Annotated in this window: 52 protein-coding genes, 2 tRNA genes and 3 pseudogenes (1 of these 57 cut by a window edge); 21 read left to right on the forward strand and 36 right to left on the reverse strand. The window is 61.0% G+C overall.

The genetic code is table 11. From position 1 onward, the window contains the following. Positions 1-90: 90 nt before the first annotated feature. Genes ACKLNA_RS27565 through ACKLNA_RS27575 form a run of 3 tightly spaced genes read left to right on the forward strand, consistent with a single transcriptional unit; the run spans position 91 to position 3656 of the window. Positions 91-750 (forward strand): paraquat-inducible protein A, encoded by a 660-nt coding sequence (locus ACKLNA_RS27565; RefSeq protein ID WP_085709260.1) that lies wholly within the window; start codon positions 91-93, stop codon positions 748-750. Next, positions 737-1360, forward strand: a complete 624-nt coding sequence (locus ACKLNA_RS27570) for a paraquat-inducible protein A (protein ID WP_085709261.1) — start codon at positions 737-739, stop codon at positions 1358-1360. Before ACKLNA_RS27565 ends, ACKLNA_RS27570 begins: the two co-directional genes overlap by 14 nt. Further along, positions 1353-3656, forward strand: coding sequence for an intermembrane transport protein PqiB (locus tag ACKLNA_RS27575; RefSeq protein ID WP_408987708.1), 2304 nt, complete (start codon positions 1353-1355; stop codon positions 3654-3656). The genes ACKLNA_RS27570 and ACKLNA_RS27575 overlap by 8 nt, the downstream gene beginning before the upstream one ends. A 67-nt stretch (positions 3657-3723) precedes the next feature. Here the strand turns inward: ACKLNA_RS27575 and mksF are convergent, their stop codons facing one another. Genes mksF through mksB form a run of 3 tightly spaced genes read right to left on the reverse strand, consistent with a single transcriptional unit; the run spans position 3724 to position 8532 of the window. After that, a complete protein-coding gene (gene mksF, locus ACKLNA_RS27580; protein WP_085709263.1) occupies positions 3724-6564 on the reverse strand; it encodes an Mks condensin complex protein MksF in 2841 nt (946 codons plus the stop codon). After that, complete coding sequence (mksE, locus tag ACKLNA_RS27585; RefSeq protein WP_408987709.1) at positions 6561-7262, reverse strand: Mks condensin complex protein MksE; 702 nt, start codon at positions 7260-7262, stop codon at positions 6561-6563. Before mksE ends, mksF begins: the two co-directional genes overlap by 4 nt. Next, on the reverse strand, positions 7252-8532 hold the full coding sequence (gene mksB / locus ACKLNA_RS27590) for an Mks condensin complex protein MksB (protein ID WP_162803512.1): 1281 nt from the start codon (positions 8530-8532) through the stop codon (positions 7252-7254). The genes mksE and mksB overlap by 11 nt, the downstream gene beginning before the upstream one ends. A gap of 231 nt (positions 8533-8763) precedes the next feature. Here mksB and ACKLNA_RS27595 point away from each other — a divergent pair, with 231 nt between their 5' ends. Both ACKLNA_RS27595 and rimI read left to right on the forward strand, forming a co-directional pair. After that, the gene (locus tag ACKLNA_RS27595; RefSeq protein WP_408987751.1) at positions 8764-9516 is read left to right on the forward strand and encodes an energy transducer TonB; all 753 of its coding nucleotides are present in this window, start codon (positions 8764-8766) and stop codon (positions 9514-9516) included. Further along, the gene (gene rimI, locus ACKLNA_RS27600) at positions 9509-9961 is read left to right on the forward strand and encodes a ribosomal protein S18-alanine N-acetyltransferase (RefSeq protein ID WP_085709267.1); all 453 of its coding nucleotides are present in this window, start codon (positions 9509-9511) and stop codon (positions 9959-9961) included. Before ACKLNA_RS27595 ends, rimI begins: the two co-directional genes overlap by 8 nt. A gap of 47 nt (positions 9962-10008) precedes the next feature. Here the strand turns inward: rimI and ACKLNA_RS27605 are convergent, their stop codons facing one another. Continuing rightward, positions 10009-10413 (reverse strand): serine kinase/phosphatase, encoded by a 405-nt coding sequence (locus ACKLNA_RS27605; protein ID WP_114885535.1) that lies wholly within the window; start codon positions 10411-10413, stop codon positions 10009-10011. 142 nt (positions 10414-10555) lie between these two features. Here ACKLNA_RS27605 and can point away from each other — a divergent pair, with 142 nt between their 5' ends. Next, positions 10556-11200, forward strand: a complete 645-nt coding sequence (gene can, locus ACKLNA_RS27610) for a carbonate dehydratase (RefSeq protein WP_007951756.1) — start codon at positions 10556-10558, stop codon at positions 11198-11200. Positions 11201-11208: 8 nt separating this feature from the next. Here can and ACKLNA_RS27615 read toward each other — a convergent pair whose 3' ends face one another. From ACKLNA_RS27615 to ACKLNA_RS27635, 5 genes are all read right to left on the reverse strand, one after another. Next, positions 11209-11733 carry an SET domain-containing protein-lysine N-methyltransferase gene (locus tag ACKLNA_RS27615; protein WP_408987710.1) on the reverse strand — a complete coding sequence of 175 codons (525 nt, stop codon included), beginning with the start codon at positions 11731-11733 and terminating at the stop codon, positions 11209-11211. Positions 11734-11911: 178 nt separating this feature from the next. Next, entirely contained in the window at positions 11912-13084 is a 1173-nt protein-coding gene (locus ACKLNA_RS27620) for a hypothetical protein (RefSeq protein WP_408987711.1), read from the reverse strand. 119 nt (positions 13085-13203) lie between these two features. Further along, positions 13204-14904 (reverse strand): acid phosphatase, encoded by a 1701-nt coding sequence (gene acpA / locus ACKLNA_RS27625; RefSeq protein ID WP_408987712.1) that lies wholly within the window; start codon positions 14902-14904, stop codon positions 13204-13206. A gap of 150 nt (positions 14905-15054) precedes the next feature. Beyond that, entirely contained in the window at positions 15055-15375 is a 321-nt protein-coding gene (locus tag ACKLNA_RS27630; protein WP_408987713.1) for a hypothetical protein, read from the reverse strand. Between the two features lie 150 nt (positions 15376-15525). Next, positions 15526-16944: a short-chain fatty acid transporter gene (locus ACKLNA_RS27635; protein ID WP_085709272.1), complete on the reverse strand. Its 1419-nt coding sequence runs from the start codon at positions 16942-16944 to the stop codon at positions 15526-15528. Positions 16945-17143: 199 nt separating this feature from the next. Between ACKLNA_RS27635 and ACKLNA_RS27640 the strand changes: the two genes are divergently transcribed. Then, entirely contained in the window at positions 17144-18457 is a 1314-nt protein-coding gene (locus ACKLNA_RS27640) for an MFS transporter (protein WP_408987714.1), read from the forward strand. 38 nt (positions 18458-18495) lie between these two features. On the opposite strand, the gene ACKLNA_RS27645 is transcribed toward ACKLNA_RS27640, so the two are convergent. Then, positions 18496-19866 carry a gluconate:H+ symporter gene (locus ACKLNA_RS27645; RefSeq protein WP_408987715.1) on the reverse strand — a complete coding sequence of 457 codons (1371 nt, stop codon included), beginning with the start codon at positions 19864-19866 and terminating at the stop codon, positions 18496-18498. Positions 19867-20195: 329 nt separating this feature from the next. Between ACKLNA_RS27645 and ACKLNA_RS27650 the strand changes: the two are divergent. From ACKLNA_RS27650 to ACKLNA_RS27670, 5 genes and pseudogenes are all read left to right on the forward strand, one after another. After that, a pseudogene (locus ACKLNA_RS27650) lies at positions 20196-20882 on the forward strand (PAS domain-containing protein); the annotation flags it as partial. Positions 20883-20990: 108 nt separating this feature from the next. Beyond that, a pseudogene (locus ACKLNA_RS27655) lies at positions 20991-21422 on the forward strand (methyl-accepting chemotaxis protein); the annotation flags it as partial. An 87-nt stretch (positions 21423-21509) separates the two neighbouring features. Then, a complete protein-coding gene (locus tag ACKLNA_RS27660) occupies positions 21510-22109 on the forward strand; it encodes a flavin reductase family protein (RefSeq protein ID WP_408987716.1) in 600 nt (199 codons plus the stop codon). Positions 22110-22202: 93 nt separating this feature from the next. Further along, positions 22203-22764: pseudogene (locus ACKLNA_RS27665) on the forward strand (DUF2975 domain-containing protein). A gap of 7 nt (positions 22765-22771) precedes the next feature. Further along, positions 22772-22993 carry a helix-turn-helix transcriptional regulator gene (locus ACKLNA_RS27670; RefSeq protein WP_265813242.1) on the forward strand — a complete coding sequence of 74 codons (222 nt, stop codon included), beginning with the start codon at positions 22772-22774 and terminating at the stop codon, positions 22991-22993. An 86-nt stretch (positions 22994-23079) separates the two neighbouring features. Here the strand turns inward: ACKLNA_RS27670 and ggt are convergent, their stop codons facing one another. Next, positions 23080-24912 (reverse strand): gamma-glutamyltransferase, encoded by a 1833-nt coding sequence (gene ggt / locus ACKLNA_RS27675; protein WP_408987717.1) that lies wholly within the window; start codon positions 24910-24912, stop codon positions 23080-23082. Positions 24913-25067: 155 nt separating this feature from the next. On the opposite strand from ggt, the gene ACKLNA_RS27680 reads away from it, so the two are divergent. Continuing rightward, positions 25068-26174: a DUF2817 domain-containing protein gene (locus ACKLNA_RS27680; RefSeq protein WP_408987718.1), complete on the forward strand. Its 1107-nt coding sequence runs from the start codon at positions 25068-25070 to the stop codon at positions 26172-26174. Between the two features lie 77 nt (positions 26175-26251). Here the strand turns inward: ACKLNA_RS27680 and ACKLNA_RS27685 are convergent, their stop codons facing one another. From ACKLNA_RS27685 to ACKLNA_RS27725, 9 genes are all read right to left on the reverse strand, one after another. Then, positions 26252-26518: a bacteriocin immunity protein gene (locus ACKLNA_RS27685; RefSeq protein ID WP_408987719.1), complete on the reverse strand. Its 267-nt coding sequence runs from the start codon at positions 26516-26518 to the stop codon at positions 26252-26254. Further along, a complete protein-coding gene (locus tag ACKLNA_RS27690) occupies positions 26515-26784 on the reverse strand; it encodes a bacteriocin immunity protein (protein WP_085700907.1) in 270 nt (89 codons plus the stop codon). The genes ACKLNA_RS27685 and ACKLNA_RS27690 overlap by 4 nt, the downstream gene beginning before the upstream one ends. Before the next feature lie 9 nt (positions 26785-26793). Next, positions 26794-28041, reverse strand: coding sequence for an S-type pyocin domain-containing protein (locus tag ACKLNA_RS27695; RefSeq protein WP_408987720.1), 1248 nt, complete (start codon positions 28039-28041; stop codon positions 26794-26796). 224 nt (positions 28042-28265) lie between these two features. Next, a tRNA-Met gene (locus tag ACKLNA_RS27700) sits at positions 28266-28342 on the reverse strand. A gap of 86 nt (positions 28343-28428) precedes the next feature. Beyond that, positions 28429-29883 carry an amidase gene (locus ACKLNA_RS27705; RefSeq protein WP_408987721.1) on the reverse strand — a complete coding sequence of 485 codons (1455 nt, stop codon included), beginning with the start codon at positions 29881-29883 and terminating at the stop codon, positions 28429-28431. 61 nt (positions 29884-29944) lie between these two features. Next, entirely contained in the window at positions 29945-30991 is a 1047-nt protein-coding gene (locus tag ACKLNA_RS27710; protein ID WP_085709282.1) for an extracellular solute-binding protein, read from the reverse strand. A gap of 27 nt (positions 30992-31018) precedes the next feature. Continuing rightward, entirely contained in the window at positions 31019-31825 is an 807-nt protein-coding gene (locus ACKLNA_RS27715; protein ID WP_085709283.1) for an ABC transporter permease, read from the reverse strand. After that, a complete protein-coding gene (locus ACKLNA_RS27720; protein WP_085709284.1) occupies positions 31825-32745 on the reverse strand; it encodes an ABC transporter permease in 921 nt (306 codons plus the stop codon). The genes ACKLNA_RS27715 and ACKLNA_RS27720 overlap by 1 nt, the downstream gene beginning before the upstream one ends. Before the next feature lie 15 nt (positions 32746-32760). Next, positions 32761-33879, reverse strand: coding sequence for an ABC transporter ATP-binding protein (locus ACKLNA_RS27725; RefSeq protein ID WP_408987722.1), 1119 nt, complete (start codon positions 33877-33879; stop codon positions 32761-32763). Positions 33880-34105: 226 nt separating this feature from the next. On the opposite strand from ACKLNA_RS27725, the gene ACKLNA_RS27730 reads away from it, so the two are divergent. Next, a complete protein-coding gene (locus ACKLNA_RS27730; protein WP_248739384.1) occupies positions 34106-35008 on the forward strand; it encodes a LysR substrate-binding domain-containing protein in 903 nt (300 codons plus the stop codon). On the opposite strand, the gene ACKLNA_RS27735 is transcribed toward ACKLNA_RS27730, so the two are convergent. Continuing rightward, positions 35001-37058: a methyl-accepting chemotaxis protein gene (locus ACKLNA_RS27735; RefSeq protein ID WP_408987723.1), complete on the reverse strand. Its 2058-nt coding sequence runs from the start codon at positions 37056-37058 to the stop codon at positions 35001-35003. The two genes, ACKLNA_RS27730 and ACKLNA_RS27735, sit on opposite strands and share 8 nt — an antisense overlap. 333 nt (positions 37059-37391) lie before the next feature. Between ACKLNA_RS27735 and ACKLNA_RS27740 the strand changes: the two genes are divergently transcribed. Then, positions 37392-38618 carry an MFS transporter gene (locus tag ACKLNA_RS27740; protein WP_408987724.1) on the forward strand — a complete coding sequence of 409 codons (1227 nt, stop codon included), beginning with the start codon at positions 37392-37394 and terminating at the stop codon, positions 38616-38618. A 55-nt stretch (positions 38619-38673) separates the two neighbouring features. Here the strand turns inward: ACKLNA_RS27740 and ychF are convergent, their stop codons facing one another. From ychF to ACKLNA_RS27780, 8 genes are all read right to left on the reverse strand, one after another. Continuing rightward, the gene (gene ychF / locus ACKLNA_RS27745; protein ID WP_085709288.1) at positions 38674-39774 is read right to left on the reverse strand and encodes a redox-regulated ATPase YchF; all 1101 of its coding nucleotides are present in this window, start codon (positions 39772-39774) and stop codon (positions 38674-38676) included. 22 nt (positions 39775-39796) lie between these two features. Beyond that, a complete protein-coding gene (gene pth / locus ACKLNA_RS27750; RefSeq protein ID WP_007951726.1) occupies positions 39797-40381 on the reverse strand; it encodes an aminoacyl-tRNA hydrolase in 585 nt (194 codons plus the stop codon). Between the two features lie 170 nt (positions 40382-40551). Beyond that, positions 40552-41151: a 50S ribosomal protein L25/general stress protein Ctc gene (locus tag ACKLNA_RS27755; protein ID WP_085709289.1), complete on the reverse strand. Its 600-nt coding sequence runs from the start codon at positions 41149-41151 to the stop codon at positions 40552-40554. A 140-nt stretch (positions 41152-41291) separates the two neighbouring features. Next, complete coding sequence (locus tag ACKLNA_RS27760) at positions 41292-42233, reverse strand: ribose-phosphate pyrophosphokinase (RefSeq protein WP_408987725.1); 942 nt, start codon at positions 42231-42233, stop codon at positions 41292-41294. Positions 42234-42278: 45 nt separating this feature from the next. After that, a tRNA-Gln gene (locus tag ACKLNA_RS27765) sits at positions 42279-42353 on the reverse strand. Positions 42354-42390: 37 nt separating this feature from the next. Then, positions 42391-43242 carry a 4-(cytidine 5'-diphospho)-2-C-methyl-D-erythritol kinase gene (gene ispE / locus ACKLNA_RS27770; protein WP_408987726.1) on the reverse strand — a complete coding sequence of 284 codons (852 nt, stop codon included), beginning with the start codon at positions 43240-43242 and terminating at the stop codon, positions 42391-42393. A gap of 2 nt (positions 43243-43244) precedes the next feature. Then, entirely contained in the window at positions 43245-43862 is a 618-nt protein-coding gene (gene lolB, locus ACKLNA_RS27775) for a lipoprotein insertase outer membrane protein LolB (RefSeq protein WP_085709291.1), read from the reverse strand. 3 nt (positions 43863-43865) lie between these two features. Then, positions 43866-45590, reverse strand: coding sequence for a tetratricopeptide repeat protein (locus tag ACKLNA_RS27780; RefSeq protein ID WP_248739380.1), 1725 nt, complete (start codon positions 45588-45590; stop codon positions 43866-43868). A 182-nt stretch (positions 45591-45772) separates the two neighbouring features. Between ACKLNA_RS27780 and hemA the strand changes: the two genes are divergently transcribed. The 6 genes from hemA (at position 45773) to ACKLNA_RS27810 (ending at position 51131) form a co-directional block, all read left to right on the forward strand. Continuing rightward, entirely contained in the window at positions 45773-47059 is a 1287-nt protein-coding gene (gene hemA / locus ACKLNA_RS27785; protein WP_085700892.1) for a glutamyl-tRNA reductase, read from the forward strand. Next, positions 47056-48138 carry a peptide chain release factor 1 gene (prfA, locus tag ACKLNA_RS27790; RefSeq protein WP_114885501.1) on the forward strand — a complete coding sequence of 361 codons (1083 nt, stop codon included), beginning with the start codon at positions 47056-47058 and terminating at the stop codon, positions 48136-48138. Before hemA ends, prfA begins: the two co-directional genes overlap by 4 nt. Next, positions 48139-48969, forward strand: coding sequence for a peptide chain release factor N(5)-glutamine methyltransferase (prmC, locus tag ACKLNA_RS27795; protein ID WP_408987727.1), 831 nt, complete (start codon positions 48139-48141; stop codon positions 48967-48969). It abuts the gene before it with no gap. After that, positions 48963-49718, forward strand: coding sequence for a molybdopterin-synthase adenylyltransferase MoeB (locus ACKLNA_RS27800; RefSeq protein ID WP_265813253.1), 756 nt, complete (start codon positions 48963-48965; stop codon positions 49716-49718). The genes prmC and ACKLNA_RS27800 overlap by 7 nt, the downstream gene beginning before the upstream one ends. Next, the gene (murI, locus tag ACKLNA_RS27805) at positions 49711-50502 is read left to right on the forward strand and encodes a glutamate racemase (RefSeq protein WP_408987728.1); all 792 of its coding nucleotides are present in this window, start codon (positions 49711-49713) and stop codon (positions 50500-50502) included. Before ACKLNA_RS27800 ends, murI begins: the two co-directional genes overlap by 8 nt. Positions 50503-50612: 110 nt before the next feature. Beyond that, on the forward strand, positions 50613-51131 hold the full coding sequence (locus ACKLNA_RS27810) for an acyloxyacyl hydrolase (protein WP_134828084.1): 519 nt from the start codon (positions 50613-50615) through the stop codon (positions 51129-51131). Positions 51132-51172: 41 nt separating this feature from the next. On the opposite strand, the gene ACKLNA_RS27815 is transcribed toward ACKLNA_RS27810, so the two are convergent. The 7 genes in view from ACKLNA_RS27815 to ACKLNA_RS27845 are tightly spaced (at most 52 nt apart) and all read right to left on the reverse strand, a layout consistent with a single transcriptional unit that may run on beyond the window. Further along, positions 51173-51478 (reverse strand): YkgJ family cysteine cluster protein, encoded by a 306-nt coding sequence (locus tag ACKLNA_RS27815; protein WP_085709297.1) that lies wholly within the window; start codon positions 51476-51478, stop codon positions 51173-51175. Positions 51479-51530: 52 nt separating this feature from the next. Further along, positions 51531-52022, reverse strand: coding sequence for a DUF2878 domain-containing protein (locus ACKLNA_RS27820; RefSeq protein WP_408987729.1), 492 nt, complete (start codon positions 52020-52022; stop codon positions 51531-51533). Continuing rightward, on the reverse strand, positions 52015-53289 hold the full coding sequence (locus ACKLNA_RS27825; protein ID WP_408987730.1) for a class I SAM-dependent methyltransferase: 1275 nt from the start codon (positions 53287-53289) through the stop codon (positions 52015-52017). The genes ACKLNA_RS27820 and ACKLNA_RS27825 overlap by 8 nt, the downstream gene beginning before the upstream one ends. Next, the gene (locus ACKLNA_RS27830; protein WP_408987731.1) at positions 53276-54091 is read right to left on the reverse strand and encodes a DUF1365 domain-containing protein; all 816 of its coding nucleotides are present in this window, start codon (positions 54089-54091) and stop codon (positions 53276-53278) included. The genes ACKLNA_RS27825 and ACKLNA_RS27830 overlap by 14 nt, the downstream gene beginning before the upstream one ends. Further along, positions 54088-55335 carry an NAD(P)/FAD-dependent oxidoreductase gene (locus ACKLNA_RS27835; RefSeq protein ID WP_408987732.1) on the reverse strand — a complete coding sequence of 416 codons (1248 nt, stop codon included), beginning with the start codon at positions 55333-55335 and terminating at the stop codon, positions 54088-54090. The genes ACKLNA_RS27830 and ACKLNA_RS27835 overlap by 4 nt, the downstream gene beginning before the upstream one ends. After that, positions 55332-56114 carry an SDR family NAD(P)-dependent oxidoreductase gene (locus ACKLNA_RS27840; protein ID WP_408987733.1) on the reverse strand — a complete coding sequence of 261 codons (783 nt, stop codon included), beginning with the start codon at positions 56112-56114 and terminating at the stop codon, positions 55332-55334. Before ACKLNA_RS27840 ends, ACKLNA_RS27835 begins: the two co-directional genes overlap by 4 nt. Further along, a protein-coding gene (locus ACKLNA_RS27845) for a nuclear transport factor 2 family protein (RefSeq protein WP_408987734.1) crosses the window boundary here: on the reverse strand, positions 56111-56437 show its 3' portion. The gene runs 96 nt beyond the window's last position; 327 of the gene's 423 nt are visible here — the last part of the coding sequence; its start codon lies beyond the right edge, outside the window — the gene reads right to left on this strand; its stop codon occupies positions 56111-56113. Before ACKLNA_RS27845 ends, ACKLNA_RS27840 begins: the two co-directional genes overlap by 4 nt.

Here is a 56437-nt window from a genome sequence, read left to right on the forward strand (position 1 = left end):
TTTTTGCCCGCGGCAGCGAACAAATTTGCACAGTTATTTTCGAATCAGAACACTAGAATAGACCCCATCTTTTTCGGAGCCAGAGCCCTTATGTCAGATTCGGTTGACGCCCCCGGGCTGTCAGATTTACCGCTGGATGACTTGGTGGCCTGCCATGAGTGCGATCTGCTGATGCGCAAGCCCAAGCTTGCCCACGGTGAGAAAGCGCTCTGTCCACGCTGCGGTTACGAACTGTATGCGCACCGCCATAACGTGGTGCAGCGCAGTCTTGCCCTGGTCATTGCCGCACTGTTGCTCTACGTGCCGGCGAACTTTTTACCGATCATGCAGCTCAATGTTCTCGGGCAATCGTCGCAGGACACTGTCTGGAGCGGCGTTGTCGGCCTGTTCAATACCGATATGCGTGGTGTTTCAGTCGTCGTATTCCTGTGCAGCATGGCGATCCCACTGCTGAAACTGCTGTGTCAGTTGATCGTGTTGCTGACCATCCGTTTCAACATCGGTCGTAGCTACGGCCTGTTGCTCTACCGCATTTATCACCACCTCAAAGACTGGGGCATGCTTGAGGTCTACCTCATGGGTGTTCTGGTGGCGATCGTCAAACTGGCGGACATGGCCGCCATCACCGTCGGTCTCGGTCTGGCATGTTTCATCGGTTTGTTATTGGTTCAGGTCTGGCTCGAAGTGGTGATGTCACCGCACCAGATCTGGCAGGCGTTATCAGGAGAAGATGCCCATGCGGGCGATTGATGCGGGCATTCTGATCTGTACCGAATGCCACGAACTGAACAAGCAGGATGCCGACAGCGACGTACAGACCTGCACCCGATGCGGTGCGCTGGTTCACGCCCGACGGCCCAACAGCCTCGCGCGTACCTGGGCGCTGCTGATCACGGCCGCGATCGTCTACATTCCGGCCAACGTCCTGCCGATCATGACGGTCAGTTCGCTGGGTCAGGGTGATCCGAGCACCATCATGTCCGGGGTCATCCAGTTGGTGCAGCACGGCATGATTCCGATCGCTGCAGTGGTGTTCATCGCCAGTATTCTGGTGCCGACCTTCAAACTGGTGGGTATCGCGCTCCTGTTGTTTTCGGTACAGCGCCGTCAGCCGTTATCTGCGCGCCAGCGAATCTGGATGTACCGCTTCATCGAGTTCATCGGTCGCTGGTCGATGCTCGACATTTTCGTGATCGCCATTCTGGTGGCGGTCGTCAACTTCGGCCGGCTAGCCAGCGTCGAAGCCAATCTGGGCGCCATCGCCTTCGCCAGTGTGGTGATTCTGACGATGCTCGCCGCTGTCACTTTCGATCCCCGACTGATTTGGGATAACACGGAGTCGGACGCCGACCATGACTGATTTGCCCGTAGCGAAAACCCGACCGGCTTCGAACTGGTCTGCCATTTGGGTACTGCCCCTGATTGCCCTGATCATCGGTGGCTGGCTGGGATGGCGTGCCTACAACGAAACCGGCATCGAGATTCAGGTGCGTTTCGAAAGCGGTGAAGGCATCCAGGCCAACAAGACCGAAGTGGTCTACAAAGGCATGCCGGTCGGCAAGGTAAAAGCCCTCAAGCTCGATGACGAGGGTGCTACCAAAGGCGTGATCGCCACCATCGAGATGAACAAGGATGTCGACCAATATCTGAAGACCAGCACCCGCTTCTGGCTGGTCAAACCGAGCGTAACCCTGGCGGGAATTACCGGCCTGGAAACCCTGGTGTCGGGCAACTATGTCGCGATCAGCCCGGGTGAGGGCGAGCCGACCCGCAAGTTCAAGGCCCTGGCCGAAGAGCCGCCGCTGTCGGACTCCAAACCCGGTCTGCACCTGACAATCAAGGCTGATCGCCTGGGTTCGCTGAACCGTGGCAGCCCGGTGTTCTACAAGCAGATCAAGGTCGGCCAGATCAAGAGTTACGTGCTGTCGGAAGACCAGAGCACGGTCGAACTCAAGGTGTTCATCGAGCCGACCTACGCAAAACTCGTGCGCAAACACACGCGTTTCTGGAACGCCAGCGGCATCAGCATCGACGCCAACCTGTCCGGAGTGAAAGTGCGCAGCGAGTCGCTGGCCAGTATTGTCGCCGGCGGTATTGCCTTCGCCACCCCGGAGAATCGCAAGGACAGCCCGCCCACCGATCCGAGTCTGCCATTCCGCTTGTACGAAGACTTCGATGCCGCCGCGGCGGGTATCCGCGTGAAGGTCAAACTCAGCGATTTCGAAGGTCTGCAGGCCGGGCGCACCCCGGTGATGTACAAGGGCATTCAGGTCGGTAACCTCAAAGCCCTGAAAATAGATCCGGATCTGTCCAGCGCCACCGCCGAACTGACCCTCGATCCATTGGCCGAAGAATATCTGGTCACCGGCACCCAGTTCTGGGTGGTCAAACCATCGATTTCCCTGGCCGGCATCACCGGTCTGGAAGCACTGGTCAAAGGTAACTACATCGCGGTTCGTCCGGGCGACAAGGGCGGTGCGCCGCAACGCGAGTTCGAGGCCCGGCCGAAAGCCCCGCCGCTGGATCTGAAGGCACCGGGCCTGCACCTGGTGCTGTTCACCGACAGCCTCGGTTCGATCGAGGTCGGCAGTCCGATTCTCTACAAACAGGTCAAGGTCGGCTCGGTGCAGAGTTATCAGTTCTCCAAGACCCGAAAGCAACTGGTAATCGGCGTCCACATCGAGAAGGAATACGAAAACCTGGTCAATGCCTCGACCCGGTTCTGGAACGTCAGCGGCATCACACTGACCGGCGGTCTGACTGGCGGGATACAGGTCAAGAGCGAGTCCTTGCAGACCTTGATGGCCGGCGGCATCGCCTTCGAAACGCCGCAAGCCAAGGCGCCATTGCAGAAGCGGATTCCGCGCTTCCGTCTGTTCGCCAATCATGATGACGCGAATCAGAAAGGCGAGGTGGTGACCATCAAGGTCGATCGCGCCGACGGCCTGCGCAGCGGCACGCCGGTTCGCTTCAAGGGCCTGGATGTCGGCAAGATCGAAAGCGTCGACCTGACCGATGATCTGCAATCGGTAATCCTCACCGCGCGCATCACCGAAGTGCCGGAGAAGATTGCCCGGGTCGGCAGTCAGTTCTGGGTGGTCAAGCCGGAGCTGGGGCTGATCAAGACCTCGAACCTGGAAACCCTGGTCACGGGGCAGTACATCGAAGTCCAGCCGGCGGCGAAGAGCCTCGGCCCGCAGAAGAACTTCGTGGCCTTGGCCAATCCGCCGGAAGTGAGCAAACAAGAGGCCGGCCTCAGCCTGGTATTGAGCGCTGCCCGTCGTGGTTCGTTGAAACCTGGCGTGCCGGTGACCTATCGCGAAATCACGGTGGGTAAAGTCACTGGTTACGAACTGGGTCAAACCGCCGACCGCGTACTGGTGCACATCCTGATCGAACCGAAGTATGCGCCGCTGGTTCGCAGTGGCAGCCGCTTCTGGAACACCAGCGGTGTCGGCTTCGATATCGGTTTGTTCAATGGCCTGACCGTACGCACCGAGTCTCTTGAAACGGCGATTCAGGGCGGTATCGCCTTCGCCACACCGGACGGTGAGCGGATGGGCAACCCGGCCCGCGCCGAGCAGACCTTCCCGCTGTTCGACAAGTTCGAAGACGAGTGGCTGACCTGGGCGCCGAAAATTCCCCTCGGCAAATAATCCCGCCCAACGAAAAGGGCCGCGATCCAATGGATCGCGGCCCTTTTTTGTGCCCGTCAGCTACGCATCAAACCGCATCCAGCTCCGGTTCATCCGCTTCGACATTGATTGTGGCTTTCACCACATCGTGGCGACGGATGTATTTCCAGTCCGCCTCGTCGATGTAGATGCCGGCCGGGCCGCTGCCACCTTCCAGGTCGATGGCGACACTGGCACAGACCTGCGGCTTCACGCTCGCCAGAATCGGCACGAAGCCCAATTGCAGGCTGGTTTCCAGCAACGCCGCCTGGTTCCTTTCGTCGATGTCCGCCGCCTCGTCGAGGTAATACGGCAGGCGCACACGCCCGGCCAGATCGCGGTCCATCAAGTGCAGCAACAAATACATGTTGGTCAGCGCCTTGATGGTCATCGTGGTGCCGTTGGACGCCGCGCCATCGATGTCGGTGTGGATAACCGGCTGACCGTTGACCTTGGTGATCTCGAACGCCAGTTCGAACAAGTCCTTGAGGCCGAGCTGGTTGTGGTTCGCCGCCACCAGCCGTGCCAGATATTCCTTGGCCTCTTCGTTCTTGTTGTCCTGCTCGGCGCTCTGGCTCAGGTCGAACACCGAAAGGGTTTCGCCTTCTTCGTACTGCCCGGCGCTGTGGATGATCTGGTCGATGTGCTTGAGCGCTTCCTTGTTCGGTGCAAGCACGATGCGGAAACTCTGCAGGTTGGACACCTGACGCTTGTTGATCTCGCGGTTGAACAACGCCAGTTGGTGCTCGAGGCTGTCGTAGTCGCTGCGGATGTTGCGCAGGGTTCGCGCGATATCGGTGACCGCCGCGCGACGGGCCTTGCCCAGGGTCAGAGCTTCGTCGGTGCGATGCGCATAAGCGTTGATCAGCAGCGACAGGCGTCGCTCCATGTCGTCTTCACTGTCGAACTTGGCCACGCCCTTGAGGCGTACCTGTGCGTACAGCGCTTCGATCTGACCATCGGCACGCAGCAGGCCTTGCCAGCTGTCCTGATAGTCGTTGAGCAGCGGCAGCAGGTTGTCCATGGAATCGTCGACCGGATCCATGAACGGCGTACCGAACGGCAGATCCGCCGGCAGCAGCTGACGGCGACGCAGGGCGTCGTCGAGGGTGCGCTGTTTGGCTTCCATGTCCGCGATCTGCCGGCCGACCAGTTGCAGCTTGGCCGACAGTTGCTGGACGCGCTCGGTGAACGCATCGCTGGAGCGCTTGAGTTCGTCCTGCGCGGCTTCCATCTGCGCCAGTTGCTCGAGCTTGTCGCCTTCTTCGGCGCTCAGGGTCTGGGTACGACGGAAATCTTCCAGCGCTTTCTGAGCATCCAGAACCTGCTGGTACAGCGCTTCGGTCTGGGTCTTGCTCGCGGCGCGGTCGGCGGCCACGGCTTGTTGGGTTTTCAGTTGCTTGAGTTCTTTTTCCAGACGCTCTTTCTGATCGCGCAGCGCGGCACGGTCAGCCAGCGCTTGCAGGGCCGGCGGCTCGATGTGCGAGATGTCGATCGACAGGCCCGGCACTTCGAAACGTTCGCCCTTGAAGCCGTCGAGGATCAACTCGACCGATTTCACCCATTCGCCATCCTCGTCGAGGGTGATGCCGTGCTCACCCAGCGGCAGGCTGAACAGCGCGCTGTTGAACAGACGCATCAGACGCTCGACGTCCTGTTGCGAGAACTCTTCGCGCAGGCGGGCGTAGCTGTTGTTGTCGGCGTGATCGAGTTGCTGCTTCACCGACTTCAGGCGTTTTTCCAGATCCCGCAGACGTTCTTCGAGATCCTCGGCACTGAACTGACGGGACTGCGCCAGCGCACCGGCGAGCTCGTCGTGAGCGTCCTTGGCCGCCAGCAGTTGCTGCTCCAGGACTTTGACATCATCGATCAGTGCAAAGCGGTTCTTCAGCACCGACAGCTCACCCAGCCAGCGCTGGATGCCGGAGATTTCCCGCTCCAGGCGCATCAGCTCCTGAGTGCCGCCGCGCTGGTCGTTCTGCAGGTCGTCCTGCTCGCGACGGTAGTGCTCGGCCTGAATGGTCAGCTCTTCCTTGCGCGCAGTGGCGTAGTCCGACCATGTACCGAGCAACGAGTCGAGCAGCGGCGACAGGCGATGCAGCTTGCCGCGCAGCACGTCGCGCTGTTTCACGCCGTTGGCCAAGGCTTCGACCAGCGGGCCGGCGGCCACCAGCGAGTTGTAGTCCTGTTCCATGCGACGCACATCGCGGAAGGCTTCTTCGCACGCCGCGATGTAGTCGACGCTGCCGGAACGCAGGCTGTGTTCGAAGGCATCGAGGAACAGCTGCTTGAGCTTGGCGGCGGTGATTTCGCGCATGTGCAGCAGGTTGATGAACAGTGCGCGGAACGTCTTCAGGCTCTGCTCGCTGGTGGAGCGCAGCGGAATCAGGGTCAGATCCAGCGGGATCGATGTATGACCACCCACCAGCAAACGACGCAGCTCATCAGGTTTGAGCTCGTAGGCTTTCAGGCCTTCTTTTTCAAGGTTGCTGAACAGCTCTTTCTGACGCAGGCAGGTGTCGTTTTTCTGGTAGTGGGCCAGATCGAGCTTGCCGGCGTAGGCAAAGAACTGGTGACCGAAACCACCGCCCGGGCCGCGACCGACCACGCCGATCACGTGCGGGCCATGAGGCAGGTTCACTTCGACGAGGATGTAGCTGGTGTCGGAGGCAAAGTAGAAACGCCGGGATTGTTCCAGGCTGTATTTGCCGAAACTCATGTCCGACATGCGTGCCAGGATCGGGAACTGCAAGGCGTTGATCGAGGCGGATTTACCGAGGTTGTTCGCGCCGTAAACCGACAGCGGCTCTTCCAGCGGGAACAGGCCGAGGCTGTAGCCGGCAGTGTTCAAAAGGGCAAAGCGGCGGATGCCGTAGCGTTCCTGGCTCATGCGTCGGACTCCTGTTCTTCGGCAATGGCGCGGGCCAGTGCGTCTTCTTCGCTTTCTTCTTCAAACTCGGTCAGGTCTAGTGGATCGTCGGTTTCCAGCAGCCTGGCCTCGGCTTCCTCGTCGATCAACACCGGTGCCGGCAGCGGCAGCACGCTGTGGACGCTGGCCGCCAGATCCCGGTCCTGCTGCACCGACAGGCACACGTCGAGAAAGCGGTGCATCGGCGGCAGGAAACGGTAAACACCGTTTTCTTCGCCGGCGAAGCCGAGCTGGGTCATGCGGCGCATGATCTTCTCTTCCAGCTCATCAACGGTCTGCACTTCGGCCTGGATGAACAGGTCGCGGTACTTTTCCAGCAGCGATGGCAGTTCGTCACGGCCGAGGCTGCCGCCGTCCAGCACGGCGATCGGGTCGCGGCCCTGGTCGGCCAGGTGCTCGACAAGGATGAAGGTGAACAGCGCCAGACGCTGGGCGGTCTTGTTCACCGCCGCAGCAGCCATGTCCGGTACGAAGTAGTAGAAACCACGGGTATCGCAGACCAGTTCGAAGCCCAGGGCCTTGAACAGCGTGCGGAACTGGTCCTGGAAGTTCGACAGCTGCGCATACAACTCAGGGTCGCGGCGGCTGACGTGGTAGCCCTTGAACAGTTCGCGGAAGATCGGCGCCAGTTGAGACAGTTCGGAGAGATCAAGATGCATGTGGAGTGCTCGCAGAATCCTCGGCGGCGGGGTCGCGGGCCGAGAGCAGGGCGAAGGAGCGCAGGCTGACCTGGTGCTCGTGAGTGTGGTATTCGCGGCGTTCCAGACGCTCGCGCTTGAAGCGTTTTTCCCGCGACAGGCGCGAGAACCAGTAAAGCAATTCGTCGGTGGCGCCGTCCGGTTCCTGCTCCAGCAGCCAGGTCATCAGATCCGGCATCGGCAGGGACTCTTCGCAGCGGTCGACCATTTCGCGCACGGTGCGCGGTGCGCGCGGAGCATCGCCCGTCTTTTGCGACTTGTGCGCCTTGGGGAAGCGCGCCGGTTTCGGCTCGAAACGGGCCAGGGCGTAGACGTAGGCTTCGACCTGACTGGCGCTGCCGAGGAAGGTGCTTTGCGGCCGGGTGAACAGCGGCATCGCGGCTTGCGGTACGGCGTCGATGCCTTTGCGGCGGATCGCGGCAAGGGCGAGGGCGGCGCCACGGGTCACGGCGTTGTGTCGACGCGCTTCTTCACGCAGCGGCAGCAGCAGCTCGCGGGCGTGACGCAGGGTCAACTGGGCGCTGGTCTGCATCTCGAGGATGCGCGCGTGGGTGCGTAGCAGCATGTCGTCATCGACCAGATGGCCGAGGCGCTGTTGTTCGCTGAGCATCTTCAACAGCACGGTTTCGACCTTGCGCACGCCTTGTTCGAAGGCGCCGTCGGCGTTCACCAGATCGATCATCGGCTCGACGTATTCGTCCCAGGTCGCCAGTACTTCGGCGTAACGCTGACGCAGGGGGATCTGCCGGTCGCTGGTCTTGGCCCGTTCGGCCACCGCCACCAGCGCCTGCTCGTCGTTGTCGAGTTTCTTCAGAACGTCGCGCACTCGCATGTCGAGCAGGCGCAACTGACGGGCCAGGTCATTGCCGTCGCGGATGTCGAACGCATCCTGAATATAGCCGGCCAGACGCTCGAGGTGACGCAGGTAGGCTTCGATTTCCAGGCACAGGCCCAGACGGTGCTCCCGGCGCAGGTAGGCGAGGAAGTCGTGGATTTGCGCGTTGAGTTCGAAACGGTTCGGGCTTTTCGCCACGGGGACCAGAATGTCGAGGCGAATCCACACGTCGAGCAGGCTGGTGATGTCCTGCGGCGTGCTTTCCAGTTGTTGGGCGGCCAGTTGCGTGCGCAGTTCGTTGAGGCTCAGGGTGCCCTGGTCGAAGTGCTCGCACAGTGGCTCCAGAAGTGCCCAGTGTTCAGCGAGGGCGCGCAAGACGCGCTTGGGTTCGATCATCGGAATGGCCGGCTGGTTGGCGATTAAAAGCCGCGATTGTACTGCATCACGCGGGATGCGATTCACTCTCGGGACGGGCTGTCGCTTTTCTTTGCGTCAAGGTATCGGTCAAGACTATCGATCAACAGCGGGCGATCTTGAGCGAAGGGCGGTAGAATCAGCGCACTTCAGTTATCCACAAGTGGCCGACCCTTGCTAATCGAGTCCCGCCGCCGCGCCTATTTGAACGCCATGCAGGTGGTCAACTGGCTGCCGCGCACCGAATTGCCCTTCGCCGCACCGTCGCGGCCCGAGCTGCTGGAGCCTCTGGCGCCAGAGCCCGAGGTTCTGCTGCCCGTAGCGCCGGCCCCCGAGGCAGGTGTGCCTGTGCAGCCAGCCGCGCGCGTGGTGGAACGGCCGAAGATCGAGGTCCCGCGACCGACGCCCGCCAGCGGCCGTCCTGCCGCCAAACCGGTGGAGGAAGCCGAAGAAGCGCCAGTGGTCGCGCGGCCCGCGCCGGTGCCGCCACCGCGTTTCGCCCTGCAATTGCTGCGCGCCGGTCGTTGCCTGTTGCTGGTGGAGTTACCCACGGGCGAATCGTTCCAGAGCCGGGATCCGGCCTATCTGCTGCTCAAGGACATGCTGCGGGCCGCCGGTCTGCCGGATGCGCCGCAGATCGTCGGCGATCCGGTGCGTTGGCCACTGCTGGTGCGCGGCACCATGGATCAGGGGCCGGATGCGGCCCGGGATTTCGTCCAGGGTTTCCTTTCGGTGCAAATGGAGACGTCGCCGTGCGCCTGTCTGTGGCTGATCGGCCTGCCGGCGGTGCGCTTCGCCGGTGAGAAGGACGCCGAAGCGTTCAACAGTGAATTGCAGATCGAGGGTCTTGGCCTGGCCTGGGCCGTGCCGGGACTGGAATTGTTGATGGAGGAGCCACAGCGCAAAGCCGCCGTGTGGCAAGCCATGCGTCGGCTGATGGCGCGCTGGAAAGAATCGAATGAGTGATGCGGTAACCTTCCGTCCGATGGTCGAAGCCGATCTGGACGCTGTGCTGAAAATTGAATTCGCGGCCTATAGCCATCCCTGGACCCGCGGGATTTTTCTCGACGGGCTGGGCAAATACCAGATCTGGCTGATGTTCGAAGGCGAGCAGCAGGTCGGCCACGGGGTGGTGCAGATCATTCTGGATGAAGCGCACCTGCTCAACATCACGGTAAAACCGGAGAACCAGGGGCGCGGCCTTGGGCTGACATTGCTTGAATACCTGATGTCCCGTGCCTATGCGGCCGATGCCCGGGAGTGTTTCCTGGAAGTGCGCGACAGCAACACAGCGGCGTTCCGCCTGTATGAGCGCTACGGTTTCAACGAAATCGGCCGTCGTCGCGATTACTACCCGGCGGTGGGCGGGCGTGAAGACGCTGTGGTCATGGCCTGCACTTTGGTGGACTGATCGCCGGCAGAAGCTGCCTCAGGTTGAGGCAGCTTCTAACGAACATTTCAGCGTTTGCCATCCATCGGATCACGTCGCGCCATTTCCGCTTCATCCAGCCCGTCTCCGCCGCCAATGTCGTCCTCATCGACAATGCTCAAATCCCAATCCGCCTGATTGCCTGACCCCAACTCATCGGCATCACGGGCGCCGTCTTCGCGGATCAAAGTTTCCGGGCTCAGGTCATCGTCGGTCGGCTCATGATCGGCCACTGAAGCGCCGGTCAGACCCGCCTCCCGTACCCGCTCACGGGGCATTCGTTGCTCACGCTCACGTTCCGGTAGTTCATCGCCGATCTTTGCGCTGGGCTGTTCGTCGTCGAAATCCAGCTCATGCACCGATCCCATGCGGTCTTCGTTATCATCGATGGGCTCCGGCTGCACCGCGTCGAAGGGACGTCGTGAATCAGTCATGGCAAATCCTCATACTGTGGGCCTTACTCAGGTGGACTCACCCGGCACACGAGAAATTCCAACGAAATCACTTGCGATCCTTTCGTGACCCCGACGGACGGTTGTCTGTCATAGCAGCGCATCTTTCTTGAGGCCTTACAGCATGCATGACTTACAAGACCTGATTGATAACAACGAGCGTTGGGCTGACGCGATCACCAAGGAAGACCCGGATTTCTTCGCCAAACTGGCTCGACAGCAAACGCCTGAATACCTGTGGATCGGTTGCTCCGACGCGCGGGTTCCGGCCAACGAAATCGTCGGCATGCTGCCGGGCGATCTGTTCGTTCACCGCAATGTGGCCAACGTGGTGCTGCACACCGACCTCAACTGCCTGTCGGTGATCCAGTACGCCGTGGACGTGCTCAAGGTCAAACACATTCTGGTGACCGGCCACTACGGTTGCGGCGGTGTGCGGGCGTCGATGCAGGATCGTCAGTTCGGCCTGATCGATGGCTGGCTGCGGTCGATTCGCGATCTGTATTACGAAAAGCGCGAAGAACTGGCCAAGCTGCCGACTGAAGAAGAGCAGGTCGATCGCCTGTGCGAGCTCAACGTGATCCAGCAAGTGGCCAACGTCGCTCACACCAGCATCATCCAGAACGCCTGGCATCGCGGGCAGAGCCTGTCGATCCACGGTTGCATCTACGGCATCAAGGATGGCCGCTGGAAAAGTCTGAACACGACCATCAGCGGTTTCGAGCAACTGCCACCGCAATACCGCTTGCGGCCGGTCGGCGCACCGTAACCTGCAAGTCAGCGCATGCCTTGTCGCAGCCAGCTCTTCAAGTAGCGCTGGCCTTCAAGGCTGGGTGATTCGTCGTAACCGGTGATCCAGCCGCGACAATGAGCAGACCCGCAACCGCAGGCAAACTGCCTGAGCAGTTTGTCCTCGGTGGCGGTGTAATCCATGGTCAGTCGCTCGCCCGGCTGAATGTCTCGCACGGCCCAGAGCCATAATTCACTCATGTCGATGAACACGTTCGGGTCGCAGGAGTGCTCGAGCAACCCGCAGAAGCGTGGATCGTAAATATGGATGCCGGCCTGTAATTGCCGGGTCTGGCGGCAGCGGTAAGGCAACAATTGACCCGAGACCCTGCACATGCGGGTGATGCGCAGAAATTCCCGGCGCGCGACGACTGCACAGGGCGTTCCCAGGGCGTCGTGCATCACTTCGAAGTCGGCACGGGAAGGGAATCCGAGACGGACGGGAAGCCCCATGAACGGGTAAATCCCCTCTGTATCGCGGGGCGTTGGATGGCGAAGGACTTGAGTATTCATAACGATCCCTGTCGAAAAGATGCTGCGACTTCAACAGGGCAGTTTCCATTCGGCCCGGCAACACAGTATTGGATCCAATATCTCGTATATGAAACTACAGATCTACTGTCACATCTGACAGGGGCGGAAGACGCTTTTCCGCGTCAGCCTGAGCTGACACGGAAAAGCCACTCTTGCGTCAAATATGCGGAGCAGGCACTGCAGCGTCCGGCATAGGGCTCTGGAGCTCTTGCAACTGGGCCTTGATCGGCGTGGTGGCGCACTTGGCGGCGGCCTGTTCGGCGGTCAGGTTGCGGATCGAGGTGTAGAACAACTCGCAGGTCTTGACCTTCTGCGTCACTTGCCAGGTCTGGGTGCAACTGTTCAGCAGGGTTTTCGGGTCGGTGCCCGGCTTGCTGCCCATGCCGGCCTGCCAGCAGGCGGCGCTCAAGTCCTGGCCCATCACTTTCAGCCCCGCCGCGTCAGCCTTGGCCTGGGCGTCGTCACCGGTGTAGCTCTTGGGATCGGCGGCGTACCAGATGTAGCTCGGGTGGTTGGAACCCAGTACCGGCACGCTCACCCCGGCGCTCGGAGTGATGGTTGCAAGGCCCAGTACGTTCACGGTCGGCCCGTATTGCTGCTTGATCCAGTTACGCACCGGTGCACCGAAGGCCACCATCGGCAGGGCAGCACCGCTGGCGCTGACGCTGACCTGTTTGACCATGGTGGTCTGGTAGTCCTTGAAATAATCGTAGACGCCTTCAAGGTCACTGCCGGCGCTGGCGGGGGCGGCAATCGGCGCGATGTCGACGATGGTCTGGTAACCCGGTGTCTGGTCGGCCGGAATGCCGTTGTCGGTCAGCAGTGCGGCCCAGCGGCCGGTGGTGTTGGAGCGCAGGTAGTCCTGGGCCTGGGTCAGCGAGTAATCCGGCGGGAAGTGCAGCAGTTCGACGCTTTTACGGTTTTCCAGGGCCATGCCCAGCGGCAGGAACAGATACCAGCTGTACGCCCATTTACCATCGGCGTTGAGCTTGCTGGCGCCGGTGTAGGCCAGGTCCCCGGCATCCAGCAGCGCAGTCAGCGGCTTGTCGTAGCCTTTCGGCACGCCGCTGATCTCGGCGTAGATCTGCCCGTTGTCATTCTTCACCAGCACCTTGGCACCGGTATAACCATCGCGTTGCACGCTCTGGCTCAGGTAATGGGCGACGGTCTGCTCAAGCGTCCAGTTGCGAAAGCAGATCACGCTGCAATTGTTGGGATAAGCGAAGAGGCGGGTGACGCGTTCGGTGCTGCCCAGTTTCAGGTCGACATCGGCGTGGGCGGCTGCGCTCAATGTGAGCGCAGCGAGGGTGAGTCCTGCGAGTTTGAACATGCTCAGATCCTTTTCAGCGTGGGTTCCCCGTTGCTCGGGTGGGCCACATATTGGATCAGCCGGGTGATGGCGAGAAGCCGTCAGCCACAGTTTTTTGGGCCGTATCGCAGGACTCGTCCTCAGGCCTTGAAATGCAGGGCGTTGGTCAAATCGCCCATGGGTTTCTGGCCCCGGCCGGTCATCGCATCGTCACGCTGCTTGATCCCCGCCAGGGTCTCCAGCTGGAAGACGCGGGTGATCAGGCGCAGGATCGAAGCGGTGTCATAGACCGTGTGATCCACAGTGCCCTTGCGGGCGAACGGCGACACCACCAGCGCCGGCACCCGCGACCCCGGCCCCCAGCGATCGCCCTTGGGCGGTGCGACGTGGTCCCACCAGCCGCCGTTTTCATCGACTGTCACGATCACCACCATGTTTTTCCATTGCGGACTTTCCCGCAGCACTTTCAGCGCGCGGACGATGTGCCGATCACCGGAAGCCACATCGGCGTAACCGGCGTGCATGTTCAGGTTGCCCTGGGGCTTGTAGAAACTCACGGCCGGCAACTTGCCTGCCTCGGCGTCCGCGAAGAACTTGTTGGTACTCGACTCATCGCCCAGACCGGCGTCGCGCAGGCGTTTGTTGCGCTCTTCGGGGTGCTCCGGGCCTTGTTGCTGGAAGTAGTTGAACGGCTGATGGTGATACTGGAAGTTGGGGATTTTCGGGATGCCGCCGGAATCCTTGAACTGATCCAGCGTCGCCTGCCAGGCGCCGGCGTACCACGCCCAGTCGATGTTCTTCTTCGACAGCTTGTCGCCAATGTGCTCGTGGGTCTGCGGCACCATGACGTTCGGCAGATCGGCCTTGGAATACGCCGGACGCTCCGGGTCGCGAATCCAGGTCGGCCAGTAGGGCGGGGCGAGGGTGTTGACCCCGTAACCGTCCGGGGTCAGCGCGCTCGGGCCGAACTGCGGCGGGCCGGTCATGGCGCTGGCCGGGGACTGATCCAGCGGCTTGAGGCGCGGGTCGGCCGGGTCATCGCTTTGCAGCGCGGCGATCTGGCTCTTGGCGACGGAGCTGGCGACATTCGGGTAGAACGGCGCGGTAGCGCTGATCAGATACTGGTGGTTGAGGAACGAACCGCCGAAGGCACCCTGGAAGAAGTTGTCGCACAGCACGAATTCCTGGGCCACGTCCCACAGGCGCAGGGAATAGCGACTCTGGGCATAGTGACCCATGGTCAGGCCGCCGGAATCGGCCCAGGCAACGAAGCCGTCATTCTTGCCGCCGTTGATCTGCATCTGATTCTGATAGAACACGTGCCAAAGGTCGCGGGTTACCAGGCCAAGTGGCAGGTCCTCGGCATTCGGGCCTTTCAGAGCGAAAGGCGCGTTGGGCAGGTTTTCCTGAAACTGCATGGCGTTGGGATAGGTCACGCCATCAAGCGTTTGCGGGCCGATCTGCAATACACCGCCCCACGCCGGTGGCAGGGTCTGCAGCAGACTGCCGTCGCGGTCGCGCTGCTGGTATTCCTCAGGCTTGAGGGCGGACAGCGGCTTCTCGACACCGGGGAAATCACCGAACAGGTTATTGAAGCTGCGGTTCTCGGCGTAGATCACCACAACGGTCTTCACCTGATCGCGCAGGGCCTTGTCCAGCTCGGCGGGCGAGAGCGGACGCTCCTCGGGTTTGCCCGGTTGATCAGCGGCATTCCCGCACCCCGCCAGCGTGGCGCCCACACCCAGGACGGCGACACCACCGAGAAAACGGCGGCGGCTGGTATCGGTGGGATTGTCGGAGTCTGGCGAGGAGGGATCTTTGCCGTCGGTGTCGTCGTTCATGTAGAAGTCCGTTTATGCTTAATTGTTTCAGTATGTTTCGGGCGGACGCTAGCAAGGGAATGTGACGGTTGGGTTACGGTTCGGCGCTGATGCAATGCAAGTTGGGAGTGAGCCGGCTCACCCCCGCAGATTTTCCTGTTGCTCAATCGGTCACAGTAGACGCAACGCAAGCTCGCTGCCGGCGCGCAAGTATTCGACTTGGGCCGTCACCGCGTCTTTGACGATCGCTTCGCCAGTGTCGGTCAGCCTGGCTTTCTTGGCATCGATAACGGAGGTCTGCAGCAATTGCATCGCCACATCCATCGCTTTCTGGAAAGCCGTCAGATTGTTGTTCTGACCAAACTCACGGGTAACGGCCTCCATACGCAGGTCCGCAGTGTCGCGTAGCGTGCTGTACTCGACCACGGAAACGCTGCCGTCCTGATAAATTTCACGGATCAGCTCTTCCAGCGTTTTGGATATCGGTGTCATCGGTTCTTCCTTGGACAAGGGGTTATTGATCCGAGACAAACTAAACGAAGTCGGCGATTGGCAAAGTCAGCACTGTCCCACGTGATGTGTGGGACAGTGCAACGGACTTTGTAAGAAGAGGATCCCTATGGCGCAGGACGGCTTCAATCGCTACGGCATCACCGGCGGCGTATACGCCAATGTCGTCCCCAGCGCCCACAGCAACAGCAGCACCAGCGGTGTGTGCACCAGCAGTTGCACGAACGAGAAGCCGATCAGGTCCCGCGCCTTCAACCCCAGCACGCCCAGCAAAGGCAGCATGTAGAACGGGTTGATCAGGTTCGGCAGGGCTTCGGCGGCGTTGTAGATCTGCACGGCCCAGCCGAGGTGGTACTTCAGATCGGTGGCCACCTGCATCACGTACGGCGCCTCGATGATCCACTTGCCGCCCCCGGACGGAATGAAGAAGCCGAGAATCGCCGAGTACACGCCCATCAGCAGCGCATAGGTGTCGTGGGAAGCGATGCTGACGAAAAAGGTCGAGATGTGGTGGGCCAGGGTCTGGGCATCGGTGCCCTTGACCGTGGTCATCAGCGCAGCGATCGAGCCATACAGCGGAAACTGGATCAGCACGCCGGTGGTGGTCGGCACCGCTCGCGCCACCGCATCGAGGAAGCTGCGCGGGCGCCAGTGCAGCAACGCGCCGAGCATGATGAACAGAAAGTTGTAAGTGTTAAGCCCGGAAATCGCGGTGATCGCCGGTTTGGTCGAGAACTCGTGGAACAGCCATCCGGCCGCCAGCAGCACTAGCACGATGATCAGCAGCGGGCTGTGTTCCAGCCATTCGCCTGGGCGGGTGCGCGGTTGCAGCGGCGGCAGGTTGAAGGCCGGGTCGATGCCACAGGCCTTGGCATCACGCGCCGAGTTCGGGCCGGGCGCGGTGGCGTAGGCGATGATGATCGAGATCACCACCAGCGCCAGCAGCATCACGCCCGACTGCCAGAGGAAAATCGTCTGAGTGAATGGAATCACCCCGGTAATCGACAGGATCGACGGCGGCAGGCTGGCGGGGTTGGCCTGCAACTGCGCGGCGGACGATGACAGACCCAGTGCCCACACGGCACCAAGCCCCAGATAAGCAGCGGCGCCGGCGGCGCGGTAATCCATTTTCAGATCGGTGCGGCGGGCGAGGGCGCGCACCAGCAGACCGCCGAATACCAGCGACAGGCCCCAGTTCAGCAACGATGCGACCATCGAGATCAGCGCGACCCAGGCTACGGCGGAGCGGCCGTTCTTCGGGATTCGCGCCAGGCGATCGATCAGCTTTACGGCGGGCGGCGAGCTGGCCACCACGTAACCGCCAATCACCACGAAGGCCATCTGCATGGTGAAGGGGATCAGGCTCCAGAAGCCGTCGCCGAAGGCCATGGCGGCGTCGGTGGGTTTGGCGCCCATGGCCAGGGTGGCCAGGGCCACGATGATCACGGCGAGCGCGGCGAATACCCAGGAGTCGGGAAACCAGCGTTCGGCAAAACTGGAGCAGCGCAAGGCAAAGCGCGCAGAGCGGCTATCTTCGATATCAACGGCCACGGGAGTACCTCGGATTTTTATGTTTATTGTGGTCTTCGGGGCTTGGCCGGCCCGTCTGGACAGGTGCCAACAGTAAATCAACCGGCGGATTTTTGTGACCGTGTTTCACTGAATCAGACTATGGTCTAACGGGTTGTCGATCGGCCCGTTTGCGTAGACCATGGGCGCCTTGGTTTTTTGCCTGCCAGAGTTCTTTGCCATGACTGCCCATTCCACTGCCCGACCGGCGCCGTTCAGCCGTTCCGACTACAAGACCCTCGGCCTCGCGGCCCTGGGCGGGGCGCTGGAGATCTACGATTTCATCATTTTCGTGTTCTTCGCCCTGACCCTCAGCCAGTTGTTCTTCCCGCCGGAAATGCCCGAGTGGCTGCGTCTGCTGCAAAGCTTCGGGATCTTCGTCACCGGCTATCTGGCGCGGCCGCTGGGCGGGATCCTGATGGCGCATTTCGCCGACCGGCTGGGGCGCAAGAAAGTCTTCAGCCTGAGCATCCTGATGATGGCGCTGCCGTGCCTGCTGATCGGGATCATGCCGACCTACGCCCAGATCGGCTATTTCGCACCGTTGTTGCTGCTGGCGCTGCGCATCCTGCAAGGCGCGGCGGTCGGCGGTGAAGTGCCGAGCGCCTGGGTCTTTGTGGCCGAGCACGCGCCGGTCGCGCATCGCGGTTATGCACTGGGCTTTCTTCAGGCCGGGCTGACCTTCGGTTACCTGATCGGCGCATTGACTGCGACGTTTCTCGCACAGGTGTTTACCCCGGCGGAAATCCTCGATTACGCCTGGCGTTATCCGTTCCTGCTCGGCGGAGTGTTCGGCGTGATCGGCGTGTACCTGCGCCGCTGGTTGAGCGAAACCCCGGTGTTCATGGCCATGGAAGCGCAGCGTGAGGCGCGGGTCGAACTGCCGTTGCGCACAGTCTTGCGCGAGCATCGTCTGGCGATGCTGCCGGCCATGCTGCTGACGTGCGTACTGACTTCGGCGGTGGTGGTGTTTGTGGTCATTACCCCGACCATGATGCAGAAGACCTTTGGCATGACCGCCGGCCATACCTTTGCATTGAGTGCGTTGGGCATCGTGTTCCTGAACATCGGCTGCGTGATTGCCGGGTTGCTGGTCGATCGCCTCGGTGCCTGGCGCACGGTGATGCTTTATAGCCTGCTGCTGCCATTGGGCATCGGCGTGCTTTACAGCTGTTTGATCATGGGCGGCGATTGGGTAGGGCTGGCATACGCCATCGCCGGCCTGGCCTGCGGTGTGGTCGGCGCCGTGCCTTCGGTGATGGTCGGTCTTTTCCCGGCGCGTATCCGGGTCTCCGGCATCTCCTTCACCTACAACATTGCCTACGCCGCATGGGCAAGCATCACACCGCTGCTGCTGATCGGTCTGATGCCATGGAGCCCATGGATTTGTGTGATGTTCTGCGCGGTGATGGGCGCGGTCGGCATCGTCAGCGCGGCGTACTTCGGTGTGCGCATGCCCGGGGGCGGGCGCCGTTCGGTGGCGCCCTGTTCCTGAGGGCTGGTTGATGGCCTCGGCGCAAACTCGCGCGGCCGTCACGTCAACCAGTGCCACCACAGCAAGGTCCCCGCCAGACCCACCACCGAGACGATGGTTTGCAGGACCGACCAGACCCAGATCGTCTGTTTCAGTTGCAGGCCGAAGTACTCGCGAACCATCCAGAAGCCGGCGTCGTTCACGTGACAGAAGAACACGGAGCCGGCGCCAATCGCCAGCGCCACCAGAGAACTTTGCGTCGCGGCAAGGCCCGCCATCATCGGCGCCAGAATCCCCGCCGTCGTCGTGGTGGCCACGGTCGCCGAGCCTGTGGCCTGACGCAGCGCCACGGCAATCAGCCAGGCCAGCAGCAGATAAGGCATGTGCGCGCCCTCGGCGACTTTGCTGATGGTCTGGCTGACGCCGGCATCCAGCAAGGTCTGCTTCAAGCCGCCACCGGCACCGATGGTCAGCAACAGCACGGCAATCGGCGCCAGGCTTTTGCGCAGGGTGCCGCCGACGTGTTCACGCGGCATGCCGTTGGCCCAGCCGAGGCAGATCACCGCCGCCATGACGGCAATGCCCAACGCCACCAAAGGTTCTCCGAGAAACTTCAGGGTCAGGGCGATGCCGCTTTCCGGGCTCATCGCGACTTTCGCCAGCGTGCTGCCGAGCATCAGCAACACCGGCAACAGAATGATCAGCAGCGACATGCCGAAGCTCGGCTGGCGCGGCGCTTTCGGCGGGGCGCTGAACAGCGCGCCAAGTTCTGCCGGCTCATCGACGTGCATGCGTTTCGACAGCCAGTTGCCGTAGATCGGTCCGGCCAGGATCACCGCCGGGATGGCGATGCTGAAGCCCAGCAACATGGTCAGCCCAAGGTCGGCATGCAATGCGCTGACCGCGATCAACGGTCCGGGATGCGGCGGCATCAGGGCATGCAGCGTGGTCATGCCGGCCAGCGCCGGAATCGCGATTTTCAACAGCGGCTGACCGGAGCGGCGGGCCATGACGAAGATGATTGGCACCATCATCACCAGCCCCACTTCGAAGAACAGCGGCAGGCCGATCACCATCGCCACCAGCGCCATGACCCATGGCAGGGACTTGCCTTTGCCCAGCCCGAGCAAGGTCGACGCAATGCGGTCGGCCGCGCCGGACTCGGCCATCAGCGCGCCAAGCATCGAGCCCAGCGCGATGATGATCCCTGCCTCGCCGAGAATCGCCCCGGCACCTTTGCTGAACGCCTTGGCCACGTCCTCGGGCGGTAAACCCGCGCCGACGCCGGCAATGAACGTACCGATCAGGATCGATAGAAAGGGCGGTAGCTTGCTGGCGCTGATCAACACGATAATCGTCGCAATCGCCAGCAGGCAGCAAAGAATCAGGCGGGTGTCGTGAACCATCCAGGCAGCGGTCGATAAATCCAAAACGGGACTCCTTATCGGGCGGATAGCGGCAACATATTGTTGCAATTTGACTTGAGAATACCTGATGTGGCCGGGCCAGAGCGCCGGGTTTTGTATCCGTTCTGCGACGACGGATAAGACCAATGGCCAATTGAGATTATTTTTGACTGACCGGTCTCGATCGCTCTTCAGAAAAGATTACCAAGGCCGATGGTTAAGGCTGCAACCCCGCTTTTCATCCAGTCCATCGGTGCTTTCCCATGTTCAACAAACGCCTCAAGCAAGAGCTGGCGGCTCTTCGTGAAGAACTCTCCAGCCTTCTGCAAGTGAAGGAGAGCCTGGAAAGCGAGATGCTGGTGCTGACCCTTGAGCCCGACGGGCGGATTCAATCGGTCAACCAGAACTTCCTCAATGAAATGCTCTACAAGAGCCACGACCTGATCGGCCGCGCCATCGAAGACATCGTGCCGGCCCATGTGAAGTCCGACGAATTTCATCACCGCTTTCGGGCCGCACTGAGCCGGGGCGAGCACTTCGCCGGCGCCGTGCGCCTGTCACGCGGTAATGGCGAAGAGGCGTGGTTGCGTTCCATCGTCCAGCCGATTCGCTCTTCGGATGGCCGGATCAAGCATTTCTCGATTTTCTCCAGCGACCTGACCCGCACCATCGAAGCCTCTCGCGAACACGAGAACCTGATCGGCGCACTGGTGCGTTCGACGGCGGTGATCGAGTTCGACCTCAACGGTAATGTGCTGAGCGCCAACGACCGCTTCCTTCAGGGCATGGGTTACAGCCTGGCGCAGATCAAGGGCAAACATCACCGCATGTTCTGTGATTCGGGCGAGGCCAACAGCGCCGAGTACCAGAATTTCTGGCGCCGCCTGAACAACGGTGAGTTCGTCGCCGGTCGCTTCAAACGGATCGACGCCCATGGTCGCGAAGTCTGGCTGGAGGCGTCCTACAACCCGGTGCTCGACGCCAACGAAAAACTCTACAAAGTCGTGAAGTTCGCTACGGTGATCACCGATCAGGTCAATCAGGAGCAAGCCGTCGCCGAGGCCGCCAACATTGCCTACAGCACGTCCCTGCAGACCGACAGCACTGCCCAGCGCGGGACCCGTGTAGTCACCGAAGCGGTCAATGTGATGCGCGACCTGTCGCGGCACATGCAGACCGCCGGCGAAGGCATCGAGGCGCTGAACGAGCAATCGCAGGTGATTGGCACCATCGTCAAGACCATCAGCGGCATTGCCGAGCAGACCAACCTGCTGGCGCTCAACGCCGCCATTGAAGCCGCCCGTGCAGGCGAGCAGGGCCGTGGTTTTGCGGTGGTGGCCGACGAAGTGCGGCAACTCGCCTCGCGCACCAGCCAGGCCACCGAGGAAATCGTCGGCGTGGTGCGTCAGAACCAGGACATGGCGCGCAACGCCGTGGCGCTGATGACCGACGGCAAGCTTCAGGCCGAGCAAGGGCTGGCGCTGGCGGCGGAGGCGGGCACAGTGATCGTCGAGATCCAGGATGGCGCGCAGAAAGTGGTGGACGCGGTCGGCCAGTTCGCCAACCAGCTATCCAACTGATGTTTGTCAGGCGAAGGGATTGTCCATGGCAATCCCTTCGCTGTTTTTATCCCGCTACAATCGGCTCTTTTTCCCGGAGCAGATCCCATGAGCGAGTCCTTCCGCCGCCCGGTTCCCCTGAACAAAGCCTACCGTTTGCTCAATCACGGGCCGACCGTGCTGGTCAGCGCCGCTCACGACGGGCAGCGCAACATCATGGCTGCGGCCTGGGCCATGCCGCTGGATTTCGAGCCGCCGAAAGTCGCGGTGGTGCTGGATAAGTCCACCTGGACCCGACAACTGCTCGAGGCCTCGGGCACCTTTGTCCTCAACGTTCCTTGCGTTAATCAGGCTGACATCGTGCAGACCGTTGGCTCGACTTCTGGCCTGGAAATCAATCGTGAACAAGGGCAGGACAAGTTCCAGGCGTATGGCTTGCAGACCTTCGCCGGCGAGCAGGTCGAGGCACCGATGCTCGACGGTTGTGTAGCGTGGCTCGAATGCCGGCTGCTGCCGGAGCCGCGCAATCACGAGCAGTACGATCTGTTCCTGGCAGAGGTGATTGCGGCGCAGGCTGATTCGCGGGTGTTCAGCGATGGGCGTTGGCATTTTGAAGGGCATGACGGCTTGCGCACTTTGCACCATGTGGCCGGTGGGAATTTTCTGAAAATCGGAGATCCGGTGGTTGGTAAGAATCTGAACGTTTGACGGCTTATTAATGTTTTGCAGCAATTAATTATTGTTATTCGATAATTTTAGTCGCTAGTGTGGCGCTCACATTCATTCTTGTGAGGCTTTCCGATGACCACCAAAGGGCTCGTGCAATTCAGTCGGCGCATGGCGACGATAACGTTGATCCTCATTGGCGTGATGCTGCTGCTCAATGCAGTCATATGGGTTTACCCACCGTTGGCGGAAAAGGAAGGCTGGGGGCTGGGGTTTGCGCTGACCGAGCGCCAACTGTCTCAAATGGCTGACACCGCAACACTGTTCCCGTGGTGGCAGAAGCTGGGTGGGATGGTGCTGTCGAGTATTCCCCTGCTGGCGCTGGCGTCTGGCTTGAACCATTTACGCCTGCTGTTTCAGAGCTATGGGCGGGGGTGAGTATTTCGCCCGTGAAACGGCCGGTCATCTGGGCAAGGTCGGGCGAGCCGTGGCGGTCTGGGTGCTGCTGGATTTCCTCTGCGAGCCAATGCTCAGCCTGTGGGTCACCCAGAATGCGCCGGTCGGTGAGCGCTTGTTCACCCTGAGTATCACCGCTCCTTCGTTCGTCGCGTTGTTCCTGGCCGCGTGTATCGCGGTGATTGCGCGGATCCTGTCGCAAGCGAGCGAAGTGGATCGGGAAAACCGAACGTTTATATGAGGTCGACATGCCAATCGTGATTCAACTGGATGTGATGCTCGCGCTACGCAAGGTCAAATCCAAAGACCTTGCAGCGGCCATCGGCATTACCGAGGCCAACCTGTCGCTGCTGAAACAGGGCAAGGTCAAAGGGCTGCGACTGGCGACGCTGGATGCCATTTGCGAGTACCTCAACTGCCAGCCCGGGGATCTGCTGGTTCGAGTGGCAGATGAGGAGGGCGACGTCTGAGGGTTTTAGTTGTCGCTGAAATGGATTCATGGACACACAAAAAAGGCTTACCTCTCGGTAAGCCTTTTTCAGTTGGCAGCGGTCAATCAATCCCCCACCGCCACCCCTTCACGCCGAGGATCCGCCCCACCGGCCAACGTTGCCTTCCCCTGCGCATCCTTGACCCGCACGATGGCCTGGGTGCCGCTGGTCATGTCGATTTCGCTCACAGCGTGGCCCTTGTCCTTGAGTGCCTGGATCAGTGTCGGGGTGAACTGACCCTGTTCCAGTTCCGTCGGCCCGTTGCGGCTGCCGAAGTTGGGCAGGCTGATGGCGCTTTGCGCGTCGAGGTTCCAGTCGAGCAGGCCGAAGGTGGTTTTGGCCACGTATTCGATGATCTGCGAGCCGCCCGGAGAGCCGACTGTAGCGACGAACTCGCCGCTGTTGCGGTCGAAGATCAGGGTCGGTGCCATCGACGAACGCGGGCGTTTGCCGGGCTCGACGCGGTTGGCGACTTTCTGTCCGTTTTCTTCGGGGATGAACGAGAAGTCGGTCATCTGGTTGTTGAGCAAAAAGCCCTGAACCATCAGGTGCGAGCCGAATGCCGCTTCAATGGTGGTGGTCATTGACACCGCGCCACCGAAGTCATCCACGGCCACCACTTGCGAAGTGGAAATGCGCAGCGGCGAGCGATCCGGTGCGTAGGCAACCTGCACGCCCGGTGGTGTACCGGGTTTGGCGCTGCCCATGCTGCGTTCGCCGATCAGGCTCGCGCGGCTGGCCAGATAACCCGGGTCGACCAGGCCCTTGACCGGCACCGGTACGAAGTCGGTGTCGGCCACGTATTGCGCACGGTCGGCATAGGCCAGGCGTTCAGCTTCGGCGATCAGGTGCACGGCTTGCGGCGTCGGTTCGAGGCCGGCCGGTTTATCGGTCTTCACGGGTTTGAGCGGTGTCAGGGACAGGCGCGGGTCGCGGGTCTCCAGGGCCTGCAAAGTGCCGAGGATTTGCGCCACTGCAATCCCGCCCGATGACGGCGGCGGCATCCCGCAAACCTGCCAGCGTTTGTAGTCGGTGCACAGTGGCGCGCGTTCCTTGGCCTGATAGTGCTGAAGGTCGTTCAACGACAGGCTGCCGGGGTTGGCGTGGCCCTGAACCTTGGCCACGATCTCTTCGGCGATCGGGCCTTTGTACAGCGCGTCTGCACCTTCGTTGGCGATGCGTTTGAGCACGGCGGCCAACGCCGGGTTTTGCAGGCGCGTACCGATGGCTTTGACGCTGCCGTCGCTGTTGAGGAAATACTTGGCCATGTCTGGTGAACGGCGCACCACAGGGTCGGATTCCAGCAGCGAATGCAGTCGAGGCGAGATCGCAAAGCCCTGTTCGGCGAGTTTGATCGCTGGCTCGAACAGCGTTGCCCACGGTAGACGACCGTGTTGTTTGTGCGCCATCTCCAATGCGCGCAATACGCCGGGCGTACCGACAGAGCGCCCTCCGATCTGCGCCTGCGGGAATGGCATCGGTTTTCCATCAGCCTGCAGGAACAGCTTTTCGGTCGCGCCGGCCGGCGCTGTTTCGCGACCGTCGTAGGTGCGCACCTGTTTGCCATCCCACAGCACGATCATCGCGCCGCCGCCGATCCCGGAGGATTGCGGCTCGACCAGGGTCAGCACGGCTTGCATTGCAATCGCGGCGTCGATGGCCGACCCACCTTTGCGCAACATCTCGCGACCGGCCTCGGCAGCCAGCGGATTCGCAGCAGCGGCCATGTGTTTATCAGCGTGACTGGCTTGCAGACCTGTGCGGTAACCGGAGGCGGCTTCCGGCGCCAGCGGCAGGGTCGAGGAGGGTGGTGCGTTGCAGGCGGCGAGGGTGATGGCGCTGACGATCAGGGTCAGGGCCGGCAGGCGAAAGCGTTTCAGGGGCTGGGCTGGAAACACGCGGGGCTCTCCGTCCGTGGGATAAAAGTCTGACGGACTGTATCGGCCGACCGTGCAGGACGCAAACCGTCGGTATGTTTGTCCTTCATGCCTTGGCGAATTTTCTGTAGGGTCACTGGCAAACGTGAAGCCAGAACAATCAACAAGAGGCCACCATGCACAGCGAGTTTCCGACCCACTCCAGCTACCGCCAGCAGCGCGAACAATTTCTTGCCGCCGCCACCGCCGCCGGTGCGACGCTCACTTCCTACGCCCATCCGCGTTGCGGACCGTTCGGCGAGCCATTGAGCACTGATGTGGCGGTGCTGGGGGATCCGCGAGCCAAACGGCGTCTGGTGGCGCTCAGCGGCACCCATGGGGTGGAGGGCTATTACGGTTCGGAATGTCAGATCGACTGGTTGACGCATTTCACGGCGGGATCGCTGCCGAAGGACGTCGCGGTGGTGATGATTCACCTGATCAACCCGTGGGGCACTGCATGGCTGCGACGGGTCAACGAAGACAACATTGACCTCAACCGCAATCATCTGGATTTCAATCAGCCCCTCCCGGACAACCAGGCCTACGCCGCGCTGCATGAGATCTACGCCTGCGCCGATTTGAACGGTCCCGAGCGGCTAAAGGCCGATGCCTTGCTCGATGCGCAGATCGCCGAGCACGGCTGGCCGGCGGTGATGTCGATTGTCGAGGGTGGCCAGCACAGTCATCCCGACGGCCTGTTCTTCGGAGGCTTCGCCCCGAGCTGGTCGAATCGCACGCTGCATCAGATCATCCAGAATCATCTGGCGGGTGCCGAAACCGTGATGTGTTTCGACCTGCACACCGGCGCCGGCGAGTACGGTCATCCGATGCTGCTGACGATCACTCAGGCACCGTATCCGGCGCTGGCCCTGGCGCAATCGATCTATGGCCCGTGGCTCTACACGCTGCACACAGGCGCTGAAACCCTGAGTGAAACCGGTGTCGCGGCAACGGCTACCGGTTACACCTCGCAGGCATTGCTCAATGCGCTGCCGAAAGTGCAGTTGATGCCGTTCGTGATCGAGTGCGGGACTTATCCTGGGCCGGACGTACATCGCTACTTGCGCGACGATCACTGGCTGCATCTGCACGGTGATCCGCTGGATGCGACGGGGCGGGCGATCAAGTTGAATCTGCTGGAGCAGTTCTATCCGGCGGATCCGGACTGGCGGGCGATGGTCGGTTTACGCACGCGGCAGATCTGGGCGAAAGGGCTCAGGGCATTGGCAGGCGAGGCATAAACAAACGGCTTGCCTTTCGGTAAACCGTTTTGACTGTCTGGTGGTGCGCAGCGGTTTTGACTATGGATGCCGGATGGTTACTGCTTGAAGCCTGGCAGCCCGTTGGCAGCGCGCCAATCTTTCACAATCTGCGTTACACCCTGAGGGGAGCTATCCGCACCCGGCTCCGGGTAATAGATCAGATCCGATCCAGCTGGGTGTTCGCTGATTCTCTCAAAGTGCAGCAGTAACAAGTCAGCCCGATCATCGTTTTCGGCTTCTTCATCTTCTTTAGCGAGCTCTTCCACTAGCGCAACGAACTCGGCTTCCGTGTAGTCAGAAATCGTTTTCTCATAGATATTCACTTCTTGAAGCCTGGCAGCCCGTTTGCTTCACGCCATGTCGCAACTGTACGGGCTATGCCAGAGGACGACGTGTCAGCACCTGGCTCAGGGTAGTAGATAAGGTCCATCTTGCTCGGATGCCCGACGATCTCGTTGAAGTGCAGCAATAGAATATCTGCACGGTCATCTGTCGGTGCTTTGTCTTCCTTTCTGATCTCGTCAATGAACTCAACGAAGTCTTGTTCGGTGTAATCAGAAAAGTTGTTTTTGATGAAAGGGTCGCTCATGCAGTTACCTCAATCCTGGTGTACTTCGACGTGATTTTTGGGGGTGTGGACTCTGAGGTTGTCAACGTTATAGACCTCGCCGCCTTGAGATATCAGTTCCACATGATGAATTTCGTGAGAGATTCTCTTGCCGACTGCATCAGCTAATCGGGCGCGAGGTGCCTTTCCGTTGCGCATACGCTCAAGGCTGTCTTCACTGAGCTGCCCGGCTAGCCTGGTATCTTTCGACGCTTCGGCCCAGAAGGCGCGCCTGAATGAATCAAAGCTGGAATATTCACGGCCTCTTAGCGAATCGGCAATGCTGGTTGGGATTGGCGCGCCAGATCCCGACCGGGCATGGTCAAGCCATACACCGGCAACATCCTCCCCAACCCCCGTCACCACCCCCGGCATCAACCTGGCCGGTTTCGAAAACACCACATACAACGACTTCAGCCCGGTCTCCGCCGGAAACACCAGAATACAATCCTCGGCGGTGATGTCTTCGCCGGGCAGGATTTCTATCTGGCTGTCGGTGTTCGCGGCGATCGGGTGGACGAGGATCGTGCTCAGTGGTTCGCCGTGTTCCGGATAAACCAGCGGCGGCATCGCTCCCAGCGGCCCGCGTTGCGGCGTCCACAGAATGGTGATGTCGTTGAGTTTGGCCTCCATGGCGGTCTTGTCGCTGTTCCACCGGACTTTTACGGTACGCACCGAGTCGTCGCCCGAGGCTCCGGTGTGGATGCCATAAACCTGCATGACGCCTTCGGCATCGCGCCGGAACTGGAAGCGCACTCGAGTGGTTGCGCGAGACAAGGTGCGTAGCTGATCGTCGGTGTAGAGCGTGCCGTCGCCCATTCGGGTCGGCAGCATCCCGAGGATGAACACACTGGCCGGGCCGCCGGCACCTCGTATTGCCCAGTTGAGGCGTTGCTGCAGGATGCCACCGCCCGCCATGCGCCCCAGAGCCAGATCGGCGCCGATGGCCTTGGCTACGGCGTGACTGGCAGCGGGAAAACGCATGGCGCCCGCGACCATGACCTTGCCGAAACTTGAGACGGGTTCGGGGGCTGTGCCGGCCTCCGTTCGGCACCAGTTATCCGGTGTGCAGGATTTGGCAAATACAAGATCGTCGCGGGGCGTCGGGGTGGGCCATTCGTCTGTCCGGATATAAACGGGTTCTGGTGGCGGGGGTGGAATCCATCCGCTCCATGTAGCGTTCTCGCTCGGGCGTGTTCGACGCCACTCATCGTCGAATAGGAATTTGTTCAGATCCATGACCACTCCCTGTCTGTCCTGGAATCGAGACAGGGGAGCGTGTCGGTCAATCGGGATGGCGATCAAATCGACTGGCGAAGATGCAGGTGCCTGGGCGAACGAAAAATCCTCTTCGTACGCCTTTTGCACCCGGTTCCTACAGATTCATACCGGTCCAGTGGGGAGGGTACTTTTCTCGAGGCATAAAAAAACGGCCTACCTTTCGGTAAGCCGTTTTTAGTACTTGGTGGCTACACAGGGACTTGAACCCCGGACCCCAGCATTATGAATGCTATGCTCTAACCAACTGAGCTATGTAGCCAAGTGGCGCGCATTATTCCCCTGAAATGGAAAAGCGTCAAGCGTAAATTTCAAAATTTTTTCTACGCTTTCAACCGTTTATCAAAATCAGGCGCTCAACAGTGGCGAAGGGCAGCGCTGGAACCAGCGACTGGCCTGCTCATACGCGTGCGCCAGTTGCAGAACGGCGAAGTCTGCCTGATGCCGGCCGATGATCTGCAGCCCCATCGGCAACCCCCGGGCATTGAAGCCCGCCTGGACGTTCGCCACCGGGCAACCGGATAACGTGCCGGGAATCACCACCTCCATCCAGCGATGATAAGTGTCCATGTTCACGCCCTCGATCGCGGTCGGCCACGGTTGCGACTTTTCGAACGGGAAGACCTGCGCGCTGGGCAGCAGCAGATAGTCGTACTGTTCGAACAAGCGTGAGATTGCCCGATACCAGTCGCTGCGTACCACCGAGGCGGCAAACACTTCGCTGGCCGAGAGCTTCAGACCGTTTTCCACTTCCCAGCAGGCTTCCGGTTTCAGCAGCGCCCGTTTCTGCGGATCAGCGTAAGCCGCGCCCAGGGAGCCGGCGACCATCCAGTGGCGCAAGGTGCGCCAGCTGCTCCACAGCTTTTCTGGGGCAAATTCCGGACGCACCGGCTCGATATGGCAACCCAGGCTTTCAAAGTCGGCAAAAGTCTTTTCGCACAACGCGAGGATGCCGTTCTCCATGGGCAGATACCCGTTGAAGTCGCCGAGCCAGCCGATCCGGGTGCCGGTGAAGTCGCGCTCCAGCGGTGCGGTAAAGACCTCGCCGGACTCACGGATCGACAACGGCGCCCGCGCATCGCCGCCGGCCTGCACCGACAGCAGCATCGCGGCATCGCGCACACTGCGCGCCATAGGCCCTTCATAGCCGAGTTGATCGAAGAACAGATCGGCACTGTCGTCGAATGGCACTCGCCCTTGAGACGGGCGGAAGCCGAAGATGTTGTTGAACGCTGCCGGATTGCGCAGCGAGCCCATCATGTCGCTGCCATCGGCCACCGGCACCAGATGCATCGCCAGCGCCGCCGCCGCGCCGCCACTGCTGCCGCCTGCGGTTTTGTTCGGGTCAAAGGCGCAGCCAGTGGCCCCGAACAACGGGTTGTAGCTCTGCGAACCGAGGCCGAATTCCGGGGTGTTGGTTTTGCCGATGATGATCGCGCCGGCGGCCTTGATCCGCTCGACCATGATGCCGTCACGCTCGGGAATGAAATTCTTGAACAGCGGTGAGCCCAGCGTGGTGCGGATGCCGCAGGTCAGCGACAGATCCTTGATGGCGTGGGGCAGGCCGTGCATCCAGCCCCGGTATTGGCCCCGGCTCAGTTCGGCGTCCCGTGTGTCGGCCTGAGCCAGCAGATCTTCCGGTGCCTGCAGGCTGATCAGTGCGTTGACTGACGGGTTGAACCGGTCGATGTGGGCAAGATAGGTCTGCATCACTTCGCGGCAGGAAACCTGGCGCAGGCGGATGCGCTCGGCGAGCTCGATGGCCGGCAACAGGACCAGTTCGCTGATGTTATTGGAGTTCATGACGACGGCGCCCTTCAGACGGCTGGAAAAACGCCCCGACCTTGTGCCGGGGCGGTAGAAATCAACGCATCAGGTTGGTCCACAGACGATCGGCCAGACGGATTGCGCCTTCACCGCAGGTCTTGCTGAACACCACGTGGGTGCCCTCGGGAATATGCAGTTCCGGTGCATCCTTGAGGTTTGCATCGAGGAACGGTTCGACGCCTTTGATCGGGCTCTGATGCTTGAGGAAGTTCTGGGTCATCGCCGAGTTTTCCGGCTGGCTGAGAAACGCGATGAACGCCTTGGCATTCGCCGGGTTCTTGCTGCCGGCGGGGATGACCATGTTGTCGACCCAGGCCAGCACCCCTTCTTTCGGGTACAGGTATTTCAGGCTCGGTTTCATCTCGCGGGCGCGCATTGACGAACCGCCCCAGAACATCGACATGTCGATTTCACCCGAGGCGAGGTTCTCGCGGATCGAGCCGGCCTTGGAGCTGTAGGTTTTGACGAATGGCTTCTGCGCCTTGAGCAGCGTGAGGATCTGTTGCATCTGTTTCGGATCCTCGCTGCACAGCGGAATGTTCAGGTACAGGCTGGCCATGTCGACCATGTCGCTGACCGAATCGAACATGTTGATCCGCCCCTGCAACTCGGCCGGCGGCTCATAAAGCACCTTGTAGCTGTCGGCCGGGCCTTTGTAGCGGCCACTGTCGAGCACCACGCTGGTGGTGCCCCAGATGAACGGCACCGAATAGGCGCCTTCCGGGTCCCAGCTCGGTTTTTTCAGGTTGTCGACCACACTGGCGTAGTAGGGCTCCTTGACCGGATCGAAGCGCTCCAGCAGGTTTTCCTTGATCAGGATCGGAATGAACTGGTGCGAGGGGATCGCCACGTCGTAACCGGCGCCGCCCTGTTTCAGTTTGGCCAGCAGCGTCTCGTTGGAGTCGTAGGAGTCGACGGTGACTTCGATGCCGGTCTGCTTCTGGAATTTGGCGAGAATCTCCGGTGAAAAGTAACCGCTCCAGCTCACCACGTTGAGTTTTTCGGCGGCCTGAACACTCCCGGCCATGACCAGCGGCACAGTCAGAAACAACGAAGTACCGACGCTTTTTATCCACTTGCTCATGCTATTTCCCCACGGTTCTTGGAAGGTTCAGGCGTTCTTTTTGCCCAGCAGGTAAGAGAGGCTGACAAACAGCACCGAGACGCCCAGGATCAGGGTCGACACGGCGTTGACGTCGGGTGTCACGCCCATGCGCAACAGGCCGAAGATGAAGATCGGCAGCGTTGTGGTGCCGGCCTGGGAGACCATCATCGAGATCACGAAGTTATCCAGCGAGACGATGAAGGCCAGCATCAGCCCGGAGAAAATCCCCGGCATCAGCAACGGCAGAGTGACCTTGCGGAAGGTCCGCCACGGCCCGGCATACAGGTCGGCCGAGGCTTGTTCCAGCGACAGGTCCATGTCGTTCAGCCGGGCCCGGATCGGCAGATAGGCAAACGGAATGCAGAACACCGTATGGGCGATGATCAGGTTGCCGTAGCCGAGGGACAGGCCGATGGTGGAGAACAGCGCGAGCGTGGCGACACCGACGACGATTTCCGGCAGCACCAGCGGCAGCATGATCGCGCCCATCGACAGTTGCAGGCCCTTGAACTTCGCACCCCGCGAGGTGCCGAGGGCCGCGAGGGTGGCAATCGCCGTGGCGACCATGCTGGCGCACACCGCGATCAGCAGACTGTTGCCGGCCGCCTGGCGCAGCGCCTGATTGGCGAACGCGGCGCGATACCAGTCGAGGCTGAAGCCGGTCCATACCGTGGCCGACTGGTTGGCGTTGAACGAGAACACCACCAGCACCACGATCGGCGCGTAGAGGTACAGGTAGAACAGGAAACTGAAGCCGCCGAATCCTGGGAAATCCTGTACGCCCAGGCCCTTGCGTTTGAACAGGCCGATCATCACGCACCTCCTTTGGCGATGCGCTGGCGTTCGGCGCGCAAGGCATAGACCGTCAGCACCAGCATCACTGCCGCCATCAGCACCAGCGACAACGCTGCGCCGAACGGCCAGTTACGGGCGTCGCTGAACTGCCGGAAGATCAGGTTGCCGAGCATCATCCGCGTGCCGCCGCCGAGCAGTTCCGGGGCGATCATCGCGCCCAGGCACGGCACGAAGGTGAGAATGGCGCCGGCGAGAATTCCCGGTCTGGCGATCGGCAGCACCACTTTGCGCAAGGTGCGCAGGCGTCCGGCATACAGATCCTGAGCGGCCTCGAGCAGGCGGATATCCATCTTTTCCAGCGTGGCGTAGATCGGCAGAACCACGAAGGGTGCATAGGTATAAACCAGCCCCAGCAGCACGGCGCCGTCGGTGTACAGCAACTGCAGCGGCTCATGGATGACGCCCAGGCCCATCAGACTGTTATTGATCACCCCGGTGTTACGCAGCAGCAGAATCCACGCGTAAGTGCGGATCAACAGGTTGGCCCAGAACGGCACGGTGATCAGGAAGATCAACAGACCACGCCGATGCGCCGGTTGCATGGCCAGCCACACCGCCACCGGAAAACCGATCAGCAGCGTGATGACGGTGGTCAGGCCGGCAATTCCGACCGAGCGCAGGGCGATGATCAGGTAGGAGTCGGCGAAGGCCAGGCTGTCGTCCATTTGCCGTTCGAACAGCAGGGAGGTGTAGGCATCGCTGCTGAACACCTTGTTGACCCCGCCGTAGGGGTTGGCTTCCATCAGCGAATAACCGATGACGATCAGGATCGGCACCACCAGAAACAGGGCGATGGCGATCAGCGCCGGGCTGACACCGAGGAAGCTCTGGAACGCCCGTCGGCGTTCAAGCGTGTTGGTTATCGGTAAGGCGTGCATGGCAACTCCTCGGGTTCAATCGTGCAGGACGCTGGCGCTTCCCCGGTCGAACAACAGACCGGCCTGACTGCCCACGGCAAAACGCAGGCTCTGATCGACGCAGTTGGGCGTGCGCACGGTGAGGCGCGAACCGTCGCCGAGGCTGACCTGGTATTGCAGGTCGGTGCCCAGATAAATCTGCGCTTCGACCCGGCACGGCAACGCCGCCTCCGTGTTGGCCTGCACCAGGTGCAGGCGCTCGGGGCGCACGGACAGCGTCACGCTGGCACCCGGTTGCACGTCGTTGCACGGTTGCGCCGGCAGCGGATGTCCGGCCGGCCCGGCGAACCACGCCATGCCGTTCTCGACCCGAGTGACGCTGGCCTGAATGAAGTTGGTTTCGCCGATGAAGTCGGCCACGAAGCGATTGCGCGGCCGTTCGTAGATGTCCTCCGGGCGACCGACTTGTTGCACTTCGCCTTCGGACAGCACTGCGATGCGGTCGGACATGGTCAGCGCTTCTTCCTGGTCGTGGGTGACGAAGATGAAGGTGATGCCGGTCCTGGCCTGGATGGTTTTCAGCTCTTCGCGCATGGCCTGGCGCAGCTTGAGATCAAGTGCCGACAGCGGCTCGTCAAGCAACAGGACCTTGGGATGCGGCGCCAGGGCGCGGGCGAGGGCGACGCGCTGCTGCTGGCCACCTGAGAGTTGCGCCGGTTTGCGATTGGCGAAGCGCTCCATCTGCACCAGGGCGAGCATCTCGCGCACACGCTCGGCGATCTGTGCCTTGTTCAGGACCTTGCCCATCGGGTGCGATTCAAGGCCGAAGGCCAGGTTTTCGGCGATGGTCATGTGCGGGAACAGTGCGTAGTGCTGGAACACCGTGTTGACCGGGCGCTGGAACGGCGGGCGCTCGGCGATGTTTTCGCCGTAGAGCAGGATCTCGCCCTGGGTCGGAAATTCGAACCCGGCAATCATCCGCAGCAGCGTGGTCTTGCCGCAGCCGGAAGGGCCGAGAAGGGTGAAGAATTCGTTGTCGCGGATATCCAGATCGATGTTTTTCAACGCCACCGGACCGGTGGACGGATCGCCGTAAACCTTGCGCACCGAGCGGATCGACACCGCCAGCGTTTGCAGCGAATGCAGGGCATTCATGCGTTACCTCCGATTCCCCCATCGCCTGCGATTGCACTGTTGGTCAGCGAATCTGTCGGGCCATGGATATTATTTTTCTGGGCAGGATCGAGATTGCGTACGGGGTGAAACCAGCTGTTTTGTTGTTCTGCTGTGGCTCGATTATCGGCGAGGGGTTGCGCGGGGCGAAACTTCAATTTAAACATGGCAGGTGTTAGTTAATTTAATACCGACAGGTGCCAGGAACATGCCCGACCACCGTTTGCCGCCACTCAATGCGGTGCGTGCGTTCGATGCCGCTGCCCGCCTGGGCAGCTATGTCGAGGCGTCGAAAGCCTTGCACGTGACTCAGCCGGCGATTGGCCGGCATGTGAAGTTGCTGGAGGACTGGCTGGGCATTCAGCTGTTCGAACGCACGTCGCGCGGGGTCAACCTGACGCCCGCCGGTGAGAAGTACCACCGCAAGATCGCGACCGCCCTGCAGTTGATCATCGAGGCCGGCAAGGAAGCACGCCCCAAAGAAGCCGAGCGCTGGCTGCGGATTATGGTGGTGCCGGGTTTTGCCAAGCGCTGGCTGATGCCGCGCATCGAGGCCATGCGACACCTGCGTCCGGGGTTGAAGTTTGCCATCGAACCGAATTCGACCTTCACCGAAGTGGATGGCAAAAGCGCCGATCTCGGCATCGTCTACGGCCTCGACGGGCAGTACGCGGACTCCCGTGAAGCGTTGATCTGCCCCCGTGTGTTTCCGATCTGCACCCCGCAATACCTGGCAAGCATCGAGCCGCTCGGCGGCCCGGCCGATCTGGTCCGGCACGAGTTGATCCACGTCGATGACGGCGAGTGGTGGAACCTGTGGTTCGCCGCCCATGACCTGGATATTCACCTCAATTCTGACATGCTCTACGTCAACAATGATCACGCGTTATCAGTAGCCGAGAGCGGGCAGGGCATCGCGTTGGCCAATGAGGTGCTGGTCCGCGAAGAACTCCGGTCCGGCAAACTGGTGCGCGCAGTGGACGCTCAGGTGAAACTGGAAAGTTATCGGGTGCTGACGCCGTCCGCCGAGCTGTCGGCGGATGCGGCGTGGTTCATTCAATGGCTCAAGTCCGAACTGGAAAAGGACTTCCCCGAAGCGCTGATCAACTGAGCCGGAAGCGTGCGGTGTTGTCGCTCAAGGCCTTGCTGCCCTGGCTCAAGGTGTCTGCCGCCAGGTTGACGGCCCGCGCGCCGTCGAGCAGGCGAACTGCGGCCTGATCGACCTGCTGGATATTGCCGCTGACCTCATCGGCGGTGCTGGCCTGTTCTTCCACCGCCGTGGCGATCTGGGCGAGGGTGTCGGTGACACTCTGCACGGCACTGGCGATTTCTCCGAGGCGCTCGCCCAGCCCGGTGACGGCTTCGGCATCCGATTGCGCCTGACCGCAGGCCGCCTCCATCAGGCTCACCGCTTCATTGACCGTGCTGCGCAGACTGTCGACCGTACCGGCAATCTGTGCGGTGGACGATTGCGTGCGCTGCGAGAGGCTGCGCACCTCGTCGGCCACCACGGCAAAACCGCGACCCTGTTCACCGGCGCGAGCGGCTTCGATGGCGGCGTTCAGCGCCAACAGGTTGGTCTGCTCGGCGACGCCGCGAATGGTGTCGACCACCAGTTGAATCTGCTGCCCTTGTTCGCTGACCCGGCCCAGCGCTGCCGCCGTTTCGTTCAGACGCTGATTGAGCTGTTGAATGCTTGCCGTGGTGCGTTGACTGTCGCGGCTGCTGTCGGTGGCGATGCGGCGGGTCTGTTGGGCGCTGCCGGAGGCCTGTTCGCAACTCTGCGCGACGCCTTGAGAGGTGGCCGCCAATTGCGTGGCCGCGGCTGCGATCTGGCTGATCTGCAATTGCTGGGCTTCGACTTCGCTGAGTGCGCCGCTGGAGTGATCGTTGAGGCTGCGCACCGCGTGGCTCAGTTGCGAGGTTTCGTGATCGACGCCCAGCAGGCTGGTGCGCAATTGCACCACGGCCACGTTGAGCGCGGTGCTGATCGAGGCCAGTTCATCGCGACCCACGACAGGCACCTGCAGGCTCAGATTGCCGTCGCGCAACGCTTCGGCGAGCACCGTGATGCCGCTGGCGCTGCGACGGATCGAAGCTTGCAGGCAGACGAACAGGTACAGCGCTGCGAGCAACAGGCAACCGAACACCGCCGCGACCACGATGAACTGACGGATCGCCGAGCCGTGGTAATCGTCCAGTCGCTGATCCAGCGCCACCAGTGATTGCTGACGCAGCGTGGCGAGGTTGCCGAGCAGGGCATCGAGGCTGCGCTCGAAGTCTTCCGGTTTGAGATTGATGCTGCCGCCGAACACGCCGTCATCCAGCACCTTCAAACCGGCATCCAGTTGTTTGAGGCTGTCGTGGTATTGCCCGGCCCAGCCTTGCGGGTCGTTCGGCAGCCGCGCTTCCAGAAGGCTTGCCGTTTTAACAAGCTGCTCGCGGGCATCACCGATACGGCTGCGCAGGTCCCGCAGTTGCAGGCGGCTTTGCAGGGTGAACTGACCGGAGACTACGGATGCTTGCCCGACCGCCGCGAGTCGGCCGACCCGTTCGATCAGGTCCGGTGCGTGCTGGGTGGAAATCTGTGTCAGCAGATAGGTTTCCAGCCACGGCGCGAGGATCAGCCGATTGTCCATCGTGATCTGTTCGCGCAACGCTTGCAGGGCGCTGAGGGCGTTGGTAAAGCGATCGTAACCGTCCGGCCACCAGCCGACGCCGGCCAGACTCTTGGAGTCCAGACCGCCGAGCGCGGTTTGCAGGGACTGGAAGCGGGCCAGGGTTTCACCTTCGGCGGCTTCGGCTTGCAAGGCATTGCCCAGATCCACTGTGGCCTGTGCGACGGCAGGTTGTACGGCATCGAATGCAGCCATCGCGGCGAGGGTGGCGGGCGTCGGCTGGCGGTTGGTTTCCGTGGCACGCCAGCGAGCTGCGCGGTCGCGCTGAGCAGCGAGCAGGTTGTCGAGCGCATCGAGGGCGAGCAACTGCCGCACGCCGGCACGTTCGCCGGAAATCAGGTTGAGCTTGACGCGATAGTCCTGGCCGATCATCAACAGGCTGCCGGCCAACGGCAGGATGAACAGCAGAAACAACAACTGGAATTTACGCGCGAAGCCAAACCGCCCCAGCAACTTGATCCCCGGTAACAAGAAAGCCTGCATGCCCCATGACTCCTCTGGACACCACGCACCATCGGCGTGCATCGCGCTCTTTGCGAGCGCGATCCGTGCCCTGCTAAAAGGCTTCGAAAGTCCACTCTCGCCCGCTCTGTAGGCAGACTCTGTAGCAGAACTTCCCATTCTCGATCCCCTTTGTAAGGGGGCCGCGTTCAAGCAAAGAAGCAAGGCAAGAATCAGACCATGGCCTTGCGCTATCACTTCTACTGCGATGAACGAATAGTTCGTTAGCTGGCTAAGGGGATGGCGCTGGCGCACCGAAAAATGGCACATTGACGCACCTGCCTGCGTGCACCCATCTGCTGTACGGAAACTCCCATGGCTATCAGCAACGTTCAGACCGCCGCTGCGTCGGCGTCCGCTCCTCCCCAAAGCAGTCCACTGGTGATGCGCATCATCGGCGCGGTGGCGCTGGCGCATTTGATCAACGACCTGATCCAGTCAGTGCTGCCGTCGATCTATCCGATGCTCAAGGCCAACTACGGCTTGAGCTTCACCCAGGTCGGCCTGATTACCCTGACCTTTCAATTGACCGCTTCGTTGCTGCAACCTTGGGTCGGTTATCACACTGACCGGCATCCGAAACCGTGGCTGTTGCCGGCTGGTTCCGTGTGCACGCTGGTCGGGATTGTGATGATGTCGATGGTCGGCAGTTTCCCGCTGATTTTGTTGGCGGCAGCGCTGATCGGCATCGGTTCTTCGACCTTTCACCCGGAAGCTTCTCGTATCGCCCGGCTGGCCTCCGGCGGGCGCTTCGGTCTGGCGCAATCGACCTTCCAGGTCGGCGGCAATGCCGGTTCGGCATTCGGCCCGTTGCTGGCGGCAGCGATCATCATTCCGTTCGGGCAGGGCAACGTGGCCTGGTTCGGGCTGTTCGCGGTGTTTGCGCTGTTCGTGCTGTACCGCATCAGTCGCTGGTACGCCCATCATCTGAACCTGTTCAAGCTCAAGGCCGGCCAGGCTGCCACTCATGGACTGTCGAAGGGCAGGGTGGTCAGTGCGTTGGTGGTGCTCGGGTTGCTGGTGTTCTCCAAGTATTTCTACATGGCCAGCCTGACCAGTTATTTCACCTTCTACCTGATCGAGAAGTTCGACCTGTCGGTGGCCAGTTCCCAGCTTCATCTGTTCCTGTTCCTTGGCGCGGTGGCAGCGGGCACGTTCTTCGGCGGGCCGATTGGGGACAAGATCGGCCGTAAGGCGGTGATCTGGTTTTCGATTCTTGGCGTTGCGCCATTCACGCTGCTCATGCCCCATGTTGATCTGTTCTGGACCACTGTCCTAAGCGTGGTGATCGGCTTCATTCTGGCGTCGGCCTTCTCGGCCATCGTGGTATACGCGCAGGAACTGGTGCCGGGCAATGTCGGGATGATTGCCGGGGTGTTCTTCGGGATGATGTTCGGCTTTGGCGGGATTGGCGCGGCGTTGCTGGGGCATCTGGCGGACATTCACGGCATCGAATATGTGTACTTCCTGTGCTCGTTCCTGCCGTTGTTCGGGGTGTTGGCGATTTTTCTGCCAAAAACCAAAAAAGGCCTGACGGGCTGAATTTCAGGCACAAAAAAGCCGCGTATCAAACGCGGCTTTTTTTGGGGTGCAGCTTTTACACGTTGAAGCGGAAGTGCATCACGTCGCCGTCCTTGACGATGTAATCCTTGCCTTCCAGGCGCCATTTACCGGCTTCCTTGGTGCCCGCTTCGCCCTTGTACTGGATGAAGTCGTTGTAGGCGATCACTTCGGCGCGGATGAAGCCTTTCTCGAAGTCGGTGTGGATCACGCCGGCGGCTTGTGGTGCGGTGGCACCGACGCGGACGGTCCAGGCGCGGACTTCTTCGACACCGGCGGTGAAGTAGGTCTGCAGGTGCAGCATTTCGTAACCGGCGCGGATCACGCGGTTCAGGCCAGGCTCTTCCAGGCCCAGGGCCTCGAGGAACATGTCTTTCTCTTCACCGTCGTCCAGCTCGGCGATTTCCGCTTCGATCTTGTTGCAGACCGGAACGACCATGGCGCCTTCTTCTTCAGCAATGGCCTTGACCACGTCCAGGTGCGGGTTGTTCTCGAATCCGTCTTCAGCGACGTTGGCGATGTACATGACCGGCTTGGTGGTCAGCAGGTGGAAGCCCTTGATGATCGCCTTCTCGTCGGCGCTCATGTTCTTCATCAGGCTGCGCGCAGGCTTGCCTTCGGTGAAGTGCGGGATCAATTGTTCCAGCAGGGCCTTCTGGGCCACTGCGTCCTTGTCACCACCCTTGGCGTTGCGCGCGACTTTCTGCAGTTGCTTCTCGCAGCTGTCGAGGTCGGCGAAGATCAGTTCCAGGTCGATGATTTCGATGTCGCGCTTCGGGTCGACGCTGTTGGAAACGTGGATCACGTTTTCGTCTTCGAAGCAGCGCACCACGTGAGCGATCGCGTCGGTTTCGCGGATGTTGGCCAGGAACTTGTTGCCCAGGCCTTCACCTTTCGACGCGCCGGCCACCAGGCCTGCGATGTCGACGAATTCCATGGTGGTCGGCAGGATGCGCTTCGGATTGACGATTTCCGCCAGCGCATTCAGGCGTGGATCCGGCATCGGCACGATGCCGCTGTTCGGCTCGATGGTGCAGAAGGGGAAGTTCTCGGCCGCGATCCCGGATTTGGTCAGGGCGTTGAACAGGGTGGACTTGCCAACGTTAGGCAGGCCGACGATGCCGCAATTGAATCCCATGGTGTTTCCCCTCGGATTAGAGTCAGGCCTTCTGGCTGTGCAGGTTTTTCATCGCGCGGTTCCATTCACCGGCGAGGATATCCGGCAGCACGCCGAGGGCAAAGTCGATGCTGGCATCGAGTTTTTCCTGTTCGGCGCGTGGCGCACGACCCAGGACGAAATTTGAAACCATACTGGCGACGCCCGGGTGGCCGATGCCAAGCCGCAGGCGGTGGAACGTATTCTGATTGCCCAATTGCGCAATGATGTCGCGCAACCCGTTGTGACCGCCATGGCCGCCGCCCACCTTGAGCTTGGCGACGCCCGGAGGCAGATCGAGTTCGTCGTGTGCCACCAGGATTTCTTCAGGCTTGATGCGGAAGAAACCGGCGAGTGCCGCCACGGCCTGGCCGCTGCGGTTCATGTAGGTGGTGGGAATCAGCAGACGAACGTCCTGACCCTGATGCGAAAAACGCCCGGTCAGGCCGAAATACTTGCGATCGGCCACGAGATTCACGTTCTGTGCGTGGGCGATGCGCTCAACAAAAAGGGCCCCTGCGTTATGCCGGGTCTGTTCGTATTCAGCGCCTGGATTTCCCAGGCCAACGATCAGTTTGATGGCAGTCACGATAGGGGCCCTTCCTTGGAGTGGTGGATAACATCGCCGCGATCGGGGAAGGCGGCGAAAGTGGACGAAAAATGCTCATTTACCATGGATGTAAACTCCGCGTTCCCGCCCGCTTTCTCGCTACGTTCCAGTCCGCGATGTTACCTGTTCACTCCGGCTTTACAGAGTGATTACTCTGCAGCGCCTTCGGCAGCTTCTGGAGCAACACGTGGAGCGTGGACGTTGGCAACAGCCTTGTCATCGCCGTGTGCCAGAGCAACGAACTCAACACCTTTAGGAGCTTTCAGGTCCGACAGGTGAATGATGGTGCCGATTTCGGCTTTGGCCAGGTCGACTTCGATGAACTCAGGCAGGTCTTTGGCTTCGCAGGAAACTTCGATTTCTGCAACTACGTGCGAGATCTCGCCGCCTTTCTTGACCGGAGCTTCTTCGTTGATGAAGTGCACTGGAACAACGGCAGTCAGTTTCTTGCCGGCAACAACGCGTACGAAGTCGGCGTGCATGATGAACTGCTTGGCCGGGTGACGCTGCATGGCTTTAACAACCACGTCTTGCTTGACGCCGCCGATGTTCAGTTGGATGACGTGGCTGAAAGCAGCCTCGTCTTCGAACAGCTTGGCTACTTCTTTAGCCAGCATCATGATGGACTCAGGAGCCTTGTCACCACCGTAGACAACGGCAGGAACCTGGCTGGCGAGACGACGCAGGCGGCGGCTCGCACCTTTCCCCAGGTCGGTACGCGCTTCGGCGTTCAGGATGAAATCAGTCATTTTGTATCTCCAAAATAGCCATGTCCGGGCGACGTCTGCGACCGACGTCAAAGCGGCATGGGCAAAAAAGCCCCGCCCCAACATGAGTGTTGGGGCGGGGCGCTTTTCGTCAACGAGACATTTCGAGAAGGGCAGGGCCCTTAGCGGAACATCGCGCTGATCGATTCTTCATTGCTGATGCGGCGAACCGCTTCGGCAACAACCGGTGCGATATCCAGTTGACGGATACGTGCACAGGCTTGTGCTGCTGCGGACAGCGGGATGGTGTTAGTGACCACCAGCTCGTCCAGCACGGATTTTTCGATATTCTCGATGGCCCGACCCGACAGCACAGGGTGTGTGCAGTAGGCAAAGACCTTGGCTGCGCCATGCTCTTTCAGGGCCTTGGCCGCGTGGCACAGGGTGCCGGCGGTATCGACCATGTCATCGACCAGGATGCAGGTACGCCCTTCGACATCACCGATGATATGCATCACTTCAGAGTGATTGGCTTTCTCACGGCGTTTGTCGATGATCCCGAGATCCACACCCAGGGATTTGGCAACGGCACGTGCACGCACGACGCCACCAATGTCCGGGGACACGATCATCAGGTTCTCGAAGCGCTGATCTTCGATGTCATCCACCAGAACCGGGGAGCCGTAGATGTTATCTACCGGAATATCGAAGAAACCCTGAATCTGGTCAGCATGCAGATCAACCGTGAGAACACGGTCGATGCCGACTACGGTAAGCATGTCAGCAACGACTTTCGCGCTGATAGCCACACGTGCGGAACGCGGACGGCGATCCTGACGGGCATAACCAAAATAAGGAATAACAGCAGTGATACGAGTAGCCGAGGAGCGGCGGAAGGCATCAGCCATCACTACCAGTTCCATCAGGTTATCGTTGGTCGGAGCGCAAGTCGGCTGAATAATGAAAACGTCTTTACCGCGAACGTTTTCATTGATCTCGGCTGTAATTTCGCCGTCGGAGAATTTGCCGACAGAGATGTCACCGAGAGGGATATGCAGCTGACGTACGACACGCCGAGCCAGATCGGGGTTAGCGTTCCCCGTAAAGACCATCATCTTGGACACGCGCAGTACCTAGAGGCTGAGGGTAACCTGGATGAGTATAGAAAATGGCAGGGGCGGCTGGATTCGAACCAACGCATGGCAGGATCAAAACCTGCTGCCTTACCGCTTGGCGACGCCCCTGTATCTGTTGCTTGCAAGTGCCGGGCACTTGGTTCCTTTAGAGCAGACTTTGCAGCTTGCGATGCAACATCGAAACGTTGCTTCCTTTTGCTACAAACCCTGTAAGGGTCTCTGTCAGAAGGGCCGAGACTTTATCAGCTTCAGCTTTGCTTGGGAAGCCCCCAAACACACAACTTCCAGTTCCGGTGAGTTTTGCTTCGGTAAAATTACCTAACAAATTCAATGCGTTACGTACTTCTGGATAACGCCTTGCTACCACCGGCAAGCAGTCATTTCGACTGTTTCCCTCGGGAACGGGGCGCACTTTAATGGGCGGCGTGTTACGTGTCAACAATGGATCTGAAAAAATTTCTGCCGTACTAACAGAGACTTGCGGGACGAGCACGACATACCACGGTTCGGCGGGCTCGACCGGGGTCAGTTTCTCGCCGACACCTTCGGCGAAAGCCGCGTGGCCACGTACGAAGACCGGGACATCCGCACCCAGGCTCAGGCCCAGCGTTGCCAGCCGATCTTCATCCCAGCCCAGCTGCCAAAGATGATTGAGTCCGAGCAGGGTGGTTGCCGCATTCGAGCTGCCGCCACCGATGCCGCCGCCCATCGGCAGGATCTTGTCGATCCAGATATCGATGCCGAGCGAGCAGCCGGATTGTTCCTGAAGATTTTTCGCCGCACGCACGATCAGATTGCTGTCGTGGGGCACACCGTCGAATTCGGTGTGCAGGCGAATCACGCCATCGTCACGGACGGCGAAGGTGATTTCGTCACCGTAGTCGAGGAACTGAAAAATCGTCTGCAACTCGTGATAGCCGTCTTCACGACGACCGAGAATGTGCAGCATCAGGTTGAGTTTGGCCGGAGAAGGCAGCGTCAGGCGTGGAGCGGTCATGCTTATTGCCCCAATTTACGCGGTTGCCAGGTCTTGATGACCAGGGTCACGTCCAGATCGGTGCCGTGCAGTTTGATCCGCTCGGGCAGCCAGTAACCATTCTGTTCGGCATAACCGAGGTACTCGACCTGCCAGCCGTCCTGTTCCAGATTGGCCAGACGACTGTCGGCATCGAGGGTCAGGCGGCTCTTGCTGGCCGGAGCCGGCAGGCCTCGAACCCACCAGGACAGATTCGATACCGGCAATTTCCAGCCCAGCTGTTCTTCCAGCAGGACTTCCGGGGATTGCGCGTCATAGCGGCCCTGGTTGGCGACTTCCAGCGAAACCTTGCCCGGGCGACCGGTCAAACGGGCTGCGCCACGACCCAGCGGGCCGGACAGGCGGATGTCGTAATAATCCTGGCGTTGCAGCCAGAACAGCGTGCCGCTGCCCGAGTCTTTCGGGGCGCGGATGCCGATCTTGCCGTCGATCTGCCAGCCGTCGAGGCCGGTCAGCTGTTGTTTGTTTGCGGCCCATTGTGCCGGGCTGCCATGGCCCTCGACGGATTCGCGGGCGCCAAAACCCGCGCAACCGGCGAGCAGGGCGATGAAGCTGAAAACGATGACGTGGCGCAAAAACATGAGTTAAAGAGTCTCGGATCCGGTCAGGCGCTTGATGGTGCTGCGCAGAATGGTGCTGTCGGGCTGATCCTTGAGGAACTTGCCCCAGATTTGTTTGGCTTCGCGCTGGTTACCCTTGGTCCACAGGACTTCGCCCAGGTGAGCGGCGACTTCGTGATCGGGGAAACGCTCCAGCGCCTGACGCAGATACTTTTCGGCGTCATCCAGGTTGCCCATGCGGAAATTCACCCAGCCGAGGCTGTCGAGTACCGCCGGGTCTTCCGGATTGATCTGGTGCGCCTGCTCGATCAGCGCCTTGGCTTCGGCGTAGCGGGTGGTGCGATCGGACAGGGTGTAGCCGAGGGCGTTGAGCGCCATGGCATTGTCCGGGTCGCGCTTGATGATCAGGCGCAGGTCTTTTTCCATCTGCGCCAGGTCATTGCGTTTTTCCGCCTGCATCGCCCGGGTATAGAGCAGATTCAGATCGTCCGGGTATTGCAGCAACGCTTGTTGCAGGGTTTTCCAGGCCTTGTCGCCCTGATTGTTGGCGGACAGGGTCTCGGCTTCGATCAGGTACAACTGGATCGCGTAATCCGGCTGCGCATCACGTTCGGCGGCCAGTTTGCTCTGGGCTTCGGCGGTCTTGCCGTTGTTCATCAGGATGTCGGCCTGACGCAGTTGCGCCGGCAGATAGTCGTTGCCCGGCCCGACCTGGGCGTACTCGATCAGTGCGCCTTGCGGGTCGTTGCGTTCTTCGGCGATGCGCCCCAGGTTCAGATGCGCGGAATCGACATGGCTTTCCCGGGCGATCAGGTCTTCCAGGTAACCCTTGGCCTCGTCCCAGGCCTTGGCTTCCAGGCACACCAGTGCCAGCGAGTAACGCAGTTCGTCGTCTTCCGGGTATTGCTGGACCAGGGTCGAGAACTCGACCTTGGCGTCGTCCATCCGGTCCTGTTCCACCAGCATCCGCGCGTAAGTCAGGCGCAGGCGCTTGTCGTCCGGGTACTTCTTGATGTTCTTCTGCAGCAGGGGCAGGGCTTCGTCGCCACGGTTCAGCCCTTGCAACAGGCGGGCCCGCAGCAGGATCGGGGCGATTTCGCCGTCGTCCGGCGGATTGTCTTCGAGCAGGGTCAGCGCACCTTTGGTGTCGCCGTCCTGCTGCATCAGCAGGGCCTTGCCGAAAATCAGCTGATTGTTGTGCGGGTGACGCTGCAGCAGACGGTCGAAGCTTTTCATCAAACCGTTGCGGGTTTCCTGATCGGTGTCGGCGGCCGACAGCGCGAGGAAGTCGAAATGGGTGTCGCCCTTGCCCTGCAGGACTTTCTCCATATAGACCATCGAGTCGTCATAGCGCCCGGCGCGTGCCAGCTGCACGGCGGCGGCGCGTTGTGCTTCGAGGTCGTCAGGTGCGTTTTTCGCCCAGATCAGTGCGGTATCCAGCGCCGGTTGATCCGCGCCCAGGTACTCGGCGATACGGAACGCCCGCTCGGAAACACCCGGATCCTGGGTGTTGATGGCCTGGGTCACGTAGTTGTCCAGGGCAATGTCGAAACGATTGCGCTGGCCGGCGAGTTCGGCGCTCAGCAGGCTGAACACGGTTTCCTGGCTGAACGAGCTGTAAACCTTGGGCTTTTCAGGGGCTGGCGTGGTGTCTTCGACCGATGAGGCACCATCGTGCGAAACGGGGGCCAAGGCCTGGCAGCCGCTGAGGAAGACAAAAGCTAGGAGCAACGCGGAAGATCTATTCATATAGGAAGAGGACGACTAACCTGCGGTCGGATCATCATGACACAAGCCTTCGGCCAAACATAACCGAGTCTCGATTGTGGCCATTATAGGGGCCGACAATTGGGACAATAGTCAGCGGTAGTTGTTCTGAATCTGACGAAGTAGGACAATTGCCGGCTTCACGTCACCATCAGCGACCTTGAATGGCCTTCCTTGCACTCGGTATCAACCACAAGACTGCTTCAGTAGACGTCCGCGAGCGCGTGGCCTTTACCCCTGAGCAGCTGGTGGAGGCCTTGCAGCAGCTCTGCCGACTCACCGACAGCCGCGAAGCTGCGATCCTTTCCACCTGCAATCGCAGTGAACTGTATATAGAACAGGATCAGCTTTCGGCCGATATCGTGCTGCGCTGGCTGGCCGACTATCACCATTTAAGCCTCGATGAGCTGCGCGCGAGTGCTTATGTGCATGAAGATGATGCGGCAGTTCGTCACATGATGCGCGTCGCCTCCGGGCTCGACTCGCTGGTGCTGGGCGAACCGCAGATCCTCGGCCAGATGAAATCGGCCTACGCCGTGGCCCGCGAGGCCGGCACCATCGGGCCGCTGCTCGGGCGCTTGTTTCAGGCGACTTTCAACGCTGCCAAGCAAGTGCGCACCGACACCGCCATTGGCGAGAACCCGGTGTCCGTGGCGTTTGCCGCGGTCAGCCTGGCTAAACAGATTTTCAGTGACCTGCAACGCAGCCAGGCGCTGCTGATCGGCGCCGGCGAGACCATTACCCTGGTCGCCCGCCATCTGCATGATCTGGGGGTCAAGCGTATCGTGGTGGCCAACCGCACGCTGGAACGCGCCAGCCTGCTGGCCGAACAGTTCGGTGCCCACGCAGTTTTGCTGTCGGACATTCCGGCCGAACTGGTGCGCAGCGACATCGTCATCAGTTCGACCGCCAGTCAGTTGCCGATCCTCGGCAAGGGCGCCGTTGAAAGCGCCCTGAAGCTGCGCAAGCACAAGCCGATCTTCATGGTCGACATCGCCGTTCCCCGGGATATCGAGCCGGAAGTCGGCGAACTCGACGACGTTTACCTCTATAGCGTCGACGATCTGCACGAAGTGGTCGCCGAAAACCTCAAGAGCCGTCAGGGCGCAGCGCAAGCCGCCGAAGAGATGGTTTCGGTCGGCGCCGACGATTTCATGGTGCGCCTGCGCGAACTGGCGGCAGTCGATGTGCTCAAGGCCTATCGTCAACAGAGCGAGCGCCTGCGCGACGAAGAACTGCAAAAGGCCCTGCGCCTGCTGGCCAACGGCGGCAACGCCGAAGACGTGCTGGGCCAACTGGCCCGTGGCCTGACCAATAAACTCCTGCACGCCCCGAGCGTTCAGTTGAAAAAGCTTTCTGCCGAAGGCCGCCTCGATGCGCTGGCCATGGCCCAGGAACTCTTTGCCCTCGAGGGCTCACCGGATAGCTTTTCGGATAAAAAACCGCAATGAAAGCGTCACTGCTCAATAAGCTGGATATCCTCCAGGACCGTTTCGAGGAACTGACGGCGCTGCTCGGCGACGCCGAAGTCATTTCCGACCAGACCAAATTCCGCGCCTATTCCAAGGAATACGCCGAAGTCGAGCCGGTCGTCGAAGCCTATAAACAGCTGCTCAAGGCCCAGGCCGATCTGGAAGGCGCCCAGGCGCTGCTCAAGGACGGCGACCCGGACATGCGCGAAATGGCCGTGGAAGAAGTCCGTGAAACCAAAGAGCAACTCATCGAGCTGGAAGCCACCTTGCAGCGCATGCTGCTGCCCAAGGATCCCAACGACGGGCGCAACGTGTTCCTCGAAATCCGCGCCGGCACCGGTGGCGACGAGGCGGCGATCTTCTCCGGCGACCTGTTCCGCATGTACTCGCGCTACGCCGAGAAACGCGGCTGGCGGGTGGAAATCCTCTCGGAGAACGAAGGCGAGCACGGCGGCTATAAAGAAGTCATCGCCCGGGTCGAAGGCGACAATGTCTACGGCAAGCTGAAATTCGAGTCCGGCGCCCACCGCGTACAGCGCGTGCCGGCCACCGAATCCCAGGGCCGGATCCACACCTCGGCCTGCACCGTGGCCGTGTTGCCGGAGCCTGACGAGCAGGAAGCGATCGAGATCAACCCGGCGGACTTGCGCGTCGACACGTACCGTTCCTCCGGGGCCGGTGGTCAGCACGTCAACAAGACCGACTCGGCGATCCGTATCACTCACTTGCCGACTGGCATCGTGGTCGAGTGCCAGGAAGAACGTTCCCAGCACAAGAACCGTGCACGGGCGATGGCCTGGCTGTCGGCCAAGCTCAACGACCAGCAAACCACCGCAGCGGCCAACGCCATCGCCAGCGAGCGTAAATTGCTGGTGGGTTCCGGTGACCGCTCCGAGCGCATCCGTACCTACAACTTTGCCCAGGGCCGGGTCACCGACCATCGCGTCAACCTGACCCTGTATTCTCTCGACGAAATCCTCGCCGGTGGCGTCGAAGCGGTGATCGAACCGTTGCTGGCCGAATACCAGGCCGACCAACTGGCAGCGATAGGTGAATAAATGACCATCATCGCCAGCCTGTTGCGTGCCGCCGAACTGCCGGACTCGCCCACCGCACGCCTGGATGCCGAACTGCTCCTCGCTGCGGCGCTGGGCAAGTCCCGCAGTTTTCTCCACACCTGGCCCGAACGCATCGTGCCGAGCGAAGCCGTGCTGGTCTTCACTGAATACCTGCAACGCCGCCGCAGCGGTGAGCCGGTGGCCTACATTCTCGGCCAGCAGGGTTTCTGGAAGCTGGATCTGGAAGTCGCGCCGCACACGCTGATTCCGCGTCCGGACACCGAATTGCTGGTGGAAGCCGCACTGGAATTATTGCCGGCGACCCCGGCCAAGGTTCTCGACCTCGGCACCGGCAGCGGGGCGATTGCCCTCGCTCTGGCCAGCGAGCGTCCGGCATGGAACGTCACCGCGGTTGATCGCGTGCTGGAAGCCGTGGCCCTGGCCGAGCGCAACCGTCAGCGTCTGCACCTGAACAACGCCACGGTGCTCAGCAGTCACTGGTTCAGCGCCCTCGAAGGCAAGCGTTTCGAACTGATCATCAGCAACCCGCCGTACATCCGCGCCGCCGATCCACATCTGGTCGAAGGCGATGTGCGTTTCGAACCGGAAAGCGCCCTGGTGGCCGGCATCGACGGGCTCGACGATCTGCGTCTGATCATCGCCCAGGCGCCGGCACATCTGGAGGCCGGTGGCTGGCTGATGCTCGAACACGGCTATGATCAAGCCGAAGCCGTGCGCGATCTGTTGCTGACGCAAGGTTTCGAAGAAGTCCACAGCCGCACCGATCTGGGCGGCCATCAACGGATCAGCCTGGGGCGCCTGCCGTGCTGAATGATCAGGAATTGTTGCGCTACAGTCGGCAGATCCTCCTGCAACACATCGACATCGATGGCCAGTTGAAGCTCAAGGACAGCCGCGTGCTGATCGTCGGCCTCGGCGGTCTCGGCGCGCCGGTTGCCTTGTATCTGGCGGCGGCGGGCGTCGGTGAGCTGCATCTGGCGGATTTCGACACGGTCGACCTGACCAACCTGCAACGCCAGATCATCCACGACACCGACAGCGTCGGCATGACCAAGGTCGACTCGGCGCTCAAGCGCCTGAGCGCGATCAATCCTGAAATCCGACTGGTGCCCCATCGTCAGGCGCTGGACGAGGACTCCCTCGCCGCCGCCGTGGCAGCGGTGGATCTGGTGCTCGACTGCTCGGACAATTTCTCCACCCGCGAAGCGGTCAACGCCGCGTGTGTGGCGGTGTGCAAACCGCTGGTCAGCGGCGCGGCGATCCGCCTCGAAGGGCAGCTCTCGGTGTTCGACCCGCGTCGAGCCGAGAGCCCTTGCTATCACTGCCTGTACGGTCACGGCAGCGAAGCCGAACTGACTTGCAGCGAAGCCGGCGTGGTCGGGCCTCTGGTGGGTCTGGTCGGCAGCCTGCAAGCGCTGGAAGCCTTGAAGCTGCTGGCGGGGTTCGGCGAGCCACTGGTCGGACGCCTGCTGTTGATCGATGCACTGGGCTCGCGATTCCGCGAGCTGCGGGTCAAGCGTGATCCGGGATGCAGCGTCTGTGGTTCGCACCATGCGTGAAGCGCCGATCGCCGTATTCGATTCCGGCGTCGGTGGCCTGTCGGTGCTGGCGGAAATCCAGCATCTATTGCCCCATGAATCGCTGCTGTACCTCGGCGATTGCGGCCACATTCCTTATGGCGAGAAAACCCCGGAATTCATCCGTCAGCGTTGCAGCGTGATGGCCGGTTTTTTCCGCGAGCAGGGCGCCAAGGCATTGGTGATCGCCTGCAACACTGCGACCGTGGCCGGCGTTGCCGATCTGCGGCGTGATTTTCCCGACTGGCCGATTGTCGGCATGGAGCCGGCGGTCAAACCGGCTGCCGCCGCCACTCGAAGCGGCGTGGTCGGCGTTCTCGCCACCACCGGTACTTTGCAGAGTGCGAAGTTCGCGGCTTTGCTCGACCGTTTTGCCACCGATATCCGGGTCATCACCCAGCCATGCCCGGGGCTGGTGGAGCTGATCGAAAGCGGCGACCTGCACAGCGCCGAGTTGCGCGAGCTGCTTCACCGCTATGTCGAACCGCTGCTGGGCGCGGGGTGTGACACGATCATTCTCGGCTGCACCCATTACCCGTTCCTCAAGCCGCTGCTCAAGACGATGCTCCCCGACGACATCAGCCTTATCGACACCGGCGCCGCCGTGGCCCGGCAACTTCAACGTCTGCTGGCCGAGCGCGATCTGCTTGCCGAGGGTCAGAATCGCCCCGCCAGATTCTGGACCAGCGCCGATCCGCAGTCCTTGAAAAACATCCTGCCGCTGCTGGGACAAACGCCCGGCGATGTGCAAAGCTTCGCGATGTAAAAAAGTTGTGTCATAACTGAAAAATCAGCTGAACTTCTGTTCAAGCGCCGATTTCTATAAGCGTCAAGCACACTAAAAACCATACGACCGTTAGGAAAAGGATGTTTCAAGTGAAGCGACTATTCTGCTTGGCCGCGATTGCGGCCGCACTGATGGGGCAAAGTTTTACTGCACAGGCCGCTGGCGTGGAATTCGGGGTTGGAGCCACCAGCGATTCAACGATGACCTATCGCCTGGGGATGAATTTCGACTGGGACAAGAGCTGGCTGCAAAGCGATGTCGGTCGCCTGACCGGTTACTGGAGCGGCGCCTACACCTACTGGGAAGGCGACAAGGGCTCCAGCAACAACAGCCTGTCGTTCTCGCCGGTGTTCGTTTACGAGTTTTCCGGTGAGTCGATCAAGCCTTACGTCGAGGCGGGCATTGGCGCTGCGGTGTTCTCCAACACCGACTACGAAGGCAACAAGATCGGCCAGGCCTTTCAGTTCGAAGACCGCATCGGTTTCGGTCTGCGCTTCCATGGCGGGCACGAGGTGGGGATCCGTGCGACTCACTATTCCAACGCCGGCATGTCGAGCAACAACGACGGGGTAGAAAGCTACTCGCTGCACTACACGATGCCGTTGTAACGCCCATGAAAAAAGGAGCGCCTGGCGCTCCTTTTTTGTATTCAACGGTACGCCGTGGCAATCCCCAGGCGTTCCTCGATGCATTCCGGCGCGCCCATTTCGAATTCGCGGCAGATCAGCGGGCGTTTTTCGTAGATGGTGCACATCATCGTGTCGCGATCCAGTGCCGCGCACCAGCCGTCGTCCAGACGCAGCATGACTTCCCCACCCCACTCATCGGTATCGATATAACGCTCGGGTACGCCGGTGTCGGTGATCAGCATGACTTCGAGCTGACAGCAGCAGGCCGCGCAAGTCGAACAGGTGACGGCGGGCTCGTCGATTGGCTGCAGGGGAATGGTTTTCATGGGCGCAGTGTACGGCAGTGACCCGTGCGCGTGTGAAAGCCCTGACGGACGATTACTGCGCCAGGCGTCTCGACAAGAGGTGCAACAACGGAAAAAGTAGCGCCCACAACAGGCCGATGCCGATCAAAGTCGGTAACTCGCCGTAGGGAAATTGCACCCCGGCCAGTCGTCCACCGGCGCAATACGACAACGCGCCACCGACGGCCCCGAGCACACTCGCCAGCCACCATGGCCGGGCGCTCCATTGCAGGCAATGGCGCAATGTCGTGGCCAACAGTGCCCACAACAGCATCAGCCACAGCGGAATCAGCGGCGACAGATCCTTGAATTCAAAGACCCCGAGACCGCGCAGGCCACTGTCCACGGCGGTGCCCAGAATCACCACGCCGAGTATCAGTCGGCCCTCAGCCGCCCAGTTGCTGATCCAGCGCAGATGAATCACCAATACCGCCAGCGCCACCAGCAACCACAGGCTGTTGCCGCCAAGCACGCAGGCCAGCCAGCCGACCTGGAACAGAACGGCGTTGGCGATCCGCTCAGGCATCGAAACGCCCAAGCAGCGGTGCCGGCATCGCCGCCGGTTTGGCCAGCAGCAATTGTGCGGTGCCGATGGTGCGTTCGAGGAAGCCGCCCTCGCAGTAACACAGGTAAAACTCCCACAGCCGCAGGAAATAATCGTCGTAGCCCAATTCGCTCAGGCGGCCGTGGGCGTGGCGAAAATTCTCGTGCCACAGGCGCAGGGTCCGGGCGTAGTGCAGGCCGAAATCTTCCATATGCAGCAGGTTCATGTCGGTGTCGCGACTGACGATTTCGAGCATCTTCTGCACACAGGGCAGGGCGCCGCCGGGGAAGATGTAACGCTGAATGAAATCCACGCCGCGTTTCGCCTGCTCGTAGCGCTGGTCCCGAATGGTGATCGCTTGCAGCAGCATCAGGCCGTTGCTCTTGAGCAGGTGCGCGCATTGCTTGAAGTAGGTCGGCAGGAAGCGATGACCGACCGCTTCGATCATCTCGATCGACACCAGTTTGTCGTACTGTCCGGTGAGGTCGCGGTAGTCCTTGAGCAGCAGCGTCACCCGGTCCTGCAGGCCGAGGATTTCGATGCGCCGGGCGGTGAACGCGTATTGCTCTTTGGACAGGGTGGTCGTGGTGACTTTGCAGCCATAGTGCTGCGCCGCATATAGCGCCATGCTGCCCCAGCCGGTGCCGATCTCCAGCAAGTGATCGCCGGGCTCTAGCGCGAGTTTCTGGCAGATCCGCTCCAGTTTGTTCAATTGTGCCTGTTCCAGGCTGTCGTCCGGGCTGAGGAACTGCGCCGCCGAATACATCATGGTCGGGTCGAGAAACTGCTCGAACAGGTCGTTGCCGAGGTCATAGTGGGCGGCGATGTTTTTCTGCGAGCCCTTGCGTGTGTTGCGGTTGAGCCAGTGCAGACCGCGCACCAGCGGCCGGCCGATTTTGGCCAGTCCACCCTCCATGCCGTCGAGCACCTCGAGGTTACTGACGAAGACACGCACCACGGCGGTCAGGTCCGGTGAACTCCAGTAGCCGTGAATGAACGCTTCCCCGGCGCCGATCGAGCCGTTGCCCGCGACCATGCCCCAGGCCGCTGCATCGAGGACATGAATTTCGCCCAGCAACGCACTGCCCGGCGTGCCGAAGACCAGGCGCTCGCCGTCCTCGACCACCACCAGTTGCCCGTGCTTGAGCTGTGCGAGTTGACGCAGGACACCGCGACGCAGCAGCGAGCCGGTGATGCCGTGGGTACTGAACGGGATGGCGGCTCTGGCCGAAACGCTAGAGGATTTCATGGCGGTGCTCCTCGGGAGACGCAGTGGCGGTTCGAAAGCTGTCGTCGGCCGTCCGATGGGAAAACAGCGGGGTGCGCTTGAGCAGCAAGCGCAGGGCCTGCCAATAGATTGCGAGGGCGGTTTTCGCGGTCATCCACGGAAAGCGCCACAGATGCCGGTGCAGGTTGTGTCGATCAAGAGGTTCGCGCTTGAGGTTGAGCGTGGCGTCGAACAGTTTGCGTTCGCCCTGCCAGTCGGCCATGTGCACGCCCAGGGTTTGCGCGGCGGGGCTGAAACTCATGCGGTATTCCAGATCTGGCGGCAGGAACGGTGATACGTGAAACGCCTTGGCCACGGCGAAGTGCTGGTGGAAGTCGCGCACGCCGGTCGGCGCCCGCGCCGGCAATACGTAGTGATAGCGCTCGCGCCACGGCGTGTTGCTGACTTCGCAGAGAATCGCCGCCAGTTGCCCGTCGGCTTCGTGGCAATAAAAGAAACTCACCGGGTTGAATGCCAGGCCCCAGCTTCGCGGCTGGGTCAGCAGGCAGATCGAGCCCTGTGGCTCATGACCGAGGGCCGCGCCGACCTGCAGACGCACGGCATCGATCAGTTGCACACCGCGACCGGTGAAGGTCTTGAGGTAGTCGGTCTCGCGAAACGAGAACGGTGCAAAGCGGCTCGTGCCGGAGAGTGGCGACAGGCTCAGCACGGCGTCCTGTTCGGTCAGGTCGAGATACAGCAGCCCGATCCGGTAACGGAATTCATGCCGGCGCGGGGCAAAGCGCCGATGGGCGATCCAGCCACTGTAGAGCGCGCTGTTCACAGGCTTTCTCCGAACGCGGCGGCCACGCGTAAAGCGCTGACCACGCCGTCTTCATGAAAACCGTTGGCCCAGTAGGCGCCGCAATAATGGGTGTGCTGCGCGCCGTCGAGTTCGGCCCAGCGCTGTTGTGCTGCCACCGCCGCGAGGCTGAATTGCGGATGGGCGTAGGTGAAACGGGCAAGTACTTTGGACGGGCTGATGCCGGCGCTTTGGTTGAGGCTGACGCAGAACGTGGTGTCGCTCTGGATGCCCTGCAGGATATTCATGTCGTAAGTCACGGCCGCCTGGGTGTGGCCCGCCCCGCCGAGACGATAGTTCCAGCTGGCCCAGGCCCGTTTGCGCGTCGGCAGCAGCCGGGTGTCGGTGTGCAGCACCACTTCGTTGTCGGCGTAGGGCAGGGCGCCGAGAATCTCCCGTTCGGCACGGCTCGGATCGGCCAGCAGTCGCAATGCCTGATCGCTGTGGCAGGCCAGCACGACTTTGTCGAAGTGTTCGATACCGACGGGGCTGTGGATAACCACGCCGTGTTCGTTGCGTTCGATCCGGTTTACCGGACAGTGCACGCGGATCCGCTCTTTGAATGACGCGGTCAGCGGTGCGAGGTAGGCACTGGAACCACCCTCGATCACTCGCCATTGCGGGCGATTGCTGACCGACAACAATCCGTGGTTCTCGAAAAAACGCACAAAGAACTGCAGCGGAAAATTCAGCATCTCGGCCATCGGCATCGACCAGATCGCCGCGCCCATCGGCACGATGTAATGCAGGATGAAACGCTCGCCGTAGCCGCCGGCCTTGAGGTAGTCGTCCAGTGTGGTGTCGCTGGCGATCCGCTGTTCGGCGAGGTCGCGCCGGGCTTCCTTGTTGAAACGCAGGATGTCGCGCAGCATGCCCCAGAACCCCGGAGACAACAGATTGCTGCGCTGAGCGAACAGGCTGTCGAGGTTGTTGCCGTTGTATTCCAGGCCGGTGTCGGGGTCGGTCACCGAAAAACTCATCTCGGTGGCTTTGCTGCTCACACCCAATTGGCTGAGCAGGCGAATGAAGTTCGGGTAAGTCCAGTCGTTGAACACGATGAACCCGGTGTCCACGGCATATTCGCGACCATCCACCGTGACTTGTACGGTGTGGGTATGGCCGCCGACCCAGGCGCCGGCCTCGAACACTGTGACGTCATGTCGGCGATCGAGCAGGTAGGCGCAGGTCAGCCCTGCAATCCCGCTGCCGACGATGGCGATGTTCACGTCATATCCCGCAGCGGTGGGCTGCTGCGCACCATGCGCTTGCCGATGGCCAGTTGCACCCGCGCAGGCAATTTCGACAGTGGCCACAGGGCCGCCATGAACAGTGCCGGAAAGGCAATTTCCAGCGGTCGATCCTTGAGCCGGGCGAATATGTGGCGTGCGGCTTTATCCACAGGCCAGCTCAATGGCATCGGGAAATCGTTTTTCGCCGTCAGCGGCGTATCGACAAAACCCGGGCTGATGATGGTGACTTCAATGCCTTCGTCCGCCAGATCGATGCGCAGCGATTCGAACAGATAACGCAGCCCGGCCTTCGACGCACCGTACGCTTCGGCTCTCGGCAGTGGCACGTAGGTGACGGAACTGGCCATGCCCACCAGATGCGGCGCGGTGCCTTTGCGCAGCAGGGGCAGGGCGGCTTCGATGCAATAGCTGCTGGCAAGCAGGTTGGTGCGTACCACGTGTTCGACGATCGAGGCGTCGAACTGGTGGGCATCGACGTACTCGCAGGTGCCGGCGTTGAGGATCACGCTGTCCAGCGATCCCCAGTCCAGCGCAATCTGTTCACCGATTTCCCGCACGGTCTGGCTGTTGGTCAAATCTCCCGGCACCACCAGCACCTGTCCCGGGTAGCGCTGCGACAACACTTTGAGCGGTGCGATCTGACGGGAACTGACCGCCAGGTGCGCGCCGGTTTTCAGAATCTCTTCAGCCAGTGCCGCACCGATACCACTGCTGGCACCGGTCAGCCAATAACGGCGTGGAGTTGTACGACTCATCCCAATCTCCTTTTCAGCCAGGCGATCACCCGGCCCAATATCGGTAAATGTTCGTAAAGCAGCGCCCCGGCATCGAAGTAATCCCGGTGACGATAAACCTTGTCGCGCCAAAGCAGGTGCGAGCAGCCTGTGACCCGAATCAACCGTCCGCCGGCCAGACGCGGGTGGCGATAGCTCATGACCCAGCGCAAATAGCCTTCGCAGTCGCCGATCTGGTCGAAGCCGTGAAAGTCGAACCGCAACTCGCTGACGTTGGCGTACAGCTCGCTGAAGTAGGTGCGCAATTGCGTCAGTCCCTGCACCTCGTGCAGTGGGTCGGTAAA

Source organism: Pseudomonas sp. UV AK001 (genome assembly GCF_046097675.1).
Taxonomy (GTDB): Bacteria; Pseudomonadota; Gammaproteobacteria; order Pseudomonadales; family Pseudomonadaceae; genus Aquipseudomonas; species Aquipseudomonas kribbensis.

Bases quoted from the DNA above. Each gene is read 5' to 3' on its own strand.
- ACKLNA_RS27630 (WP_408987713.1), bottom strand. From the start codon at position 15,375: ATGACACCGATATCCAAAACGCTGGAAGAGCTGATCCGTGAAATTTAT.
- ACKLNA_RS27695 (WP_408987720.1), bottom strand. From the start codon at position 28,041: ATGGATCTGAACAAATTCCTATTCGACGATGAGTGGCGTCGAACACGC.
- ACKLNA_RS27570 (WP_085709261.1), top strand. From the start codon at position 737: ATGCGGGCGATTGATGCGGGCATTCTGATCTGTACCGAATGCCACGAA.
- ACKLNA_RS27755 (WP_085709289.1), bottom strand. From the start codon at position 41,151: ATGACTGATTTCATCCTGAACGCCGAAGCGCGTACCGACCTGGGGAAA.
- lolB (WP_085709291.1), bottom strand. From the start codon at position 43,862: ATGTTTTTGCGCCACGTCATCGTTTTCAGCTTCATCGCCCTGCTCGCC.
- acpA (WP_408987712.1), bottom strand. From the start codon at position 14,904: ATGAACGACGACACCGACGGCAAAGATCCCTCCTCGCCAGACTCCGAC.
- ACKLNA_RS27705 (WP_408987721.1), bottom strand. From the start codon at position 29,883: ATGAACTCCAATAACATCAGCGAACTGGTCCTGTTGCCGGCCATCGAG.
- ACKLNA_RS27840 (WP_408987733.1), bottom strand. From the start codon at position 56,114: ATGAGTCGTACAACTCCACGCCGTTATTGGCTGACCGGTGCCAGCAGT.
- ACKLNA_RS27720 (WP_085709284.1), bottom strand. From the start codon at position 32,745: ATGCACGCCTTACCGATAACCAACACGCTTGAACGCCGACGGGCGTTC.
- ispE (WP_408987726.1), bottom strand. From the start codon at position 43,242: ATGACCGCTCCACGCCTGACGCTGCCTTCTCCGGCCAAACTCAACCTG.
- ACKLNA_RS27730 (WP_248739384.1), top strand. From the start codon at position 34,106: ATGCCCGACCACCGTTTGCCGCCACTCAATGCGGTGCGTGCGTTCGAT.
- mksE (WP_408987709.1), bottom strand. From the start codon at position 7,262: ATGCATCTTGATCTCTCCGAACTGTCTCAACTGGCGCCGATCTTCCGC.
- ACKLNA_RS27735 (WP_408987723.1), bottom strand. From the start codon at position 37,058: ATGCAGGCTTTCTTGTTACCGGGGATCAAGTTGCTGGGGCGGTTTGGC.
- rimI (WP_085709267.1), top strand. From the start codon at position 9,509: ATGAGTGATGCGGTAACCTTCCGTCCGATGGTCGAAGCCGATCTGGAC.
- ACKLNA_RS27715 (WP_085709283.1), bottom strand. From the start codon at position 31,825: ATGATCGGCCTGTTCAAACGCAAGGGCCTGGGCGTACAGGATTTCCCA.
- ACKLNA_RS27690 (WP_085700907.1), bottom strand. From the start codon at position 26,784: ATGAGCGACCCTTTCATCAAAAACAACTTTTCTGATTACACCGAACAA.
- ychF (WP_085709288.1), bottom strand. From the start codon at position 39,774: ATGGGATTCAATTGCGGCATCGTCGGCCTGCCTAACGTTGGCAAGTCC.
- ACKLNA_RS27670 (WP_265813242.1), top strand. From the start codon at position 22,772: ATGCCAATCGTGATTCAACTGGATGTGATGCTCGCGCTACGCAAGGTC.
- hemA (WP_085700892.1), top strand. From the start codon at position 45,773: ATGGCCTTCCTTGCACTCGGTATCAACCACAAGACTGCTTCAGTAGAC.
- ACKLNA_RS27710 (WP_085709282.1), bottom strand. From the start codon at position 30,991: ATGAGCAAGTGGATAAAAAGCGTCGGTACTTCGTTGTTTCTGACTGTG.
- ACKLNA_RS27595 (WP_408987751.1), top strand. From the start codon at position 8,764: ATGCAGGTGGTCAACTGGCTGCCGCGCACCGAATTGCCCTTCGCCGCA.
- ACKLNA_RS27660 (WP_408987716.1), top strand. From the start codon at position 21,510: ATGAGCGAGTCCTTCCGCCGCCCGGTTCCCCTGAACAAAGCCTACCGT.
- ACKLNA_RS27615 (WP_408987710.1), bottom strand. From the start codon at position 11,733: ATGAATACTCAAGTCCTTCGCCATCCAACGCCCCGCGATACAGAGGGG.
- ACKLNA_RS27820 (WP_408987729.1), bottom strand. From the start codon at position 52,022: ATGCCTGAGCGGATCGCCAACGCCGTTCTGTTCCAGGTCGGCTGGCTG.
- ACKLNA_RS27780 (WP_248739380.1), bottom strand. From the start codon at position 45,590: ATGAATAGATCTTCCGCGTTGCTCCTAGCTTTTGTCTTCCTCAGCGGC.
- ACKLNA_RS27725 (WP_408987722.1), bottom strand. From the start codon at position 33,879: ATGAATGCCCTGCATTCGCTGCAAACGCTGGCGGTGTCGATCCGCTCG.
- ACKLNA_RS27680 (WP_408987718.1), top strand. From the start codon at position 25,068: ATGCACAGCGAGTTTCCGACCCACTCCAGCTACCGCCAGCAGCGCGAA.
- ACKLNA_RS27620 (WP_408987711.1), bottom strand. From the start codon at position 13,084: ATGTTCAAACTCGCAGGACTCACCCTCGCTGCGCTCACATTGAGCGCA.
- ACKLNA_RS27740 (WP_408987724.1), top strand. From the start codon at position 37,392: ATGGCTATCAGCAACGTTCAGACCGCCGCTGCGTCGGCGTCCGCTCCT.
- ACKLNA_RS27575 (WP_408987708.1), top strand. From the start codon at position 1,353: ATGACTGATTTGCCCGTAGCGAAAACCCGACCGGCTTCGAACTGGTCT.
- can (WP_007951756.1), top strand. From the start codon at position 10,556: ATGCATGACTTACAAGACCTGATTGATAACAACGAGCGTTGGGCTGAC.
- prmC (WP_408987727.1), top strand. From the start codon at position 48,139: ATGACCATCATCGCCAGCCTGTTGCGTGCCGCCGAACTGCCGGACTCG.
- murI (WP_408987728.1), top strand. From the start codon at position 49,711: ATGCGTGAAGCGCCGATCGCCGTATTCGATTCCGGCGTCGGTGGCCTG.
- mksF (WP_085709263.1), bottom strand. From the start codon at position 6,564: ATGAGCCAGGAACGCTACGGCATCCGCCGCTTTGCCCTTTTGAACACT.
- ACKLNA_RS27605 (WP_114885535.1), bottom strand. From the start codon at position 10,413: ATGACTGATTCACGACGTCCCTTCGACGCGGTGCAGCCGGAGCCCATC.
- ACKLNA_RS27815 (WP_085709297.1), bottom strand. From the start codon at position 51,478: ATGAAAACCATTCCCCTGCAGCCAATCGACGAGCCCGCCGTCACCTGT.
- ACKLNA_RS27565 (WP_085709260.1), top strand. From the start codon at position 91: ATGTCAGATTCGGTTGACGCCCCCGGGCTGTCAGATTTACCGCTGGAT.
- ACKLNA_RS27825 (WP_408987730.1), bottom strand. From the start codon at position 53,289: ATGAAATCCTCTAGCGTTTCGGCCAGAGCCGCCATCCCGTTCAGTACC.
- ACKLNA_RS27640 (WP_408987714.1), top strand. From the start codon at position 17,144: ATGACTGCCCATTCCACTGCCCGACCGGCGCCGTTCAGCCGTTCCGAC.
- prfA (WP_114885501.1), top strand. From the start codon at position 47,056: ATGAAAGCGTCACTGCTCAATAAGCTGGATATCCTCCAGGACCGTTTC.
- mksB (WP_162803512.1), bottom strand. From the start codon at position 8,532: ATGATCGAACCCAAGCGCGTCTTGCGCGCCCTCGCTGAACACTGGGCA.